Consider the following 51833-nt stretch of genomic DNA (forward strand, 5'->3'; position numbering starts at 1 on the left):
GGGAAATCCGGGCCGAAAATGGTGATGGGTTTCTTGCCGTCTGCTGGGTGACGATTGGTCTTGCTGATAGTGCTGGACGGAATGCTCATGGCTGACCTTACTGACGGCTCGGCGGGATATGGCCCGTTGAGTATAGGAAAAGATGGCAGCCAGTTTAGGGAGCGTAGCGCTCGTTAATAAGACGCAATGTGTCGTCGGATTGCACTGATTTTTGTCAATGTGACGAAGTTATCGATCAGATTGGCTGTCCACGATCCAATTTGTTGCTGAGGATGATCGAGGTGGTGGTTTTCTCCACACCGTCGACACTGCCGATCTGGTCGAGCAGTTGGTCCAGTTGCTCCGGCGAATCGGTGCGCAGCCAGGCCACGTAATCGAATTCGCCGCTGACCGCACACAACTGCTGCACCTGCGCCATGGCACTCAGCCTGCGCAGCACCTCTTTGCCTGAGCGTGGTTGCACGGTAATCCCCACATAAGCCTGCAAACCCCCATCCGCGACGCGCTGGCCCAAGCGTACGCCGTAACCGGTGATCACCTGGGTTTTCTCCAGGCGTGCCAGGCGTGACGTGACTGTGGTGCGCGCAATCCCCAGTTGCCGGGCAAGCATGGCCACGCTTTCGCGGGCATTGAGCTGCAGGGCGGCGATCAGTTGGCGGTCGATTTCGTCTAGGGCGGGCAAGGGGGGGACTCCGGTGCGGACGACAATGAGTACGCATGGTACAGGCTGGGTCCGGCCGAAAGAACCGTTACACCAGACACGCAAAAGCCGCGCAATGCGCGGCTTTCAAGTTGGTGGGCCCAGCAGGACTCGAACCTGCGACCAAGGGATTATGAGTCCCCTGCTCTAACCAACTGAGCTATAGGCCCTCAGTAGGTCGCGGATTATAACGATGGTTTGTTCACTGTGCCATCCGAAAAATCCTCCAGCTTCGTACGAAGGAAGCTCGCGGCAAAAAGCTCCGGCGGCAGGGGCAGGCTGACGATGTAGCCTTGCATCTGTTCACAGCCTTCGGCGGCGAGGAATGTTTGCTGTGCGGGGGTCTCCACGCCTTCGGCAATGATGGTGAATTGCATGCTGTGGCCCAGCGCGATGATGGCGCGCACGATGGCGACGTCGTGGGGATCGTCGGGCAGGCCTCGAACGAAGGATTGGTCGATCTTGAGGAAGTCCAGGGGCAGGCGCTTGAGGTAGCTGAGGGACGAGTAGCCAGTGCCAAAATCATCGATCGCCAGCTGGACGCCCAAGCGTTTGAGTTGATGCAGAACCCCCAGGGCTTCTTCGGCCTGGCTCATGATGAAGTTCTCGGTGATCTCCAATTGCAGGCAGCCAGGTTCAAGGCGGTAATCGCGCAGCAGTTGTTCGATGCGTGACAACAGGTTGGGGTGACGCAGCTGCGCGCCTGCGAGGTTGACCGACAGTGGCCCGAAATCGTCGAAAGCCTCTTGCCAGGCGTGCAACTGCCGACAGGCTTGTTCCAGCACCCAGTCGCCAATCTGCAGGATCGTGCCGTTCTCTTCGGCCAGGGCGATGAAGTGTTCGGGCGGGACGTCGCCCAAGGTCGGGTGATGCCAGCGGATCAGGGCTTCGGCGCCGATCAGCTCCTGGGTCAACAGGCTGCGCTTGGGTTGGTAATAGAGGCTCAGCTCTTCACGTTCGATGGCACGGCGCAGCTCGTGCTCCAGCGCTACGCGTTCATTGGCTTGGGCCGTCAAGTCGCGGGTATAGCTTTCGACACGGTTGCGGCCCTTGGCCTTGGAGCGATACATCGCAGCATCGGCGTTCTTGACCAGAGTGGCGACGTCGGTGCCATCCTGTGGGTAAAGGCTGGTGCCAATACTGGCGCTGATAAAAAACTCATGGTCACCGGCCTGGAATGGGGGTGTAAAGCAGTCGAGCAGTTTGTTCGCCAGATACTGGGCATCGCCGGCCTGCTGCAAGCCGGGCAGCAAGATGATGAATTCATCCCCGCCCAGGCGGGCAACGGTGTCGACGTCGCGCAGTTGCTGCTTGAGGCGTACGGCGATGTCTTTGAGCAGCAGGTCGCCGACCGGGTGGCCGAGGCTGTCGTTGATGTGTTTGAAACGGTCCAGGTCAAGAAACAACACCGCGCCTTGCCTGCCGCTTTCCTGCTGGCCGTTAAGGGCGGCCTGCAGTCGATTTTCAAACAGGGTGCGGTTGGGCAGACCGGTCAGCGGGTCGTGGTGGGCCTGATAGTCCAGGCGTGCCTGGGCCAGCTTGAGGCTGGAGATGTCGGCAAACACGGCAACGAAGTGCGTGATCAATTGGTCGCGGTTACGCACGGCGCTGATGGTCAGCCAGCTTGGGTACACCTCGCCGTTCTTGCGGCGGTTGGAAATCTCTCCCTGCCAGTGTCCATGGGCCGTCAATTGGTGCCACATCGCCGCATAGAATGCGCTGTCATGCAGGCCCGAGGCGAGCAGGCGCGGGGTATGGCCGAGTGCTTCGATTTCGCTGTAGCCGGTGATCTCACTGAAGGCGCGATTGACGGCACTGATGTTCTGTCGTGTGTCGGTGATCAAAACGCCTTCAGCGGTGCTCTCGAATACCGTGGCGGCCTGTTGCAGTTTTTCCTGCATCTGCTGGCGTTCGGTGATGTCCCGGGCGATGGTCAGCATGCAGTCTTCGTCACCGATGGGCAGCGGGCGACTGGAGACTTCGCAGAGGCGAAGCTGGCCGTCGGCGCGACGGATATGGCAGATGAAATCACGCACGAAGCCGTCGCGCTGCATCAACTCCAGCATGTGCTTGCGTTCGTTGAGATCGACCCAGATACCCAGGTCCAGGGTTGATTGGTCGAGGGAAGAGGCGCTGGTGAAGCCGGTCAGATGGCTGAAACCTTCGTTCACCTCAATCAATAGGCCATCCCTTTGGCGACTCAGCAGCAAGCCGTCGGGGGACGCATGGAACGCCTTGGCGAATTTCTCTTCGGAGGTTTGCAGCTGCTGTTGGGTTTCCTTGAGCTGGGTGATATCGCGCACCACCACCACCAGAGCTTCGGTGGTGTCGAGTTGGAAAGGCTCAGCTGAGATCAGCCCCGTAAACGCTTGGCCGTTGCTGCGCAGAAAGGACATTTCCAGGTTGCGGATACTGGTGGTCTGTACCCGCTGCAGCAAATCCGGCCCGACGCCCTGAATGCGCCATATATTCAGATCTGAGGCGGCTTTGCCCACAACCTCGTCGGCGGTCAGGCCAATCTGGTCCTCGAATGCCTTGTTGACCTCCAGCAGGCAGCCATCGGATAGCCTGGCGATCACCAGAATGTCGGGGCATTGCTGGAACACCGACGCAAACTTCTGCTCGGACAGTTGCAGGGCTTCCTCCGTGCGCTTGGCTTCGCTGATATCGATCATCAGGCCGCGCAGCACTGGCTCATGTCCGTGTTCAATCAGGCTGACAATATCGCGCACCCACAAGCAACGGCCGTCCGCCGTGATGACCCGGTAATCGACGCTGTGATCACGATTGGCACGGGTTTCCCGGTAGCAATACGCTTCGGTGCGCGTGAGGTCGGCCGGGTGAATGATGTTGCGCCAGAAGCCCGGAATCAGCCAGTGGGCGCGCGGATAGCCGAGCAAATCTTCGGCATGGGGCGATACATAGCTGTAGGTGAAATCGCTGATGCTCGCTTCCCAGGCGATGGCGGACAAGCTCTCTACCAGGCCGCGATAGTGGTATTCGCTGCTGCGCAGTTCTTGTTCGAGGGCGACCCTGCGGGAGATTTCCGAACTGAGCCGGCGATTGATCCGAATGACCACCGCCAGCACGGTACTGAGCAACAATACAGCGGGCAGGCCGTACGTCAGCAGGTCGACCCAGAAGGTGCGGTGATCGGTGAAGCTGCCGACCCAATGTTGCTGGATCGCATCGGTTTCGGCTGAGCTAAGGTCGGCGAGGACTTTGTCCAGGATGCCCACCAGCATTTTCTGTTCCTGCGGGACGCCCATTGCCAATTGGTAGCGATAGGGCGTCTCGCCACTGACGTACAAGCCATCGAGCTTGAGTTGGCGCAGGCTCCAGACGCTGGATGCCAAGTCGCCGACGACTGCGTCCACTTCATCGGTGGCCAGGGCTTGCAGCGTCGAACTGACGTTGGGCATCGCCACCAGATTCAGGTCCGGGTGGTGAGTGCGCAGCAATTCATGGGGCGCATAGTTTTCCACCACGGCAATTTTCAGCCCGTACAAACCCTTTAGGTTGCGTGGTTTCGCGCCGCCTTCATGGGCAAGGATGACGATGGGAAAGTCGAGGTAGGGGCGTGTAAAGGCCAGGTAGCTTTGGCGCTCCGGAGTGGACATGATGCCGGGTAGTAAGTCGAGCTGGTTGCTCCGGGCTTGTTCAAGTACAGCGGTCCAGTTTGCCGGTTCGATCAGCTTGATCCTGACACCCAGTCGGTCCTGGATCAGGCGCACATAGTCGGCAGCCAGACCCTGGTAACGACCATTCTCATCACGGTATTCAAAGGGGGGCCAGGACGCGTCCACCCCAAGGCGAAGCTCCTGATGGTCCGCCAACCAGCTACGCTCATCCTCCGTGAGAGTCAACGCGCCAGCCGTTGCGGTCCAGGTCAGCAGCGACAGTAGCAACACGGTCGGCAATCTGGGCATAACGGTCTCGTTATGGCACGGGGAATAGTTCGAGTGTAGACGGGCATTTCAGGGGAGGGGTGTTGCGGGGAATTTTATCTGTGCAAAACAAAACCCCCGGCCTGGGCCGGGGGTTCTGGTATCACTCGTCGAGGAAGGAGCGCAGATGCTCGCTTCGCGTCGGGTGGCGCAACTTGCGCAGTGCCTTGGCTTCGATCTGACGGATCCGCTCGCGGGTCACGTCAAATTGCTTACCGACTTCCTCAAGGGTGTGGTCGGTATTCATGTCGATGCCGAAACGCATGCGCAGTACCTTGGCTTCACGGGCGGTGAGGCCGGACAGTACGTCACGAGTCGCTTCTTTCAGGCTCTCAACGGTGGCGACATCGATTGGCGACTGCATGGTCGAGTCTTCGATGAAGTCACCCAGATGGGAGTCTTCGTCATCACCAATCGGCGTTTCCATGGAGATCGGCTCTTTAGCGATCTTCAATACCTTGCGGATTTTATCCTCAGGCATTTCCATGCGTTCGCCCAGCTCTTCCGGGGTCGGTTCGCGACCCATTTCCTGCAACATCTGCCGGGAAATACGGTTGAGCTTGTTGATGGTCTCGATCATGTGCACCGGAATACGGATGGTGCGGGCCTGGTCGGCGATCGAGCGAGTGATCGCCTGACGAATCCACCAGGTTGCATAAGTCGAGAACTTGTAGCCGCGACGGTATTCGAACTTGTCTACCGCTTTCATCAAGCCGATGTTGCCTTCCTGGATCAGATCCAGGAACTGCAGGCCACGGTTGGTGTACTTCTTGGCGATCGAGATCACCAGACGCAAGTTCGCTTCAACCATCTCTTTTTTCGCGCGGCGGGCCTTGGCCTCACCGATCGACATGCGACGGTTGATGTCCTTGATTTCAGCAATCGTCAGACCGGTTTCGGTCTCAAGCGCAGTCAGCTTCTGCTGGCAGCGGATGATATCGGGCTGCAGGCGGCCGATGGCTTCGGCGTATTTCGCCTTGCCCTTGGCCAGTGCGTCGGTCCAGCTTTCGTCAACTTCGTTGCCCGGGAACTGGCGCAGGAAGTCGGTACGCGGCATACGGGCATCACGCACGCACAGCTGCATGATTGCACGCTCTTGTGCACGCAGACGCTCAAGGGCGCTACGAACGCGCTCGACCAAACCTTCGAATTGCTTGGGCACCAGCTTGATCGGCATGAACAGCTCAGCCAGCGCCACCAGCTCGGCAATTGCCTGCTTGTTGGAGCGACCATGCTTCTTCAGGGCCTTGCGGGTGATTTCCATTTGATCGGAAACCGCACCGAAACGCTGGGCCGCGACGATTGGGTCCGGGCCGCTTTCGACTTCATCTTCGTCGTCGCTGCTGGCTTCGGCGTCGTCGTCTTCGGCGTCGTCATCCGCTTTCGCGGCTTTGGCGTCGACAGGCGGCGGTACTTCGGCGGCAGGCGGCGCAATGCCGTCGTCCGGGTCGATGTAACCGCTCAGGACGTCGGACAGGCGGCCACCTTCGGTGGTGACGCGGGTGTACTCGGAGAGAATGTGGTCAACCGTGCCTGGGAAGTGCGCAATTGCGCCCATCACTTCACGGATGCCCTCTTCGATACGCTTGGCGATTTCGATTTCGCCTTCGCGTGTCAGCAGCTCGACAGTACCCATTTCACGCATATACATGCGCACCGGGTCCGTCGTGCGGCCGATATCGGTCTCTACTGCAGCCAGCGCGGCAGCAGCTTCCTCAGCGGCGGCCTCGTCGGTATCAGCGTCGGCCAGCATAAGGGAATCCTTATCTGGCGCGACTTCGAATACGTTGATCCCCATGTCGTTAATCATGCGGATGATGTCTTCCACCTGCTCTGGATCTGAAATATCCTCAGGCAGGTGGTCGTTGACCTCCGCGTAAGTCAGGTAACCCTGCTCACGACCAAGTGTGATCAACTCTTTGATACGAGACTGCTGTTGCGCTTTTCCGGACATAACACCCTATCCACTGAAGGTCTTGGCGGGCAAAAAACAAGCCGAGGATTATACCCGAGCTATGACCTCACACGCCAGCTGAGGTCGGGTTTGATGCGTAAACATTCTGTTTTAAGAGGTCGCGCATCTGTTTTGCTATCTGAATCTGCTCTTCAGCCGACAATCCCGGCTGCCTTGCTCTCTTAATGAGCTCATCGAGGGTCTGAGTGTGTTGACCCGCAGATAACCTATTAATGGTGTCTAAAAACTGTTGTTCAAGGTTGTCGCCGTCAATTAGCCACTCCTTTTCCGCCAATGCTTTCAATAAACGGCCTTGTTCCGTGCCGTGCCAGCGAGCCATCAGCTGGATTGAGTTTAGCTTGGGATTTTTCTGCACCGCCTCGATCAGGGCAATCAGCACCTGGGCGTAGGTGTTGCTTTCGTTGGCAAAGTGGTCGGCGCTTTCAACCTTGCCGGCCAGTTGTGGGTGATGAATCAGCGTACGCAGCGCAATAAGCGTCGGGGCTTCCACTGCTACGGGTGTGCGTGGAGCGTAGGCTTCATCGCGATCACCGCGCTTGCCGTTTTTGCTCCAGGGTTTCTTGTCCCATTTCTTGCCGCCGGCCCCGGGCTTTTTCGGCGTCCACTCCTGTTGGGGGGCAAAGGCCTCCTGAGGCTGGTGAAAGTCGGCATAGTCCGGCATGGCGTCGTAATCCATGCCTGGATCGTAGGCTGGCGGCGCATCTTGCGGTGCGCTATGCACCAGCTGGCTCACGGCTTCGCCACTCAAACCGGTAATTTCCAGCAGGCGCTGGCGCATCAGCGTGCGCAAATTGGCGCCTGGCACCTTGTCGATCAATGGCGCAGCGAGGGTGGCCATATGAGCCTTGCCTTCGAGCGAACGCGGGTCGGCTTCTTCGGTCAATTGCTGGAAAAAATAATCCGCCAGCGGCTGCGCATGTTGATTGATGCGCGCACGGAACGCGTCGGTACCCTCCGAACGGACCAGGGTATCCGGGTCTTCGCCTTCGGGCAGGAACAGGAAGCGTGCGCGGCGCCCGTCCTGCAGGCTTGACAGTGTGGCCTCAAGCGCACGCCAGGCGGCGTTACGGCCGGCCTGGTCGCCGTCAAAGCAGAACAGCACGCTGGGCACAACGCGGAACAGGCGCTTCAAATGCTCTTCACTGGTGGCGGTGCCCAGGGTTGCCACGGCGTTGCGCAGACCTTGCTGGGCCAGGGCGATCACGTCCATATAGCCTTCAACCACGATGATTTCGTCGAGGTTGCGGTTGTTCTTGCGCGCTTCGAACAGGCCGTAGAGTTCCTGGCCCTTGTGGAACACCGGGGTTTCCGGGGAGTTCAGGTACTTGGGCTTGTCGTCCCCGAGTACGCGGCCACCGAAGGCGATGATGCGGCCACGGCTGTCGCGGATCGGAAACATCACTCGGTCGCGGAAACGGTCATAACGCTTGCCGGTCTCGGCGTTTTCTATCAGCAGGCCGGCATCGATCATGGCCTTTTGCTGCAGGGTGTCGCTGCTCAGGTGTTTGTACAGGTTGTCCCAGCCGGGCGGGGCGAAGCCGAGGCCGAAGTCGCGGGCGATTTCACCGGTGAGGCCGCGGCCCTTGAGGTAGTCAACGGCGGCCTTGCGCTGCGGATGGCTTTTAAGCGCCTGGCGATAGAAGTCGGCGGCCGCGGTCAGCAGCGGATACAGCGGCGAATCGGTGGGTTGCCGGGGTTTGTGCGGGCGGCCACTTTCTTCCCGGGGGATTTCCATGCCCGCGGCTTTTGCCAGATCCTCGACGGCCTGGGGAAAGTCCAGGTTGTCGTGGTCCATCAGGAAGCCGAGGGCGTTGCCGCCAGCGCCGCAACCGAAGCAATAATAGAACTGCTTGTCGGGGCTGACACTGAATGACGGCGTTTTTTCTTTATGGAACGGGCAGCAGGCGGTGTAGTTTTTGCCGGCTTTTTTCAGCTGTACGCGTGAGCTGACAACATCGACGATGTCGGTGCGGTTCAGAAGGTCGTCAATAAAGCTCTGGGGAATCAGCCCGGCCATGGCGTTCTCGTCATCACTGCGTGTAAATGAGGGCCCGTGAAGTGTTCAAGCGCACGTATGGAGTGCTTGATCATCATCGTCTGCATGGGTCTTCAGGAAGTGTATCTGCCGAATATTCACTGAGGGTAGTTTCTGATCAGTGTTCGGCATGGAAATGTTGCCCGGGCGTCCGGTCTTGGCCAATGGTGGGCCTCGGAAACGCATCGATGGGCACAGCCGATACAGTTGATCGTCTGCTTGAAGAATAGGTGTGCTCGTCAGTAGCCTTGTTAGGCTCGTCAGAAGAGACGTGCACCGCTGGCAAAAGAGCCAGCCCTGACGTGTGAAGCAGTGTCTCGGTCGCATGTGCGGCGTCGACGGTGAAGCATCAAGCGATATCCGCAAATGCCAACAGCCCGGCTGAGGGCCGGGCTTGGCAGAAGCTTGCTACGAACGTCTGTGTATTAGTACAGACGAACGGCGCGGCGCTGTTCGCGCTGAACTTTCTTGGCGTGACGCTTAACAGCGGCTGCTGCTTTACGCTTACGCTCAGAAGTTGGCTTCTCATAAAATTCGCGGCTACGAACTTCAGCCAGAACACCGGCTTTTTCGCAGGAGCGCTTGAAACGACGCAGAGCTACGTCGAAGGGTTCGTTCTCTTTTACTTTGACGGCTGGCATCCAGAGCTACCTTCTTTCATTACCGGGAATCAACGTTCTCGTCGCAAAAAATTCGCGGCTGAGGTCGTCGGTTTTTAAGGGTTGCGGATGTTAACCCCTCATTGGCCGGAATGCAAAGCCTCTGATCGAAAACCGCTAGTCGGGAGGGGGAGTGGCGACTATTATGCGCGCCTTCGAATTCAGCCTCTACAAGGCGCAAACCCATGCTAGTACTGGGACTTGAAACCTCCTGCGACGAAACCGGAGTCGCACTATACGACAGTGAACGCGGGCTTTTGGCCGATGCACTGTTCAGTCAGATCGACCTGCACCGCGCCTATGGCGGCGTGGTTCCGGAGCTGGCCAGCCGTGATCATGTCAAACGCATGCTGCCGTTGATTCGCCAGGTGCTGGATGAGGCCGGCTGTGTGCCGACCGAGATCGACGCCATCGCCTACACGGCAGGCCCCGGATTGGTCGGAGCCCTTCTGGTTGGGGCTTCTTGCGCCCAGGCGCTGGCCTTTGCCTGGGGTATTCCCGCCCTTGGCGTGCACCACATGGAAGGCCATTTGCTGGCGCCGATGTTGGAAAAAACACCTCCAGAGTTCCCGTTCGTCGCTTTGTTGGTGTCGGGTGGTCATACGCAGTTGGTTCAGGTCGATGGAATCGGCCAATACACGCTGTTGGGCGAGTCCCTGGATGATGCCGCCGGTGAAGCGTTCGACAAAACCGCGAAGATGATGGGGCTTAACTATCCTGGTGGTCCGGAAATCGCCCGTCTGGCCGAGAAAGGCGTCGCCGGGCGCTACGTTTTCCCGCGTCCGATGTGTGATCGGCCGGGGCTGATGTTCAGTTTCAGCGGTTTGAAAACGTCCGCGCTGAATACCTGGCAGCAGAGCGTCAGCGCCGGGGACGACGGTCAGCAAGCCCGTTGCGACATCGCACTGGCGTTCCAGCAGGCCGTGGTAGAGACTTTGACCATCAAGTGCAAGCGCGCCCTCAAGCAGGCAGGTATGAAGCGGCTAGTGATCGCAGGCGGCGTCAGCGCCAATAAGGCGTTGCGCAGTTCGCTTGAAAAAATGCTCGGCGACATGCAAGGCCATGTGTTCTACGCCCGCCCGGAATTCTGCACTGACAACGGCGCGATGATTGCCTACGCCGGCTGCCAGCGCTTGCAGGCCGGGCAGCATGAAAGCCTGGCGATCAGCGTGCAGGCGCGCTGGCCGATGGAGCAGTTGCCGCCGCTGTAGGGCTTACGTGAACCGGTTTCGCCCGGCGTATTTAAAAATGCCGTTCGCGCCCGGCAAACAGGTCGCGTAGATTGCCGCGGTGGCGCCAGACGATCAGCAGTGTCAGCACGCTCATCGGCAGTAACGCCTGCGGTGCCTGCCAGGCCAACAGCGGCAGGGTAAGCGGCGTGGCAATCAGCGCGGCCAACGAGCTGGTACGGGTCAGGTAGAACGTCAGCAGCCAGGCGAGCATGGCCAGCAATGCTGCCGGTGGGTAGATGCCCAGCAGCATCCCGGCCGCGGTGGCGACACCCTTGCCACCGCGAAAGCGGAAGTACAATGGGAACAGGTGACCGAGGACGGCGCATATGCCCACCCAGGCCTGCTGTTGCAAAGTAAGGCCGGCGAGACTGGCGATCAGCACGGGCAGAAGGCCCTTGCAAACGTCGCCCAGCAGGGTCAGGACGGCAAGTTTCTTGCCGGCCAGGCGCAACATATTGGTGGCGCCGGCATTGCCTGAACCACTCATTCGCGGGTCGGGATTTCCCGTCAAGCGGCTGAGCAAAATGGCGAAGGACAGCGAGCCGAGCAGGTAGGCGAAAATCGCCAGTGACCAAAACATGCTAACTATTCCGGGCGAGGACGCCCTGATTCTAACGGGGCATCGCGCCCTTGTCGTGCTGCGGAGAAGAGTGCTTGGACAGAGTGTTTATCGAAGGCCTGGAAGTGGACACCGTGATCGGTGCCTACGACTGGGAGCGCGGCATCCGTCAATGCCTGCGCCTGGACCTGAGCTTTGCTTGGGATAATCGCCCGGCCGCCGCGGGTGATGACCTGACCCTGGCGCTGGACTACGCCAGTGTATCCGCGCGTATCCAGGCCTTTGCCGAGCATTCCCAGTATCAGTTGGTGGAAACCTTTGCCGAGCGCCTGGCCGAAGTGCTGATGAGCGAATTCCAGATTCCCTGGTTGCACCTCAAGTTGACCAAGCCAGGCGCGGTGCCCGCTGCCAAGGGCGTGGGCGTGGAGATCGAGCGCGGATGTCGTTGACTCAGGTTTACCTCGGGCTTGGCAGCAACATCGAGCGCGAGAGCCGTCTATGTGCCGGCCTGGATGCGCTGGCAGGGTTCCTGACGCAGATGCGCTGCTCGGCGGTGTTCGAGAGCCAGCCGGTGGGTATCAAGAGCGGGCCGTTTTTCAACCTGGTGGTGTCGGCCTATACCGACCTGCCGTTGATGGAGCTGGACCGTCGACTCAAACTCATCGAGGCCGATAATGGCCGGTATGCACCTGACCGCAAAGGGTTACCGCTGGATATCGATGTGCTGTTGTATGGCGACTTGGTGGGGGATTTTGATGGATTGATCCTGCCGCGAGCCGAAATTCTGAAAAATGCCTTTGTATTGTGGCCGCTGTCGATGATGGCGCCGGACCGTGTTCACCCTGAGGCTGGCAAGACAATGGCCGAGCTGTGGCGCGATGCGCAGATCGATCAGGTGCTGGCGCCTGTCGGCTTTGAGTGGCAAGGCCAGCAACTTACACCGGACACCCTCCTGTAGAAGCCGAGCTTGCCGTGGCGAGGGAGCTTGCTCCCGTTGGGCTGCGCAGCAGCCCCACTATTTTGGGAGCGCTTCGCACTCCAGCGGGAGCAAGCTCCTTCGCCACAAAGGCCGTTATTTCGGTGAAGGCTGTTCCTTGTAGGCTTTCAGCGCGTTCAGCCGTTCGCGCTTGAGCGCTTCTCCCAGCTCGGGGCCTTTGAAACCTTTTTCCAGCAGTGGTGCGACCGGTACTTCGCGTGCAGCCTTCGCCGCGCCGCGCAAATAATCCGCCTGTGGATAACTGCGCTGCTCAAGACCCTTGCGGCCCCGGGCATCCATTTCGCAGGCCATCACAAATTCTTCGAAGCGTTGCGGCCGGCGGTACACGTCAAAGCTTTGCAGCAACTCCAGCAAAGTCGAGGCTTTCAGCTCCAGCGCTCGATGCCCATGGGTATGATATTGCCCCACCAGCAAGGCCAATTCCTGGCAATCCCTCGGTACCTTGAAGCGTTCGTTCACCGCCTTGATCAGCTTCAAGCCACGGTGCTCATGGGCAATATGCTGCGGCAACTTATCCACAGGCGTCAGGCCCTTGCCCAAATCGTGCAGCAGGCAGGCCCAGCGTACGGTCAGCGGCTGTTTGTACAATGCAGCTTGTTCCAGCACGCTCAAGGTGTGTACGCCAGTATCTATTTCCGGGTGATGGGCTTCGGGTTGCGGTACGCCGAACAGGGCATCTACCTCCGGTATCAGGGTTTTCAGCGCATCGCAGTCGCGTAGCATCTGGATGAAAACCTGTGGCTGATCCTCCATCAGTGCGCGGGAGATTTCCTTCCAGCTGCGCTCGGGGGTAAGGGCCTCCAGTTCGCCGGACTCACTGAGCTGGCGCATCAATTCCAGCGTCTCGGGTGCGACCTTGAAACCCAGGTGTGCATAACGTGCGGCAAAGCGGGCGACGCGCAGTACTCGCAGAGGATCTTCGGCGAACGCGGGGGAAACATGACGCAAAATGCGCGCTTCAAGATCGCGTTGGCCGTGATAAGGGTCGGTCAGGGTGCCGTCATCGTCTTCTGCCATGGCATTGATGGTCAGGTCGCGACGAATCAGGTCTTCCTCCAGCGTGACATCGGGGCTCGCGTGAAACACAAAACCACCGTAGCCTCGGCCACTCTTGCGTTCGGTGCGGGCGAGGGCGTACTCATCGCCGTTTTTCGGGTCGAGAAATACCGGGAAATCGGCCCCTACGGGCTTATAGCCTTTGGCGAGCATCTCTTCGGTCGTTGCACCTACGACGACACGGTCGATATCGGTGACCTTGATGCCCAGCAGGCGATCACGCACCGCACCGCCGACTTTGTAGATTTTCATGAAAAAGCCTCCATTAGCGGCACAGGATAACGCCTGTGCCTGAGCAATGGAGGCTTTGCTGTTTCAGAGATGAACGACGGCCATGTCCAAGCGGCCGTAGTCGTTGTCGTTATGATCGCTGCGCGGGGGCACATGATGGGTTTTCATCACCTGATCGCCTTGCAGGGTCTCCAGGTGGATGTCAAACCCCCACAGTCGGTGCAGGTGCTTGAGCACTTCCTCGGTGGAATCGCCCAACGGCTTACGGTCGTGTTGCTGATGACGCAGGGTGAGCGAACGGTCGCCGCGCACATCGATGCTGTAGATCTGCACGTTGGGCTCGCGGTTGCCCAGGTTGTATTGGGCGGCCAGGGTTTCGCGAATGATGCGGTAGCCGGGTTCATCATGGATAGCCGGGACCACAAGGTCGTCTTTCAGGTCGTCATCCAGAATGCTGAACAGCTTGAGGTCACGAATCACCTGAGGTGAGAGGTACTGCAGGATGAAACTCTCGTCCTTGAAGCTGCTCATGGCGAACTTGATGGTCGACAACCAGTCGCTGCCAGCGATCTCCGGGAACCAGCGACGATCCTCCTCGGTGGGGTGTTCGCACATGCGACGGATATCGCGGTACATGGCAAAGCCCAGGGCATAGGGGTTGATGCCGTTGTAATACGGGCTGTCGAAGCCGGGTTGGAAGACTACGCTGGTGTGGGACGTGAGGAACTCCATCATGAAGCCGTCCGTGACCAGGCCCTCGTCGTACAGGTCGTTCATCAGCGTGTAGTGCCAGAATGTTGCCCAGCCTTCGTTCATCACCTGTGTTTGGCGCTGCGGATAAAAATACTGGGCGATCTTGCGCACGATACGCACAATCTCACGTTGCCAAGGCTCCAGCAGCGGGGCGTGTTTTTCCAGAAAATACAGGATGTTTTCCTGGGGTTCGGCGGGGAAGCGTGCATTGTCCTTGTCGTTGTTTTTGCCGGCGCGCTTGGGAATGGTGCGCCACAGGTCGTTGATCTGTTTCTGCAGGTGCTCCTCGCGTTCCTTCTGGCGCAGGCGCTCTTCCTCGGCTGAAATCGGATAGGGACGCTTGTAGCGGTCGACCCCGTAATTCATCAGTGCATGGCAGGAGTCCAACAGGTCTTCCACCGCATCAATGCCGTGTCGTTCTTCGCATTGCATGATGTACTGCTTGGCAAACACGAGGTAATCGATGATTGAGCTGGCGTCGGTCCAGGTTCGAAACAGGTAGTTGCCTTTGAAGAAACTGTTATGTCCATAGCAGGCATGAGCCACCACCAGCGCCTGCATGCAGATGGTGTTTTCTTCCATCAGATAGGCGATGCACGGGTCGGAGTTGATCACGATCTCGTAGGCCAGGCCCATCTGGCCTCGCGTATAGGACTTCTCGGTGCTGAGGAAGTGTTTGCCATAGGACCAGTGGTGATAACCCAGCGGCATGCCCACCGAGGCATAGGCATCCATCATTTGCTCAGCGGTGATCACTTCAATCTGGTTGGGGTAAGTGTCCAGGGCATAACCTGCCGCGATACGGCTGATTTCCCGGTCATAGGCCTGGATCAGTTCAAAGGTCCACTCGGAGCCAGTGGATAGGGGTTGGCGCTTGTTCTCTTTTTTGGCGGTCATGTCACTAACCTGCGCTGGAAGAGTTCACGGAAGACCGGATAGATATCGCCGGCCGAGACCAGTTGCTGTTGGGCGAACGTGTCGGCAAAGGCTTCGCCGATGCGCTCGTATTCGAACCACAGGGCCTGATGCTCACGGGGGGTGATTTCAACATAGGTGTAGTACTGCACGAACGGCATGATCTGGTTGATCAGAATGTCGCGGCAGATCGGCGAATCGTCGTTCCAATTGTCGCCATCCGAAGCTTGTGCAGCGTAGATGTTCCATTCGTTGGCAGGGTAGCGCTCGGCCATGATTTCCTGCATCAGCTTCAAGGCGCTGGATACGATGGTGCCGCCGGTTTCCCGCGAATAAAAAAACTCTTCTTCATCCACTTCCCGTGCGCTGGTGTGATGGCGAATGAAAACTACGTCAATCTTGTCGTAGTTCCGTTTCAGGAACAGGTACAGCAGGATGAAGAAACGCTTGGCGATGTCCTTGGTGGCCTGGGTCATGGAGCCGGAGACATCCATCAGGCAGAACATTACGGCCTTGGAGCTGGGGTTGGGTTGCTTGACCAGCAGGTTGTATTTCAAATCAAAGGTGTCGAGGAACGGGACGCGGTGAATGCGTGCGCTGAGCTTCTCGATTTCTACCTCGATTTCCTGGATATCGCCGAAGTTGTCTGGTTCTTCACGCTTCAAACGCGCCAGCTCTTCCTTGGCCGCCTTCAGTTTTGCGCGGCTGCTGCCCGAGAGGGCGATGCGTCGTGCATGGGCTGAACGCAAAGTGCGGATGATGTTGATGCGCGAGGGGTTGCCTTCGTTGCTGATCCCGGCGCGTACAGTCTTGAACGTGTCGGTGCCGGTCAGGTTGCGCTTGACCAGGTTGGGCAACTCCAGGTCTTCGAACATGAATTCGAGAAATTCCTCCTGGGTGATCTGGAACACGAATTCGTCCATGCCTTCGCCGGAATTACCGGCCTTGCCCGGACCTTTGCCGCCACCGCCGCCTTGTGGGCGCTGGATGTGTTCGCCGGTGGTGAATTCCTTGTTGCCGGGGTGCACGACGGTCTGTTTGCCGCCGCGCCCGTGGTGAAGCACGGGCTCGTCGATGTCCCGGCCGGGAATGCTGATTTGCTCGCCATGCTCCATGTCGGTAATGGAGCGGCGGCTGACGGCTTCTTCTACGGCCTTTTTGATGTGGTCACGGTAACGCCGCAGGAAACGCTGGCGGTTTACCGTGCTCTTGTTCTTGCCATTAAGGCGTCGGTCGATCACATAGCTCATGGGGAGCCCTCCGGGCAGCTTCACGTTACAAGCTTCAAGCCGCGAGCTGGAAGCTTAGAGACAAGCGGTCAGCCGCCAGGCCGGATGCCTGGCAGCGTTGGCTTGTCGCTGCCTTACTGCGATTTACGCACCCGCAAGTACCACTCGGAGAGCAGTCGTACCTGTTTGTCGGTGTAGCCGCGCTCGACCATTCGTGTGACGAAGTCGTTGTGTTTTTGCTGATCCTCCTTGCTGGCCTTGGCATTGAAGCTGATGACCGGCAGCAGATCCTCGGTGTTGGAGAACATTTTCTTTTCGATGACCACCCGCAGCTTCTCGTAGCTGAGCCAGGTGGGATTCTTGCCATTGTTGTTGGCACGGGCGCGCAGTACGAAGTTGACGATTTCGTTGCGGAAATCCTTTGGGTTGCTGATGCCGGCCGGTTTCTCGATCTTCTCAAGCTCTTCGTTGAGCGCCACGCGATTGAGGATTTCGCCGGTTTCCGGATCGCGGTACTCCTGGTCCTGAATCCAGAAGTCGGCGTACAGCACATAGCGGTCGAAGATGTTCTGACCGTACTCGCTGTAGGACTCCAGGTACGCGGTCTGGATTTCCTTGCCGATAAACTCGATGTAGCGCGGTGCCAGGTATTCCTTGAGGAAGCGCAGGTAGCGTTCGCGGGTTTCCGCCTGGAATTGCTCCTGTTCGATCTGCTGCTCCAGTACATACAGCAGATGCACCGGGTTGGCGGCGATCTCGTGGGGGTCGAAGTTGAAGACCTTGGACAGGATCTTGAACGCAAAGCGTGTCGACAGGCCATTCATGCCCTCATCGACGCCCGCTGTATCGCGATACTCCTGGATCGACTTGGCCTTGGGGTCGGTGTCCTTGAGGTTCTCGCCGTCATACACCCGCATTTTCGAATAGATATTCGAATTCTCCGGCTCCTTGAGGCGCGACAGTACGGTGAACTGGGCGAGCATCTTCAACGTGTCGGGTGCGCAGTGGGCCTTGGCCAGGGAGCTGTTGAACAGCAGCTTGTCGTAAATCTTGATCTCATCGCTGACCCGCAGGCAGTACGGCACCTTGACGATATAGATCCGGTCGATGAAGGCTTCGTTGTTCTTGTTGTTACGGAAGGTGTGCCATTCCGATTCATTGGAGTGGGCCAGCAGGATCCCGGTGAACGGAATCGCGCCCAGGCCTTCGGTGCTGTTGTAGTTGCCTTCCTGGGTAGCGGTGAGCAGTGGGTGGAGCACCTTTATCGGCGCCTTGAACATCTCCACGAACTCCATCAAGCCCTGGTTGGCCCGGCACAGCGCGCCGGAGTAGCTGTAGGCGTCAGCGTCGTTCTGTGGGAATTCTTCGAGTTTGCGGATATCGACCTTGCCCACCAGTGCAGAAATATCCTGGTTGTTTTCGTCGCCCGGTTCGGTCTTGGCCACGCCGATCTGGTTGAGGATCGACGGGTAGAGTTTCACTACGCGGAATTGGCTGATATCACCGCCGAACTCGGCCAGGCGCTTGGTGGCCCAAGGCGACATGATGGTGTTGAGGTAGCGCCGCGGTATACCGAAGTCTTCTTCGAGAATCGCGCCATCTTCCGTGGCGTTGAACAGGCCCAGGGGCGACTCGAAGACCGGCGAGCCCTTGATCGCGTAGAAGGGCACCTTCTCGATCAACTGCTTTAGCTTTTCCGCCAGGGACGACTTGCCGCCGCCGACTGGCCCGAGCAGGTAAAGGATCTGTTTCTTCTCTTCCAGGCCTTGGGCGGCATGGCGGAAGTAGGAGACGATCTGGTCGATGCATTCTTCCATGCCATGGAAGTCTTCAAAGGCCGGATAGCGGCGGATCACCTTGTTGGAGAATATTCGCGACAGGCGCGAATTGTTGGCGGTTTCCACCAGCTCCGGCTCGCCGATCGCCAATAGCAGGCGTTCGGCGGCAGAGGCATAGGTGCTGCGGTCCTGCTTGCACAGCTCGAGATACTCTTGAAGCGTGAGTTCTTCCTGCTGCGTGGACGCGAAGCGTTGTTGGAAGTGGCTAAAGATACTCATGACGTCGTCACCTCGCTCGATACGTGGAGCCGACGCCGGATCAATCAGCGGATGCTGGCAGTCATTGACACGCGCCAATGGCTGTTTTCCCCCCAGAACACCCTGAAACGCTACCGATGACCCGTACGCCGGTGTACCGGCTCTCCCCTGATTCGGATGGCCTGCGCTTAAGGATAGTTCGGAATCCGGGAGGTCAAGGCGCGATGCGCAATTAGTTTGGCTGCGCCGTTCGTCAGAAACGGCGCAAGCCCAAGCGTCACGCGGGATAGCGGGGTGTGAAAAAAATTATTGCGAATCGCCTTCGGAAATTTCCGAAGGGTAGGTCCCACGCCACAGCTCAAAGCCGCCGTCCAGGCTATAGACGTCGGAGAAGCCCTGGCTGACCAGGTAAGCGGCCGCGCTCTGGCTGGAATTGCCGTGGTAGCAGGCTACGATCAGCGGCGCATCGAGGTCGGCGGCGCGGATGAAGTCGGCGATGTTGACGTTGTCCAGATGCTTGGCGCCGGGGATATGAGCTGCCGCATAGGTAGGCTGGTCGCGGATATCGACGACCACCGCGCCTTGCTCGCGCAGCGCTTGGGCTTCTTGGGGAGGGATACGTTTGAATTCGGTCATGGCGGGCTCCTATGGTTTGGCGGCGGCCGGCTGGGTAATGGAAAGAGGGGGTTCACACTGGCAGCCGAAGCGCTCGCCGGTGTCGATGTTCATCAGGGTCATGGCGCCGCCCCATACGCAGCCGGTGTCGAGGGCGAACACGCCGGGTTCGTCGCATTTGCCTTCCAGGGCGGCCCAGTGACCAAAGATGATCTTCGTATCACGGGTCTTGCGCTCCTTATGGGCGAACCATGGCTTGTAGCCGGGTAGCGCGGTGTCGGCGCCTTCCTTGCTCTTGAGGTCCAGCTTGCCTTCAGCGGTGCAGAAGCGCATCCGCGTAAAGTAGTTGGTGATCACGCGCAGGCGGGTTACGCCCGTGAGGTCGTTGTCCCACTTCACCGGTTCGTTGCCGTACATGCCGTCCAGGTAGGTGGTGTACAGGGTGTCATCGGCCAGTGCACTTTGGACTTCAGCGGCGCATTTGAGGGCTTTTTTCAGCGTCCACTGAGGTGGGATGCCTGCATGCACCAAGGCCATGTTGCGGCCCTCATCGTAGTGCATGAGTTTTTGCCGGCGCAGCCAGTCGAGCAACTCGGCGCGGTCCGGCGCTTCGAGGATTTCGCGCAGGGTGTCGCCCTTTTTCAGGCGCTCGATGTTATTGCCGGCCGCGAGCAGGTGCAGGTCGTGGTTGCCGAGTACGCATACCAGCGAGTCACGCAGGCTATAGAGATAGCGCAGGGTCTCCAGGGAGTGGGGGCCTCGGTTGACGAGGTCGCCCACCAGCCACAGGCGATCGCTTGCGGGGTCAAAGGCTACGCGCTCGAGCAGGCACTTGAGAGGTTCCAGGCAACCTTGCAGGTCGCCGACCGCGTACGTCGCCATCAGTGCAGGGCTCCGGGCACCGCGAGGCGGAAGGGCTTGATCGTTGCGTCGAACAAATGACCGTCGGTAGCTTTCATCTGATACGAGCCCTGCATGGTGCCGACCTTGGAGGTCATCACCGTGCCGCTGCTGTAGGTGTGGCTGGCGCCGCTGTTGATCAAGGGTTGCTGGCCGACAACGCCTGCTCCACGCACTTCCTCGACCTGGCCGTCGCCATCGGTAATGACCCAGTGGCGCGACAGCAGCTTGGCCGGGACCAACCCGTTGTTTTTTACGGTGACGGTGTAGGCAAAGGCAAAGCGGTTCTGTTCGGGTTGCGATTGGTCCGCCAGGAAGCGGGTGACGACGCTGACGTCGATCTGATAGCGAGGATCGGACATGCAAGAGGCCTTAAAAGCAGGGGACAGCAGATGCGGGTCAGTCTAGGCCATGAGGTGGGCACTAGGCCAGATACGTGATCCAAATGTGGGAGGGGGCTTGCTCCCGATAGCGATGTGTCAGTTGAAAATGTATCCACTGATACTCCCCTGTCGGGAGCAAGCCCCCTCCCACATTGGATCGCGTTGAGCCTTATCCTTCTGTCGGAGCTGGCTGAATCGCCAGTTGGTCAGCCAGGCGTACGAACGCGGCCAAGTCCAGCTGTTCGGGGCGCAGGCTGCCATCGACACCGGCAGCTTCGATTTCAGCGTTGCTCAGCAGGGCCTTGAGCGTGTTGCGCAGCGTCTTGCGGCGTTGGTTGAACGCTTCACGCACAACGCGCTCCAGCAGCTTGTGATCCTTGGCTGGGTGGGGCAGCACGGCATGCGGCACCAGGCGTACGATGGCTGAATCAACCTTCGGCGGCGGGTTGAACGCGCCCGGGCCGACGTTGAACAGGTGCTCCACGCGGCAATGATACTGGACCATGATCGACAAACGGCCCCAATCACCACCGCCAGGGCCTGCGGCCAGGCGCTCTACCACTTCCTTCTGCAGCATGAAGTGCATGTCGCGGATGATCCCGGCGTTGTTCAGCAGGTGGAAAATCAGCGGTGTGGAGATGTTGTACGGCAGGTTGCCCACCACCCGCAGGCTATTGGGGGCGGCATTCAGGCTATTGAAGTCGAACTTCAGCGCATCGCCCTGGTGCAGGTTGAAGTTGGGCTTGCCAGCGAACTGCTGGTTCAGGATCGGGATCAGGTCCTTGTCCAGTTCCACCACGTCCAGCTGCCCGCCGCTCGCCAGCAGGCCTTGGGTCAGCGCGCCCTGGCCCGGGCCGATTTCCAGCAGGCGGTCTTCTGGCTTGGCGTGGATGGAGCGCAGGATGCGATCGATGACACCCGCGTCGTGCAGGAAGTTTTGCCCGAAGCGCTTGCGCGCCCGGTGTTGGTAATGCTCAGTCATATACGGGTCTCGGCCATCTGATAGGCGGTTTCCAGGGCTACGTGCAGGCTGCCGGTATCGATCTTGCCGCTGCCCGCCAGGTCCAGGGCTGTGCCATGGTCGACGGAGGTGCGGATGATCGGCAGGCCCAGTGTCACGTTGACTGCAGCGCCGAAGCCTTTGTACTTCAGCACGGGCAGCCCCTGGTCGTGGTACATCGCCAGCACTGCGTCGCAGTGCTCCAGATATTTGGGGGTAAACAGAGTGTCTGCAGGCAATGGGCCACGCAGGTCCATGCCTTCTTGGCGCAGGCGCTCTAATGTCGGTTCAATGATGTCGATTTCTTCATGGCCCAAGTGGCCGCCTTCACCGGCATGGGGGTTTAGCCCGCAGACCAGGATACGCGGTCGGGCAATGCCGAATTTGTGTTGCAGGTCGTCATGCAGGATGCGCGTGACGCGCTCTATGCGCTCGGCGGTGATGGCGTCGGCAATATCGCGCAGTGGCAGATGTGTGGTCACCAGCGCAACACGCAGGCCACGGGTCGCCAGCATCATCACGACCTGTTCGGTATGGGTCAGCTCGGCGAGGAATTCGGTATGGCCGGAAAACGCGATGCCGGATTCGTTGATCACGCCTTTATGCACGGGCGCGGTGATCATGCCGGCAAAGTCGCCGTCGATGCAGCCTTGCCCGGCGCGTGTCAGGGTTTCCAGCACAAAGGCTGCATTGGCCTTGTTCAGTTGCCCGGCGACCACCTTGGCCTGTAAAGGGGTGTCCCATACATACAGGCTGCCGGCCGGGGCGGGCAGGTCCGGCCAATTGCCCGGTGCCACTTCCAGCAAGTTGACAGCCACGCCCAACTGCGCGGCCCGCTCAAGGAGCAGGTCGCGGCTGGTAATGGCAATCAGGGGGTGTGGCTGAGGTTGCGAGGCGAGCAGCAGGCACAGGTCTGGACCAATGCCGGCCGGCTCGCCGGGTGTCACCGCGAAACGCTGGGGTTTCACTGGGTTGCCTGGTCGGTGCCTGTTTGCTCGGCGCCTGGCAGCTTGTTCTCTACGTAGGCTTCGTCACGGATCTGACGCAACCAGGTTTGCAGCTCTTCGTCGTATTTGCGGTTACGCAGCACGGTCAGGGCTTGCTGCTCGCGGGCCTGGTTGGTGTTGTCGGTGGCGCGACGGCCAAGGACTTCCAGGACATGCCAGCCGTATTGAGTCTTGAACGGCTTGGACAATACGCCTTGCGGTGTGTCGGCCATGACCTGTTGGAACTCGGGCACCAGGGCTTTCGGGTCGATCCAGTTCAAGTCGCCGCCGTTAAGGGCAGAACCAGGGTCTTCCGAGAAACTTTTGGCCAGGGTGGCGAAGTCTTCACCGCTTTCGATGCGGTCGTAGATCTTCTGCGCCAGTTCCTTGGTTTGTGCCTCGGTACGGATTTCGCTTGGTTTGACCAGGATGTGACGAACGTGTACTTCGTCTTTCAGCGAGGTCTCGCCGCCGCGTTTGCCCAGCAGCTTGAGGATAATGAAGCCACCTGGGGTACGTGCCGGTTGGGTGATGCCGCCGACTTCCATGGAGCTCAGCTCGCGATCGAACGGAGGCGGCAGCTGTGCGGCTTTACGCCAGCCCATGTCACCGCCGTCCAGTGCGTTATCGCTGCCGGAGACGGCAATGGCGGTCTGGGCAAAGTCAGCACCGGCTTTCAGGCGGTCGTACACCGCTTGGGTCTTGGCCGCAGCGGCATTCAGTTGCTCGGAGTTGGCGGCGTCAGGGGTAGGAATAAGAATATTGGCCAGGTGCAGTTCTTCGGAGAGCTGCATCTTGCCAAGGTCCGAGGCCAGGAAGTTCTTCACTTCCTGCTCCGATACCTGGACCCGTTCGGCCACACGGCGCTGGCGCACACGGCTGATGATCATCTCGCGCTTGATCTGGTCGCGGGCGTCCTCATAGGACAAGCCATCGTGAGCCAGCGCGGCGCGGAACTGATCAATGCTCATGTTGTTGCGTTGAGCGATGGTGCCGACGGCCTGGTTCAGTTCTTCGTCCGAAATCCGGATGCCGGAACGTTCGCCGATCTGCAACTGCAGGTTTTCGACGATCAGACGCTCCAGTACCTGGGGTTCCAGGACGCTGGTCGGCGGCACACCACCGCCACGCTTGGCGATGGTTTGCTGAACTTCCTTGACCCGTTGGTCCAGCTGGCTCTGCATGATCACGTCGTTGTCGACGATGGCCGCTACTTTATCCAGCTGTTGAACCGCGGCGTGTGCCGAAACAGTACCCAGGAACAGCGCGCCCAGCACTAGCGGGCGCAAACACTCAGAAAGCTTTGTCTTCACGTTCACGATAACCTTCAATGCCTTTGTCGAGGAAGCTCTCTACCTTGGCGCCGGTCAGGCCGCCGAGTCCTTTGAGGACGATCTGGAAGAAGAGCCCGTGGTCACCCTTTTCGTTAAGCGGGGCGATCTGGCTGTATTCGTCGTTGGAAACCCAATAGCGATTGATAACGCGCAGTTTCCAGCAGCAGTTGTCGTACTCGAAACCACCGAAGGCTTCCAGGGTGCGGTTGCGGGCATAGTCATACTGCCAGCGGGTGATCAGGTTCCACTGAGGAATGATCGGCCACATCATCGAGAAGTCGTGTTGCTGGATTTTGTAGTAATCCTTCACGTAGTTCTCTTGACCCGGAGTGCCGTAGTCACCACCGAACTGCCATTTGCCGGTCAGCTGGTTGTAGACCACCTGGTCGTTGCGATAGCGGTAGCCGAGGTTGACGACCTTGTTCGGGTTGTCTTCTGGCTGGTAGTGGAACATCGCGCTGCCAGAGCGTGGGGCATGGCTTTCAGTGTCCCAGTTATAATCGGCCGTGGCACGCCAGTCGCGGTTGAAGCGGAATGCGTATTCCAGAGCGATCGGCGAGACATCTGTTCGGGAGTCATCTCGGTCAGCGGCCAGGACTCCTGGCAGTTGAACCTCGCGATCCTTGAAGTACAGTGCCTGGCCCACGGAAACACGCTGGCGTTCGAAGCCATTTTCTTCGATCCACCGGCTGGTTACGCCTAGGGATAACTTGTTCTCGTCACCGATCCGATCGTTACCGGCGAAGCGGTTATCACGGAATAGAGAGGCATAGCTGAACGAATATTCACTGGTGTCGAAAACCGGAATATCGCTTTGATCTTTGTTCGGTACGTAGAGATAGAACGCCCGCGGCTCAAGGGTCTGGTTATAGTCTTTACCGAACCAATTGGTTTTGCGGTCGAAGTACAACCCGCTGTCTACGCTCGCGATAGGAACAGCGCGATCTTGCGAACTCTTGAACACTCCGCCAGCGTAAGGGGCTGCACCGGGCCGGGTAGCGGCCAGTTGCGCGGCGACAATGTCATCCTTGCCTTTGCTGTCCAGGTCAAGATCATATTTGGTATAGACGTATTTGAGCTTCGGCGTAATAAAGCCATAGCTCCAGTTCATTGGGTACTCAACAGCGGGAGCTACGTTCAAGCGTGTTCCGTTTGCACGGGTCAGGCCGTTTACGTAGGTATCCAGGCGTCGTTCACCTATAGTGCCATCAGGATTGAACGGCCCGCCGTCTTCGTTAACCACATTACCGTTTCGAAGGTCTCGGTCAAATCTTACGGCTTCAGTCTCGTAGGAGAAGTTGAGCCCCCCCGGATGGTACGGCAGCTGACCATTGAAGGTGATCTGCGGCAAACGGTCATACGGAGTGATCTGCGAAATCGTCGCCAGTTGATATGACTGCAGGTTCACGCGAGCTTGATAGTTATCACCACTATAAGTCACGGAGCCCTGCTGGTTCAGGAAGTCCTGGCTCTGGATGCCTTCCTGATACGACTTCAAGTCCTGGAAGTAGAAAGGATCACTGATCTTGGTGTAATCGACCTGAGTCGTCAGACGCGAATCCAACCCACCCTTATGCTGCCAATTGAGCATATAACGGGTTTTTTCGTAATCGGTCTGCTTCTTCCGCTCGTCGCTATCATCATTGAGATACGCCCCACCAAACTGGCCTTCACTCGACTTGGTCAGGTAGCGGAATTCGCCCTCCATCAACAAGCCGCGCTTGGTCATGTATTGCGGGTACAACGTGGCATCGTAGTTCGGTGCCAGGTTGAAGTAGTACGGCGTTACCAGCGTAAAGCCAGTCTCGCTGCCGGTGCTGAAGCTCGGCGGCAGGAAGCCGGATTGACGACGGTCGTCGATCGGGAAGTAGATGTACGGGGTGTACAGGATCGGGATGTTCTTGACCCGCAACGTCGCGTTGGTGGCCGTACCGAAACCGGTGGCCGGGTTCAACGTGATGTTGTTGCCCTTGAGCTGCCAGGCGTTGCTGTCCGGCTCGCAGGTGGTGTACGTACCGTCCTTGAGACGGATGATCGCGTTCTCGGCACGCTTGGCGTACAGGGCGTTACCGCGAATGCGCGACTTGTGCATCACGTATTCGGCGTTGTCGATCTGGGCGGCGCCGGTGTCGAGCTGGACCTGGGCATGGTCGCCCACGATCAGCGCGCCGTTGTCGCGCAGTCGCACCTTGCCGTTCAGCTCGCCACGGTTCTCGGCCTGGTACAGGCTGGCTTCGTCCGCTTCAAGCTGCATGCTGCCCTGGCGCATGACCACGTCACCGGCCAGGGTGGCGACCTGCTGTTCCTGCTCGTAACGCGAGGCCTTGGCACCGATGAAGGTCGGCGCATCGCTCTTGTCCGTCTTGTCGTTCATGCCAGGACGAGTCGGCTCGATGTAGGCGCCGCCGCAGTAAGGGCCGGTCTCGGCCAGTTGCGCTGCAGTCAGCTTGTCGCGAGGCACCCAGTCCAGGTGGCTGTAGTCGGCGCTGCGCGAGCGCAGGCCTCGGCCCTTGGATTCGGTGACCAGCACGGTCTTGGGCTCGGCGTCGACGCTGCCGCCAGCCTTGCCTTGCGGCGTGCCGTTGGCCGAGCTGACGGCAGAACCGTCATGCACCGGGCGCGGTGGCAATGGGGCTGCGGCGGTCTTCGGCGCGCAATCCCAGGCACCCGAAGCAGAGACTGAGCAGTCATACTGTTCCGCGGCGACCACGAATGAGGTGGCGAAAGGTTGCAAGGCCAGCAGACTGCCGGTTACCAGCAACGGAAATTTTCTACGAAACGCGGGGGATTTCAATGCCATCTTATTAGTCCGGGCTTCCTGCGTGCCATCTGCCCGCGGTTTGGGCCGCACGCCTCTCGATGGTCTGAAAAAGATGCGTGATAATAAAGCATGCCCCGCTTGACGGCTAGCGCCGTCGGAGACCCTTGTAATGCCCGAGCAAGATCTACGTTTACAACAGCTGGAAGTCTGGCTGGATGAGCAGTTGCCGATCCTCTTCAACGCTCAGGACTGGGGTCCCGTACCCCCGGCCACATTGACCGCGGCCAGCAGCGACGCGAGTTTCAGGCGTTACTTCCGGTGGGAGGGCGGTGCCCATACGTTCGTCGTAATGGACGCGCCACCCCCCCAGGAAAACTGCAAACCTTTCGTCGATATCGCGCATTTACTGGCGAAATCAGGAATAAATGTGCCAAAAATTTATGCAGAAGACTTGCCTCGTGGCTTTCTTTTGCTCAATGACCTGGGCAGAAAAACCTATCTGGATGTGATTGACGCTGAAAATGCCGATCAATTATTTGCCGATGCCATCGATGCGCTGCTGGCTTTCCAGCAATTGCCGATGGACGCACCATTGCCCAGCTACGACGTGGCCTTGTTGCGTCGCGAGCTTGAATTATTCCCGGAATGGTATGTGCGCCGTCACCTGGGGATCGACTTCGACGCTGAGCAACAAGCCCTCTGGCAACGCGTCAGCGAAAAATTGATCGACAGTGCCCTGGCGCAGCCCAAGGTGCTGGTGCATCGCGACTATATGCCGCGCAACCTGATGATCAGTGAGCCGAACCCCGGCGTACTGGATTTTCAAGATGCAGTCTACGGCCCGGTGACTTATGACATTACCTGCCTGTTCAAGGACGCCTTCCTCAGTTGGCCCCAGGCGCGTGTGCGTGAATGGCAGCACGGCTACTGGCAGCGCGCCGGGCGGTTGGGGATCCCGGTGCAGGACGACTTCGAAGACTTTCTGCGCGCCAGCGACCTGATGGGCGTGCAGCGTCATCTCAAGGTCATCGGTATTTTTTCGCGTATTTGCCACCGTGACGGCAAACCGCGCTACCTGGCCGATGTGCCGCGTTTCTTTGCTTATATAGACGCGGTGCTCGCCGACCGACCCGAGTTGAGCGAACTGGGCGAACTGCTCGCCAGCCTGCGCCAGCCCGCCGAGGCCATTGTATGAAGGCAATGATCCTGGCAGCGGGAAAGGGCGAGCGCATGCGTCCGCTCACCCTGCATACGCCCAAGCCGCTGGTGCAAGCCGGCGGCAAGCGGTTGATCGAGTATCACCTTGAAGCTTTGGCGAAGGCCGGCTTTACCGAGATCGTGATCAACCATGCCTGGCTAGGCCAGCAGATTGAAAACTACTTGGGTGACGGCGCCCAGTTCGGGCTGCGCATCCGCTACTCGCCGGAGGGTGAGCCGCTGGAAACGGGGGGCGGGATATTCCAGGCGTTGCCGCTGCTGGGGGGTGACCCCTTCCTGGTGGTCAATGGAGATATCTGGACTGACTACGATTTCACCCGTCTCGGGCAGCCGATCCAGGGCCTGGCGCACTTGGTGATGGTCGACAACCCTGAGCACCACCCGTCAGGCGGGGATTTCTACCTGGATAAAGGTCTGCTTCATGATGCCGCGCCCGGTGCCGATAACCTGACCTTCAGTGGCATTTCAGTGCTCGACCCCAAATTGTTTGCGGGTTGCAGCGCCGGTGCCTTCAAGTTGGCGCCGCTGTTGCGTGCGGCCATGGCTAAAGGTCTGGTAACGGGGGAGCACATGACGGGACGCTGGGTGGATGTCGGGACGCTGGAGCGTCTGGCGCAAGTCGAAACCTTGCTGACAGCGGAGCAGTAGGATGTTGTGGCCAGGGACGCTGATCGGCGCCGGGGCTGGCTTTGCCATTGCCAGTATTCCGGGGGCCTTGTTGGGTGCATTGCTGGGGCAGGCGCTGGATCGTCGTCTGCAACTGCACAGTTGGGCGCAGTTGCGCGAACGCCTGGGCGGGCGCCCGGCGTTGCGCAACGACGAACTGTTGTTTGTGCTGTTGGGGCGGTTGGCCAAGAGTAACGGCCGGGTTGTGGATGGGCATATCCAGCAGGCGCGTCAGGAGATGCGTGCGTTGGATATGTCCGAGCCGGCCCAGCGTCGCGCTATCAGCGCCTTCAACCGGGGCAAGTCTGGCAGCGACCGTGTGCGCAGCTACCTGCGTGTGCTCAAGGCGCAACCCCATGCGGCGGAAGGCGTGCTACGTGCCTGTTGGCGCATGGCCTGGGCGGACGGACGGGCGGATGACGCCGAGCGCGACCTGATCGACCTGTGGGGCAAATGGCTGGGCTGGACGCCGCAACAACTCCAGGCACTGGCAACCGATTACGCGCCGCAGCGCAAGCCGCTGGCCAATCGTGGTGGAGCCTATCAGGAGGCGTTGCAGGTCCTGGGTGTGACGGCGACCACTGAGCCCTCGGTGATCAAACGCGCCTACCGTCGCCTCCTCAGCCGCCACCACCCGGACAAGATCGCCGGCACGGGCGCCAGCCCCGCACAAGTGCGTGAAGCCACCGAACGCACCCGGGAGCTGCATAACGCTTACGCGTTGATTCGCGAGCGTCGGGATTTTCGCTGAGGCTGTCGGCCTGAGAGGCCCCTCCCACATTGTTTCTGCAACAGGTTCGAAGACATGATCAGTCTGCGCCGCCCTGCGGGCTGAGCCATCCGCGAACCCGCCGATACAACTGTTCCTGCTCTGCTGCGCTATTGCCGGGCAACGCCGTGAGCGATACCTGCTTGTAACCGTCATTCTTCGAGCGCTTGGCCGCCTGGATACGCTCCTGCGCGTTTTTGCGTTCCTGGGGTGTGTCTTGATAAAACACATCCGCCGTGGGCACCTTCAAGCTCGGCGCCAGTTGTTGCAGGTCCGGTTGGCGAGCCGCCGGCGTCTTCCCGGCCACCATGATCAGCTTCTGCACCTGGGATGGCTGTTTCTCGCTCAGGTAACGTGCGGCCCACCAGGCACCGGTGCCGTGGCCGAGCAGCACCACACTGCGGGCGCTTTGGGTCTGGGCGAAGGCGACGGCGGCGTCGATGCGGTCGAAGATGCGCTTGGCGTCGGTCTTGTCCTGTTCATCCGCATCCGGCACCACCGCCGGATCAGTACCTTCGGCCTCGGCGCTGGCGGCCTGTTCGACAGGTTTGGCAGCCGTGCTGCCGTCCTTGCTGCTGGTGTCGACCGCAGCTTTTGGCGGTTCGATGACCCGTGGCGGCAAGGTGTCTACATTTACGTCCGGCAGTGACAGGCTCAAGGTGCCCCAGGCCGCATCCGGTAACTTGCGCCGCAAGGGGGCGATTGCTTGCGGCCAGTCGGCGTTCTCCCCGGCGCCCGGTACGATAATCACCACACCTTCGGCCTCTGCGCCGTTGGCGGGTTTCCACAGGGCCAGGAACGAATCGCTACCGGCTTGCAGCTGTTGTTGTTCCGGTTGCGGAATCTGGCGCTCCAGAGCGCTGGCTTGCGACTGGCTGCGCTCGGGCAGAGGTTGGCGCTCAGCAGGTTTTTCGGCAGCGGGCGCGGGCGCGTCGGCGGCGTGAGCAGGCAGGGCGCTGGCACATAGTAGCGACAGGCACAACGTTGGCAGTGCCGAACGGTGGAGAAAAAGCATCGTTAATTTCCGGCCATAAGTGATGTGAGCAGCCTAATGGGTTGGTCAGTATTTGTCAGTGATGTGGGGCGTGGTTTTCTGCCAGCAGGTTATCGGCGATGACCATTCAACCAGTGAATGGCAGACAACACGCGATGGGCAGCTATTCTTGTGCCAGCCCATCATTCATAAGAGGCCGCGCACATGAGTACTTCCTCATTCAAGATCGCCCATAAACTGCTGACCGGCGCGGGCGCCATCGAGCAATTGGCCGCGGAACTGACCCGGCTGGACGTGGATAACCCGCTGATCGTTACTGATGCTGCCCTGGTCAAGTCTGGCACCGTGGCCCTGGCCCTCGAACAGCTGGGCGATCGTGCTTACGAAATCTTCGATCGCGTACTGCCCGACCCGGAAATCGCCATCGTTGAAGACTGCATGCGTGCGTACCGCGAAGGCGGGCATGACGGCCTCATTGGTGTGGGCGGCGGCAGCGCCATCGATATCGCCAAGAGCGTGGCGGCGTATGCCGGCTACCACGGTGCGCTGGCGGATTTGTTCGGGGTCGACCAGGTGCCGCGCAAGGGCCCGCCGCTGATCGCCATCCCGACCACGGCGGGCACCGGTTCGGAGGTGACCAATGTGGCGATCCTCTCCGACAAGGCCGCACAGCTGAAAAAAGGCATCGTCAGCGACTACCTGCTGCCGGATGTCGCGCTGATCAGCCCGCAAATGACTCTGACCTGCCCGCGCAGTGTCACCGCCGCCAGTGGTGTGGACGCCTTGGTGCATGCCATTGAGTCCTATCTGTCACTGAACGCCTCGCCGATCACCGACGCCCTGGCCATCGGCGCCATCAAGCTGATTGCCAACGCGCTGCCCAAGGCTTACGCCAACCCGGCCAACCTGCAGGCCCGTGATGACATGGCTACTGCCAGCCTCATGGCCGGCATGGCATTCGGGAATGCCGGAGTCGGTGCCGTGCATGCGCTGGCTTACCCGTTGGGCGGGCGTTTCAATATTGCCCATGGTGTGAGCAATGCGCTGTTGCTGCCGTACGTCATGCATTGGAACAAGTTGGCCTGCGTCGAACGTATGCAGGATATTGCCCAAGCCATGGGCGTGAATGTGACGGGGCTGAGTGTCAACGAGGCTGCCGACCAGGCCGTGGAGGCAATGACGCGACTATGCGCCGCCGTCGAGATCCCCGCCGGGCTGCGCAGTTTCGGGGTGCCCGAAGACGCCATTGCGGCCATGGCCACGGAAGCTGCGGGTATCGAGCGCCTGATGCGCAATAACCCGCGTCAGCTCAGTGCGGCCGATATCGAGAAAATCTACCGGGCGGCTTACTAACCGTTGAGTTAGGTCACGGTGCGCGCAGCAAAGCATGAGGTATACAATGCGCGCCATCGTGATTTAGCTCAAAAAAGGTGCGTCATGCAGCCCTTCGTCATTGCTCCATCGATTCTCTCCGCCGACTTCGCCCGCCTGGGTGAGGAAGTGGACAAGGTGTTGGCCGCGGGTGCCGACTTCGTGCACTTCGATGTCATGGACAACCACTACGTACCCAACCTGACCATAGGCCCGATGGTCTGCGCAGCGCTGCGCAAATACGGCATCACCGCGCCGATCGACGCCCACCTGATGGTCAGCCCCGTGGACCGCATCATCGGTGACTTTATCGAGGCCGGTGCGACCTACATTACCTTCCACCCGGAAGCCACGCTGCACGTCGACCGCACCCTGCAACTGATCCGCGAAGGCGGCTGCAAGGCGGGCCTGGTGTTCAACCCGGCCACTCCGCTGAGCGTGCTTGAGTACGTGATGGACAAGGTCGACATGGTGCTGCTGATGAGCGTCAACCCAGGTTTCGGCGGGCAGAAATTCATCCCGGGCACCCTGAACAAGCTGCGTGAAGCGCGAGCGCTGATCGACGCCTCAGGGCGCGATATCCGCCTGGAGATCGACGGCGGGGTCAACGTCAACAATATTCGTGAAATCGCTGCCGCCGGCGCCGATACCTTCGTGGCAGGCTCGGCGATCTTCAACGCACCGGACTACCAGGCCGTCATCGACACGATGCGTGCCGAACTGGCGCTGACGCGTCCATGAGCGGCTTCGAGCAGCTGTTCCCCGGCAAGCTGCCACGGCTGGTGATGTTCGATCTGGACGGTACGCTGATCGACTCGGTGCCTGACCTGGCAGCGGCGGTGGACCAGATGCTGCTCAAACTGGGGCGCAAGCCGGCGGGGATCGAGTCGGTGCGCGAGTGGGTCGGCAACGGCGCGCCGATGCTGGTGCGCCGGGCCCTGGCCAACAATATCGACGCTTCTGGTGTCGATGAGGTGGAAGCCGAGCACGCTCTGGAACTGTTCAATGTCGCGTACGAAAACGGCCACGAACTCACCGTGGTCTACCCCGGCGTGCGTGACACTCTCAAATGGCTGAGCAAGCAGGGCGTGGAAATGGCCTTGATCACCAACAAGCCGGAGCGCTTTGTCGCGCCGCTGTTGGACCAGATGAAAATCGGCCGTTATTTTCGCTGGATCATCGGTGGCGATACCTTGCCGCAGAAGAAGCCTGACCCGGCCGCACTGTTCTTTGTGATGAAAATGGCGAATATCCCGGCGTCCCAGTCATTGTTTGTCGGCGATTCGCGCAGTGATGTACTGGCGGCAAAAGCTGCAGGCGTACAGTGCGTAGCCTTGAGCTACGGCTACAACCACGGGCGCCCGATTGCCGAAGAGTCGCCGGCGCTGGTGATTGATGATCTGCGCCTGCTAATCCCCGGTTGCCTGGGAGCGGGCGCTGAGATAACGTTGTCTGACATTGATCGGTCCCCTTCTGGAAACGCCATCGTGGTGGTCACTCGCAAACTCTGGATGAAAGTCATCAAGGCCCTGGCCCGGTGGCGTTGGCGCGCCTGACTGATTCTCGCCGCGCTGCGGCACGTTTGCCTACCTGACCGTTTGACCCTCAAGCCACGAGGCTTCCCCATGATCCGTGAAGAATTCCTGCGTTTGGCCGCTGCCGGCTATAACCGTATTCCCCTGGCCTGCGAAACCCTGGCCGACTTCGACACGCCGTTGTCGATTTATCTGAAGCTTGCCGATGCGCCCAACTCTTACCTGCTCGAATCGGTACAGGGCGGCGAGAAATGGGGCCGTTACTCGATCATCGGCCTGCCATGCCGCACGGTGCTGCGCGTGCACGACCATCATGTCAGCATCACCCACGATGGCGTAGAGATCGAAAGCCATGACGTTGAAGACCCGCTGGCCTTCGTCGAAGCTTTCAAGGCGCGCTACAACGTACCGACCATTGCCGGCCTGCCGCGTTTCAATGGTGGCCTGGTGGGGTATTTCGGCTATGACTGCGTGCGCTATGTCGAAAAGCGTCTTGGGAAATGTCCGAACCCAGACCCATTGGGTGTGCCGGACATTTTGCTGATGGTCTCCGACGCAGTAGTGGTGTTCGACAACCTTGCCGGCAAGATGCATGCGATTGTCCTTGCCGACCCTGCTCAAGCGGATGCCTTCGAGCAAGGCCAGGCCAGTCTGCAGGCGCTGCTGGAAAAACTCCGCCAGCCGATCACCCCGCGTCGCGGCCTCGACCTGAGCCGCCCACCCGCGGCCGACCCGGTGTTTCGCTCCAGCTTTACGCAGGATGACTACGAGCGCGCAGTCGATACCATCAAGCAATACATCCTCGCCGGTGACTGCATGCAAGTGGTGCCGTCACAACGCATGTCCATCGACTTCAAGGCCGCGCCGATCGACCTGTATCGTGCGCTGCGGTGCTTCAACCCGACGCCGTATATGTACTTCTTCAACTTTGGCGACTTCCACGTGGTGGGCAGCTCGCCGGAAGTGCTGGTGCGTGTCGAAGATAACCTGATCACCGTGCGCCCGATTGCCGGCACACGCCCACGTGGCGCAACCGAAGAGGCAGACCTGGCGCTGGAAGAAGACCTGCTCAGCGATGACAAGGAAATCGCCGAGCACCTGATGCTGATCGACCTGGGGCGCAATGATACCGGGCGTGTTTCAGAAATTGGTTCGGTGAAGTTGACCGAGAAGATGGTCATCGAGCGCTACTCCAACGTGATGCACATCGTGTCCAACGTGACTGGCGAACTGAAGGCCGGGCTGACGGCGATGGATGCACTGCGCGCGATTTTGCCGGCGGGCACCTTGTCGGGCGCACCGAAAATCCGTGCGATGGAAATCATCGACGAACTGGAGCCGGTCAAGCGTGGCGTGTATGGCGGTGCCGTCGGTTACTTCGCCTGGAACGGCAACATGGACACTGCGATCGCGATCCGCACCGCGGTGATCAAGAATGGCGAACTGCATGTACAGGCCGGTGGCGGGATTGTGGCTGATTCGGTGCCGGCCCTTGAGTGGGAAGAAACCTTGAACAAGCGCCGGGCGATGTTCCGCGCCGTGGCGCTGGCAGAGCAAACGCCACAAGACTAAAGCTGGAATAAAAAGTGTGGGAGCGGGCTTTCCCGCGATGGCGGTGTATCAGTCGAGATATTCAGTGACTGATCCACCGCCATCGCAGGCAAGCCAGCTCCCACATTTGTTTTGCGTGGTATTTAGAAATCCAGACTCACCCCCACATTGACCCCTTGCTGGGTCAGGTTGTCATCCTTCCTCACGTTATATGCCGCCCGCAACGCCAGCTCCTGAGTCAGTTTGTGGCTGACCCCAAGGCTCAAACGGTCAGAGTTGCTGCGAGGCGTGTAGCCGTCCAGCTTGAAGTCGATCCCCTGAACACTGTTGAGCGAAATGTTCACCTTCTGGGTGTCATTTTCGAACTCATGCTCGTGGGCCACTTCGCCAAATACCTGGGTTTGCGGGGTGATGCGGTAGCTACCTTGCAGGCCGACGCCCAGGCGCCTGAAGTCGCGTTGTTGGTCATCAAAGGTCAGTGCGGTGGAGCGACTGTTTTTCTCCGAGTAGCCATTCACTTCGACGCGTGCGTAATCGGCGCTGACGAAGGGTGACAGGTGCCAATCGCTACCCGGTGCGGCAAGGTCGTAACCCAAGCGAGCGCTCAAGGCCCAGAGCCAACCGTCGGTGTCGCCTTTCTCGGACGCTTCGTTGACGCCCAGGGCGAACTTGCGTTTGAGGCTGTCGAAGTCCAGCTTGCCACCCGTTAACGCGGCGTCGGCCCACCATTGATTGTGCTGATATTGCGCGAATGCCGTGCCCATGTAGCTGTTGAGCTTGTAGTCCGAGTCGCTGGCCCCGGCTTCGAGTGTCTGCCGGTACAGGCCGGCTGCAACGCCCACACGCCAATTGTCATCAAGCCGGTAGCTGCCACCGATATTCAGGTTATAGCCGCTGCCGTCACCACTGGCTGAACTGCTCTGATCATCGAAGTCCAGGCGCTGACCGCCACCGGCCACGATTGCGCGCCATTGGCCGACGGCTTGCCAGTGGCCGTTGTCTGCTTGCCATTGGTTGCGTAGTTCGTCCTGATGGGCGCGCAACGTGCCTTGGGCCATTTCCGGCAGCAAGGTCAGCTCCCAGGGGGCTGCGAGCAGCGAATAGGCATAGTCGGCGATCAGCTGTTGCCCGGCTACGGTGGGGTGGACCGAGTCGTTATAGACCAGCTTGGTCGGGTCCGGGTTGGTACCGCCGATGCCATAGACCGGATTGGCGGTGCAGCTGTTGCCGCTGAAGCAGGTGCCGGTCAGGTTTTGCCCGGTTGCGAGGCCGAAGCGCGCAGGATCGGCGAAGGCTTCGTTCAATAGCAGCGGGATGTTCAGTGGAATAACCTGGGCATCGATTTGCGACAGGCGCTGTACCAGCGATTGGTTGAAAATATTGCTCAGGGCAGAGGTCGCGGCCTGCTGTGGGGTGCCGTTGATGGCGGGCGTCAGCCCCAGGTCGGGCAGCATCCACACCATGATGTAACGCGCACCGGCTTGCTGCAGCACTTGGGCGCTGTCGGCCAGTCTCCCACCTGCGGCGACTGCTTGCGCGGGGCTGAGCACGCGGCCTTGAAGGAAGTCATTGCCACCACCGGAGAGGAAGTAGAGCGCGTTCGGGTCGGCTCGTCCGCCGTTAGCCGGTAGATAGCCCTGGCGACTGCGCAACACTGTGCCACCGCCAGGATTTCCGGGTGGGATCGCGGCGTTGGAGACCGAGGTAATAGAGTCCAGGATGTTATCGGTGCGGTAGCCACCGACCGCCCAGTTGCTTCCATCTGGCAAGCCTTGGGCCGCCCGAACCGGTGAGGTGGAGGCATTCAAGTCGTTGGGGGCCACACCCAGTTTGGTGCCCAACAGGGTTGATGAAACCAGGCCGTACTCACCCTGGAAGTTTGGACCTGTCCGGTTGGTAAAACGTAGTGTCGAGCCATTCGAACCATCGGGGAACTGGCCTGCATCGGCCAGGCTATCGCCAAAAACCACCATGGTTGAATAAGGCGACGGGGTGGCAAAGGCTTGGGTGCAGGCCAGTGCCAAGAGGCAGCCGGCAAGGGGTGTGAAAAACGCTGGTTTGAGCATGAGAATTCCATTTGGTTGTTTTTATGCAGGAAACGAAACACTAGCAAAACTTCCGGCATTTTCTGTAGGTATATGCGGAATGCGCCTACGCGGGGCCCCGTATTTGCTGCTCCATATTGCACCGCTGGCGAGGCTACGTTACTGTGCCTGAACGTATGAATGAGACCCTCCCCGTGTTGATCATCAGCAAACTCTTGATGCGAGTAGTCAAGGCACACGCCCGTTGGCGTTGGCGCGCCTGACATTTTTCTCTGCCGGCCCGGCCGGACCTGTACCGATCTGCCTTCTTCACCCTGTGTCTGACGCCCCTTGCCGGCCAACCCCGGCAACCGGAACGTGCGTTTGGCAGCGGGTTACCCTTCTGGAAGGCGGTCATTTGAAATCAGTGAATTCAAGAGGTTTGAACCCACATGTTGCTGATGATTGATAACTACGATTCCTTTACCTACAACGTTGTGCAGTACCTGGGCGAGCTGGGTGCGGATGTCAAGGTGGTGCGCAATGATGAGCTGACCGTTGCGCAAATCGCCGCCCTGAACCCTGAGCGCATTGTGGTTTCGCCTGGCCCTTGCACGCCGACCGAGGCGGGTATCTCGCTGGAAGCCATCCAGTATTTCGCCGGCAAGCTGCCGATCCTGGGCGTGTGCCTGGGTCACCAGTCCATTGGTCAGGCGTTTGGCGGCGATGTGGTGCGTGCGCGTCAGGTGATGCATGGCAAGACCAGCCCGGTGTTTCATAAGGACCTTGGTGTATTCCAAGGCCTGAACATGCCGGTGACGGTGACCCGTTACCACTCGCTGGTGGTCAAGCGTGACACCTTGCCTGAATGCCTGGAGCTGACCGCCTGGACCCAGTTGGAAGACGGTTCGGTCGACGAGATCATGGGCCTGCGTCACAAGACACTGAACATCGAAGGGGTGCAGTTTCACCCTGAATCAATCCTGACCGAGCAGGGCTACGAGCTGTTCGCCAACTTTCTCAAGCAGAGCGGCGGCACGCGCTAAGGACTTTTCATGGATATCAAGACTGCCCTGAGCCGTATCGTCGGCCATCTGGACCTGAGCACCGCTGAAATGAGCGATGTGATGCGCGAAATCATGACCGGTCAATGCACCGACGCGCAGATCGGCGCCTTTATGATGGCAATGCGCATGAAGAGCGAGAGCATCGACGAAATCGTCGGCGCGGTCTCGGTGATGCGCGAGCTGGCGGACAAGGTTGAGCTCAAGACCCTCGACGGCGTCGTCGATGTGGTCGGCACCGGCGGTGACGGTGCGAATATTTTCAACGTATCGACAGCGTCATCCTTCGTGGTGGCCGCCGCTGGTTGCACCGTTGCCAAGCACGGTAACCGCGCGGTGTCCGGCAAGAGCGGCAGTGCCGACTTGCTGGAAGCGGCCGGCATCTATCTGAATCTCACGCCTGTGCAAGTCGCGCGCTGTATCGACAGCGTTGGCATCGGCTTCATGTTTGCCCAATCTCATCACGGCGCCATGAAACACGCGGCCGGCCCGCGCAAGGACCTTGGCCTGCGTACCCTGTTCAACATGCTTGGCCCGCTTACGAATCCGGCCGGTGTGAAGCATCAGGTGGTGGGAGTGTTCAGCCAGGCGTTGTGCCGGCCGCTGGCCGAAGTCTTGCAACGCTTGGGCAGCAAGCATGTGCTGGTAGTGCATTCCAAAGACGGCCTGGACGAGTTCAGCCTGGCGGCGCCGACCTTTGTTGCAGAGCTGAAAAACGACGAGGTCACCGAATACTGGGTCGAGCCTGAAGACTTGGGCATGAAAAGCCAGAGTTTGCACGGCCTGGCAGTGGAGAGCCCGGCAGCTTCGCTGGAACTGATTCGCGATGCCCTGGGGCGTCGCAAAACCGAAAACGGCCAGAAAGCTGCGGAAATGATCGTTCTGAATGCTGGCGCGGCACTTTACGCAGCCGACCATGCCTATAGTCTTAAGGAAGGTGTCGCGTTGGCCCACGATGCGCTGCACACCGGTCTGGCTCGAGAGAAGCTCGAAGAGCTGGGTGCATTCACTGCCGTATTCAAGATGGAGAATGAGGGATGAGTGTGCCAACCGTTCTGGAAAAGATCCTGGCCCGCAAGGCCGAGGAAGTGGTCGAACGCCGCGCCCGTGTGAGCCTGGCTGAGCTTGAGGCGCAGGCTAAAACCGCTGATGCGCCGCGTGGCTTTGCCAATGCTCTGATCGCCCAGGCCAAGCTCAAGCAACCGGCAGTGATCGCCGAGGTCAAGAAAGCCTCGCCGAGCAAAGGCGTGATCCGCGAAAACTTCGTACCAGCTGAAATCGCCGTCAGCTATGAGAAGGGCGGGGCGACTTGTCTGTCTGTGTTGACCGATATCGACTACTTCCAGGGTTGCGACCTATTCCTGCAACAAGCTCGCGCGGCGTGCAAGTTGCCGGTGATCCGCAAGGATTTCATGGTTGACCCGTACCAGATCGTCGAAGCCCGTGCTCTGGGCGCCGACTGCGTATTGCTGATCGTCTCGGCGCTGGATGACGTGAAGATGGCGGAGTTGGCGGCCGTGGCCAAAAGTGTCGGCCTGGATGTGTTGGTTGAGGTGCATGACGGCGATGAGCTGGAGCGCGCATTGAAAACCCTCGACACCCCGCTGGTGGGGGTCAACAACCGTAACCTGCATACCTTTGAAGTCAGCCTGGAAAATACCCTGGATCTGTTGCCGCGTATTCCTCGCGACCGCCTGGTGATTACCGAGAGTGGCATCGTCAACCGTGCCGATGTGGAACTGATGGAAATCAGCGGCGTTTACTCATTCCTGGTGGGCGAGACATTTATGCGCGCCGAGAACCCGGGAGCAGAACTGCAGCGCCTGTTCTTTCCGGAGCGCGGTACGACGATCAGCAGTTCGACATTGGATTGATGTGAAATACGCTCGAAACTGTGGGAGCTGGCTTGCCTGCGATAGCGGCGGGTCAGCCAACCTCTGTGTAGCTGACACACCGCTATCGCAGGCAAGCCAGCTCCCATATTGGGTTTTGTGTTTATTCAGATAGGTAGGTGTTCGATGCTCCAGCCCGTGATCATGACTGTCGAAGCAGGCCTTGCCGCCGAGCAAGCCCTATTGGCAGCCGTTTGCGCGCATGAGCAGGAATTCGGGCTGCTGTTCTGGCAGCCCAGCGACCAAGCGCTGGTCATGCCGCGCCGTTTGAGCCGGCTGCCTGCCTTCGCGGCGGCGAGCCAAGTCTCGGCCGGTGCGGGTTGGCCGGTATTGCTGCGTGAAACCGGCGGTGAGCCTGTGCCGCAGTCCGGCGCCACGGTCAATATCGCCCTGGTCTATGCCCCGCCCCGTAGCGAAGGCGACCAAGGGCGCATCGAGACGGGTTATCAGCGCTTGTGCCAACCGATCTGTGATCTATTGATTGAATTGGGCGGCGATGCATCCGTCGGCGAAATTGACGGTGCCTTTTGCGACGGTCGTTACAACGTCAATCTCAATGGTCGCAAAATGGTGGGCACGGCCCAGCGTTGGCGGCAAAGCGGTGGCCGCCCGGTCGGGTTGGTGCATGGGGCGATGTTGCTGGAGAATGATCGTGAGGAGTTGATTGCGGCGGTCAACCGCTTCAATCAAGCCTGTGGCTTGGAGCAGCGGGTTCGCGCCGAGAGCCATATCGCGCTGCACGAAGCCTTTCCGGCACCGGATGCGATCAATCGGCTCGATACCTTGTACCGTCAGATGCTGGCCAGCTTCCTGCCGGTTTAACGGGTGCCGAATACCACCATCGTCTTGCCTTTGACGTGTACCAGGTTGCGCTCTTCCAAGTCCTTGAGCACGCGGCCGACCATCTCCCTCGAACAACCGACAATGCGCCCGATCTCCTGGCGGGTGATCTTGATTTGCATGCCGTCGGGATGGGTCATGGCATCGGGTTGCTTGCACAACTCCAACAGGCAACGCGCCACACGACCGGTCACATCGAAGAACGCCAGGTCGCCGACTTTGCGCGTAGTGTCGCGCAGGCGCTGGGCGATCTGGCCGCTCAGGGCATACAAGATATCCGGATCTTGCTGGGCCAATTCGCGAAATTTCGCATAGCTGATCTCGGCCACTTCGCACTCGACTTTGGTTCGGACCCAGGCGCTACGCTCCTGTTCTTTGCCTGCTTGTTCAAACAACCCCAGCTCTCCGAAGAAATCGCCGGTGTTGAGGTAGGCAATGATCATTTCGCGACCGTCTTCATCTTCGATCAGGATGGTGACTGAGCCCTTGATAATGAAGAACAGGGTTTCCGAGCGCTCGCCGGCGCAGATGATGTTGTGCTTGGCCGGATGACGCCGACGCTGACAATGCATCAACAGCTTGTCGAGGTTCTTGATCTTGGGTGTGGGAGTAAGAGCAACCATGGTTGTATCCCGAAAAGACTGCACGGTGTAAGTGGCGTTGTTTTTATCCAGCTGCATCGGCATTGATGCCGGCTGTAAGAATCATGGCAATGCGCCATTGATTTGGCGCCAGCTTACCAGACACATTCTGCCTCGATTAGCCAATTTACCGGCAAACGCAGTCATTTATCGATTTTATCCGGGGCGCTGCTGTTTCAAGGGCCTGTGCTAAGCTGGCGACCCTTTTTTAGCAGTGGAGTCTGGGCGATGAAGGCACGCATCCAATGGGCGGGCGAAGCCATGTTCCTCGGTGAGTCGGGCAGTGGCCATGTGGTGGTCATGGACGGTCCGCCGGAAGCCGGTGGCCGTAACCTGGGTGTACGCCCGATGGAAATGTTGCTGCTGGGTGTTGGCGGTTGCAGCAATTTTGATGTGGTCAGCATCTTGAAGAAGTCCCGCCAGGCAGTGGAAAGCTGCGAAGCCTTCCTGGAAGCCGAGCGCGCCACTGAAGACCCCAAGGTATTTACCAAGATCCATATGCATTTCGTGGTCAAGGGCCGGGCGTTGAAGGAAGCCCAGGTCAAGCGTGCAATCGAGCTGTCGGCCGAGAAGTATTGCTCGGCGTCGATCATGCTGGGTGCCGCGGGTGTGGCCATCACTCACGATTATGAAATCATCGAGTTGGGCTGATTGCGGTAATTGGCAAAAGAAAGGGCGCTTCGAGCGCCCTTTTTTGGGTTTAGATCCTGTAGGTACTTTTGGTCATGACCTTGGCTAAAACGCTCATGCCGAAGCGCACCGGTGCTGGAAAGCGGAAGCCGCCCGCGTCCAGCGCGCTATCTGCATGGTGTTCTTCATCGATGCGCATCTGCTCAAGGATGGCGCGGGACTTTTCATCTTCGGCCGGCAGTTGCTCAAGATGCTCATCCAGATGCTTGCACACCTGATGTTCTGTCGCGGCGACAAATCCGAGGCTGACTTTGTCGCTGATCAAACCAGCGGCGGCGCCGATACCAAATGACAAACCGTAAAACAGCGGGTTCAGCACGCTGGGGTGGCTGCCCAATTGGCGGATACGTTGTTCGCACCAGGCCAGGTGGTCGATCTCTTCCTCGGCCGCATGCTCCATCGCTGCACGTACCTGCGGCAATTTGGCAGTTAACGCCTGGCCTTGATACAGCGCCTGGGCACACACTTCGCCGGTGTGGTTGATGCGCATCAGGCCGGCGACATGGCGGGTGTCCGTTTCGCTCATCTGGGCATCGGGCTGTACGATGGCCGGTGACGGGCGGTACGGTTGGCCACTGAATGGCAACAGCGTGCGCATGGCCATATCGGCTTGCAGCAGCAGACGGTCAATCGGCGAGTAGTGACGTTGGGTAGTCATGCTGACCTCCGGGAAGAATCTCGGCGGCCAGTTTACCGCAAGAGAGGACGAAGCGTTTGCGCTGAGTCAATTTGACCCTGGGCACTCAACCCGGCGGCCAGTTCATCTGACGTTGACCCAGCACGTGCATATGGATGTGGTAGACAGTCTGCCCACCGTCTTCATTGCAGTTCATCACCACACGAAAGCCTTTTTCGCAGCCCTGTTCCACGGCCAGGCGCTGGGCGGTGAACAAAATATGGCCGGCCAGGGCTTTGTCTTCCTCGGTCAAGTCATTGAGGGTACGAATCGGCTTTTTCGGAATAACCAGAAAATGCACCGGCGCCTGTGGGGCGATATCGTGGAAGGCGAGGACTTGATCATCTTCATAGATAATCCTGGCGGGTATTTCTCGGTTGATGATCTTGGTGAACAGAGTATCCACAGCTGTTTCTCCAGGGTGAAAGTCTAGGTAAGTGTAATCAGGCGGTTAGCGTGGGCAATAGGCTTTATTGATGGCGCCGGCAATCTTGCGGGTCAGCCAGCGTGGACTGAAACGTGGGCTGAATGCCAGCCAGCGGTTGCGGCGCCCGGGAATGATGATGGCTTTGTTCTTTTCCAGCGCGCGTACGGTGTAGAGCGCGACTTCCTCCGGGCTCATTAGCTGCTGGCTGCGGTCGAGTTTTGCGGTGTCCATCTGCGCAGTGCCGAAGAACGCGGTGCGCGTAGGGCCGGGGCACAGCACTGAAACCTTGATGCCGCAGGTCTTCAGTTCTTCGCGCAAGCCCTCAGAGAAGTGCAATACATAAGCTTTGCTGGCGTAGTAGCTGCTCATCCACGGGCCTGGCTGAAAGGCGGCGATCGAAGCGACATTGAGTATCTGCCCGCCGCCTTGCAGCGCCATGGAGTTGCCGAGGGCATGGCACATACGGGTTAGCGCCAGGATGTTGACTTCGATCAGGTCTTGCTCGGTCATCCAGTCCTGGGCCAAAAATGGCCCGCTGGTGCCGATGCCTGCGCAGTTGACCAGCAGGTCGATCTGCCGCTCGCCTTCTTCGAGTTCCAGCAAAAAACCGGACAAACGCAGCGGCTCGCCCAAGTCGCAGGCACGAAACAACACCTCGACACCGAAGCGTTGGGTCAGTTCGATGGCAATGCTTTCCAGCTGATCACGTTGACGGGCCACGAGAATCAGGCTGCGGCCGCGTCGAGCCAGCGCTTCGGCCAAAGCCAGGCCGATGCCGCTGGAGGCGCCGGTGATCAGAGCGTAACGGGTCATGCCTTTCTCCATCGCAACGTCGCCTGCCTGTGACAGTGGCGTCACAGGCAGGCGGGCGTTTCTTCACTGTTGCGTAGAGTCTACAGGTTCGGCTGCGTCGTCAGCACTTTGCTCTGCGGCCTCATCAGTGATGACGCTTTGATCGGCGCCTTCATCGGAGGTCATTGAGCTGCTTTCGTAGCTGCTGTCCATGTTGGCTTCAAGTTGATCCAGGTAGCCGTTCATGCCCAGGGTCAGGCCGATGATGAGCATCAATGGAATAAACGCCAGCCACAGCGAGGCCAGGATTTTCACCGCAGTAGAGTTCGGTGGTGGCGGTGCGCCGTATTGGTTGGCACCCGCGTTCCCCGGCAATACCAGCAACAGGATAGGGAACACGCTATTGACCACTGGAACCAGGTTCAGCAAGTACAGCCAGCCAGACCAGCCCATATCGTGCAAGCGTTGCACACCGATTTGCACGCTCACGACTACCAGAGCAACAAACAGTGCGAAACCCAGTAGCGAGCCGAGGATGATGGCTATGGTTGGCGAGGCTGTCGCCACTGCGAAGCCGACGGTACTGATGATGCCTGCGGCTACCAGCAACGCGACGGTCAGCGCCAGTGTCCAGGCCAGATAACGCAGGCGACCGATGCGCCCGTGGATGGTGAAGACCTTGAGTGTGGCGAACTCCGGCAAGTCATCGCCAACCGCTGCGCGTGGCGGGGCATAAGGCGATACGGCGGCGCGGGAGAAGTCGGAGCCAGAGGAATCCGCCTCGTGGGTTTCGGCAAGGCTGAACGCCACAGGTTGTTCTGCTTCGATGCCTGCCTCGACCCCTGCGTTTTGCAGCGCCGTGAGATAGGTTTCGGCATCGGCACGGGACAGGTCGCGTTTCAGTGCAACCGTGCGCCCAGTAAAGAGCTTTTCGATCGACTCGACATCGCTTTTGAATAGCTCTGCCAGGTTCAGCTTGGCAGTGGTGCTTTCGACACCCTTGCGCAAGGCTCCGTCAAACACAATCTTGAAACGGTTGTCGCTCATGCGGGCATCCTTGTCACTTAATCAGGGAGGGTGTGCAGGCCCGTCCAATCGACGGGCCGTGCAGTGGGTCAGCGTGGCCAGCGCAGTTGCGCGGCATGCTCGCGTGCTTTGCGGTATTCGGCATCCAGGCGGGCGACGAGTTCATCGACGCTGGGTAAATCATCGATTTCACCGACGCCCTGGCCCGCTGACCATACAGTTTTCCACGCTTTGGCCTCATCACTCAATGGTTTGAGCTTGGAACCGAAATTGACTTCACCTTTGCCTTGCAGCGCGGCGAGGTCGAAACCGGCATTTTCCAGGCTCTGGCGCATAAAGCTCGCAGGTACGCCGGAGACTGCCGGAGTGTGCACGATGTCGGCGGCGCGCGACGTGAGCAGCATCTCTTTATAGGCATCTGGCGCGTGGCTTTCGGTAGTACCGATAAAGCGCGTGCCGAAATACGCCAAGTCGGCGCCCAGCAACTGGGCGGCGAGAATTTCGTGGCCGTGGTTGAGGCAACCGGCCAGCAGCAGGGTTTTATCAAAGAACTGGCGAATCTCGGCGATCAGAGCGAAGGGGCTCCAGGTGCCAGCGTGGCCACCGGCACCCGCGGCTACGGCAATCAGGCCATCGACGCCCGCCTCAGCGGCTTTCTCGGCATGTCGCCGGGTGGTGACGTCATGAAACACCAGGCCGCCGTAGCTGTGGACGGCATCGACCAGTTCCTTTACCGCGCCGAGGCTGGTGATGACGATGGGTACCTTGTGCTCTACGCAGATTGCCAGGTCTGCTTCCAACCGTGGGTTGCTGTTGTGCACGATCAGGTTCACAGCATAGGGAGCAGGGTTGTCCAACTGGGCCAAGCCCGCTTCGATTTCTTCCAGCCAGGCCCTGAAACCACTGCTTTCACGCTGGTTGAGCGCCGGGAAGCTGCCAACCACGCCATTACGACAGCAGGCCAGGACCAGTTGCGGATTGGAAATCAGAAACATCGGCGCCACCACGACGGGTAGGCGCAGATGTTGTTCCAGTAAAGCGGGCAGCGACATTGGAAGTTCCCCCGAGTAATTGAAACTAGAACGGTTTGACCACGACCAAAATTACGATAGCCAGCAATATCAGAACCGGTACTTCATTGAACCAGCGATAAAAGACATGGCTGCGGGTGTTTTCGCCACGGGCGAAGCGTTTTACCTGCGCTCCACACATATGGTGGTAGCCGATCAGCAGAACGACCAGGGTCAGTTTGGCGTGCATCCACGCGCCTGACTGGAAAATGCCGGGGTTGAGCGTCAGCATCCAGATACCGAAGACCAGTGTGGCAATCATCGCCGGTCCCATGATGCCGCGGTACAGTTTGCGCTCCATAACGCTGAAGCGCTCCTTGCTGACGCTGTCTTCGCTTTGGGCGTGGTAGACGAACAGGCGCGGCAGGTAGAACAGCCCGGCAAACCAGCAGACGATGCTGACGATGTGGAAGGCTTTGACCCATAGATAGAGCATTTTGGTTATTCCCAGGTTCACGGTAGCGAAGATAGTAGTGGCTCATGCGCCCGTACGTCACGTTGACGGTTGTCGCAGGACGATACGGCCCCTATTATCGACGGCTTTCCAGTGGGTTCGTTGAGGGCAGGTTTATGGTCAAGGTCGGTATCGTCGGCGGCACGGGTTACACCGGTGTCGAATTGCTGCGTCTGTTGGCTCAGCATCCGCAAGCTGAGGTGGCGGTCATCACTTCCCGATCCGAAGCTGGGCTGGCCGTGGCCGATATGTACCCGAACCTGCGAGGCCACTATGACGGCCTGGCGTTCAGCGTGCCGGACATCAAGACCCTGGGCGCGTGCGACGTGGTGTTCTTCGCCACGCCTCACGGTGTCGCCCATGCACTGGCCGGTGAGTTGCTGGCGGCCGGCACCAAGGTTATCGACTTGTCGGCCGACTTCCGCCTGCAGGACGCCGATGAGTGGGCCAAGTGGTACGGTCAGCCTCATGGAGCGCCGCAGTTGTTGGAGGAGGCGGTGTACGGCTTGCCGGAAGTCAATCGTGAGCAGATCAAGCAAGCACGCCTGATTGCGGTACCAGGTTGCTATCCGACGGCGACACAGTTGGGGTTCCTGCCATTGCTGGAAGCTGGCTTGGCGGATGCGTCGCGCCTGATCGCCGACTGCAAATCGGGCGTCAGCGGCGCTGGTCGTGGTGCGGCGGTGGGGTCTTTGTACTCCGAAACGTCGGAAAGCATGAAAGCCTATGCGGTAAAAGGCCATCGCCACTTGCCTGAAATCCGCCAGGGGTTGCGTCGCGCCGCGGGCAAGGATGTGGGGCTGACCTTTGTGCCGCACCTGACGCCAATGATCCGTGGGATTCACTCCACGCTTTATGCAACCGTCACTGATCGCTCGGTCGACTTGCAGGCGCTGTTTGAAAAGCGTTATGCCAATGAGCCGTTCGTCGACGTGATGCCGGCGGGCAGCCACCCGGAGACTCGTAGTGTGCGTGGTGCCAATGTGTGCCGTATCGCCGTGCATCGTCCGCAGGATGGCGACCTGGTTGTGGTGCTGTCGGTGATCGACAACCTGGTCAAAGGCGCGTCGGGCCAGGCGGTGCAGAACATGAACATCCTGTTCGGTCTGGATGAGAAGTTGGGCCTGGCCCACGCGGGGATGTTGCCTTAACGCAGTCTGGTGGTTACGCAAAAGGCCCGGTGATCGGGCCTTTCGTGTTTTTATGGCGGCTGCACAGATTGATATACCGTAACAATAGTTGACCGCTTTTCTAGGAGAAGCGGATAATGCCGGTCATTACGCATATGGCGGCGCTACGCCGGGAGATTATCAGCATGAGCGTTGAATCCTTCACCCCCACGGCTTTGCAATTCACCCACGGTGCTGCGCACAAGGTGAAGAGCCTGGTCGATGAAGAGGGTAATGATCGCTTGAAGCTGCGCGTATTTGTTACGGGCGGCGGTTGTTCAGGGTTTCAGTACGGTTTTACCTTCGATGAAGATGTGGCCGATGACGACACCATCGTCGAGCGCGAGGGCGTCAGCCTGGTCGTGGATCCGATGAGCTTCCAATACCTGGCTGGTGCCGAGGTGGATTATCAGGAAGGTCTGGAAGGTTCGCGTTTCGTGATCAAGAACCCTAATGCCACCACTACCTGTGGCTGCGGATCTTCGTTCTCGATCTGATCGGTAGCGGATACAGAAACGCCGCTTGGCTTTTATGGGCCAAGCGGCGTTTTGCTGTCTGAAGCTAGTTTAGGCCGGGTAGATGGCGCCGAGCACCCGTAACCCACGGGCGCCGGTTACGCTAGGGCGGTTGGCGGCGATGCCTTCCAGGCAGCAGTGCGCCAGCCAGGCGAAGGCCATGGCTTCGACCCAGTCCGGGTCTACCCCGTAAGTGGCTGTGCTACTGACGTGAGTAGAAGGCAATAGCGCGGTCAGCCGATTCATCAGCATCGTGTTGTGCGCGCCGCCGCCGCAGATGAGCAACGTCTCAGTGCTCGTCTGTGCGCTTTGCAGAGATTCGACGATGGTGAGAGCCGTCAGCTCCAGCAGAGTGGCCTGCACGTCTTCGGGCTCAAAGACGGGCAACGGGCTCAGGTGCTGTTGCAGCCAGGCCAGATTGAACACTTCGCGACCTGTGCTTTTGGGGCCTTTGGTCAAGAAGAACGGGTCGCTGAGCAATGCGTTGAGTAGTTGAGGCTGAACCTTGCCGCTAGCGGCCCATTGCCCGTCGCGGTCGAAGTGTTCACCGCGCTGGTGGTGAATCCACGCATCCAGAAGAACATTCCCGGGACCGCAGTCGAAACCCGCTACAGGCTTGTTCGCCTCGATGAGGCTGAGGTTGCTGAACCCGCCGATATTCAACACTGCGCGATTGCCAGTGTGCTCGCCAAACAGAGCTTCATGAAACGCAGGAACCAGAGGGGCGCCCTGGCCTCCGGCGGCAACATCACGGCTGCGGAAGTCGCTGACTACGCTGATCCCTGTCAGCTCGGTGAGCAGGGCAGGGTTGCCGATCTGCACGGTAAAGCTTCGAGCGGGTTCATGGCGGATCGTTTGCCCATGGCTGCCAATTGCGCGGATGTCCTGAGGCTTGAAGCGGTTTTGCTCCAGCAAGGCCCGGATGCCTTGCGCGGCGAGTGTTACCCACTGTTGCTGGGCGATTGCCGAGCGGGCGATTTCATCCGGGCCGCTGGCGCACAGGCTCAGCAGTTCAGCCCGCAAGGTGTCTGGCATCGGGATGTAGTGCGTGGCGATCAGCTTGATCGCCGCACCTTGCTCGATAAGGGCGATATCCAGTCCATCAAGGCTGGTTCCGGACATCACACCGATATAGAGCGGCATACCTTAACGCTTCGCCGAAGCCAGTAAGGTGGAGCGCTCTTGATCCATCCGTGCCATCAACGGCTGGCTCTGTTGCATGAAGCGTGCGCGTTCAGCCTTGGCGATCGGATCGGCCATTGGCAGTTTTTGACCCAGGGGGTCGACGTGTACGCCGTTGACCTGGAACTCATAATGCAAGTGCGGTCCGGTGGACAGGCCGGTGGTGCCGATGTAGCCGATCACTTGACCTTGCTTCACGTTGCCGCCGGTTTTGACGCCCTTGGCGAACCCTTGCATGTGGCCGTACAGCGTACGGTAAGTGTTGCCGTGCTGGATGATCACCGTATTGCCGTAACCACCCCGGCGCCCCGCCAGCAGTACCTTGCCGTCGCCCGCCGCCTTGATGGGTGTGCCACGCGGAGCGGCATAGTCCACACCCTTGTGTGCGCGAATTTTGTTCAGAATTGGATGCTTGCGGCCCATGGAGAAACGCGAGCTAATACGGGCGAAGTCCACGGGCGTACGGATGAAGGCCTTGCGCATGCTATTGCCGTCGGCCGTGTAATAGCTGCTATTGCCTTGTTTGTTTGTGTAGCGAACGGCTGTGTAGGTTTTGCCGCGGTTGGTGAAGCGCGCAGAAAGAATATTGCCAGTGCCCACCACTTTGCCGTTGGCCACTTTCTGTTCGTAGATCACATCGAATTCGTCGCCCTGGCGGATGTCCTGAGCGAAGTCGATGTCATAGCCAAATACGCTGGCCATGTCCATGGTCATGCTGTGGGACAAGCCGGCTCGGGCAGCCGATTGTGACAAGGAGCTGTTGATCACCCCGTGTACGTAGGCGGAACGCATAACCGGCTTGGTGGTGATGCGGTTGAAGGCGAAGCCTTTGGCACCTTTGCTCAGGCTGATGCTTTCCAGGTCGCTGAGGCTGGTGTGCAGGTTGTTCAACTGGCCGTCTGGCGTCAGTTCAAATTCAAGCTTCTGGCCGCGTTTGAGCTGGGTGAATTGCTTGGCTTGCTTATCGCTGGCCAGCACTTCATTCACAGCGGTGGCAGGCAGCCCAACCTTTTCGAACAGGGTGGATAGCGTGTCGCCTTTGCCCACGATGACTTCGCGATGCTGGGGATTCTTTGCGGCAGCTGCCGCAGGTGCTTCCTGGGCGGCTTGCTGGGTGTCTTCGGGAGCGCTTTCGATCTGTGCGAAAGGTGATTCAGTTGCAGTGTTTGTGGCTTGTTGGGCGTCGGAAGCGTCTTGATCTTGTGTCAGTTGTTCAACTGGGCTTTCCAGATCAAGGCTCAGGGATGTTCGTTTGGCTTCTACGTCACTGGAAGGGAATACCAGCAGTGCCAGGCTGAGAAGGGCGGCGATACCACTTGCGGCGAGCAGGTGGGTCTTCGGGTAAAGCGGCGGCGCTTTAGACGGTTCAGTGGTCATAGGTAATTTGACTTTGAAGATGAAATGGAAAAGATGAATGACATGATGAAGATGAAATAACTGTATAAAATATAACCAAATCATCTGTGGCGCAAGCTCGCGAATGCTGGGCTCGCTGAACGGTGTCCGTGCGCAGGGCAAAACTTGTAATTAGTCCCTGATCTTGTATGGTTGGTTCCCTTTTGAATCTGAGCCTTGCGGGTCTGTTATGAAGTCGGTTGAAGAGCAGCTAGCGCTGATAAAACGTGGTGCGGAAGAACTGTTGGTTGAAGCTGAGCTGATCGAAAAGCTTAAGCGTGGCCAGCCCCTGCGTATCAAGGCTGGCTTTGATCCGACTGCGCCGGATCTGCACCTGGGTCATACCGTGCTTATTAATAAGCTGCGTCAGTTCCAGGAGCTGGGCCATCAAGTCATCTTTCTTATCGGTGACTTCACGGGAATGATCGGTGATCCCAGCGGCAAGAGTGCTACGCGCCCGCCGCTGACTCGTGAGCAGGTTCTCGATAATGCCGAGACCTACAAGACCCAAGTGTTCAAGATCCTTGATCCGGCCAAGACCGAGGTGGCATTCAACTCCACCTGGATGGACAAGATGGGGCCGGCAGACTTTATTCGCCTGACCTCCCAGTACACCGTGGCACGTATGCTCGAGCGCGATGACTTCGACAAGCGCTACTCCACCAATCAGCCGATCGCGATTCATGAGTTCCTCTACCCATTGGTCCAGGGGTATGACTCGGTGGCGCTGCGTGCGGATGTTGAGTTGGGCGGTACCGATCAGAAGTTCAACCTGCTGATGGGGCGTGAGTTGCAGCGCGCATACGGTCAGGAGGCTCAGTGCATTCTGACTATGCCGTTGCTGGAAGGGTTGGATGGCGTCAAGAAGATGTCCAAGTCCCTGGGTAACTATGTCGGTATCCAGGAGGCGCCGGGCGTAATGTACGGCAAGCTGGTTTCCATTCCTGATGCGTTGATGTGGCGTTACTTCGAGCTGTTGAGCTTCCGCTCGATGGACGAAATCAATGCGTTGCGTGCGGACGTAGAGGCAGGCGCCAATCCGCGTGATGTGAAGATCAAGCTGGCTGAGGAGATTGTCGCGCGCTTCCATGGCGAAGAGGCTGCTGCCAGTGCGCATCGTGCAGCTGGTAACCGTATGAAGGATGGTGAGCTGCCGGACGATCTGCCGGAGATTGAACTGACCGCTGCCGAGGCTATGCCGATTGCGGCTGTCCTTAATAAGGCGGGCTTGGTGAAGAACTCGGCGGTCGCTCGTGATCTCTTGGGGTCGGGTGGTGTACGTATAGATGGTGAAGTGGTTGATCGCACATTTATGTATGAGCTGGGCGCCACTCACGTTTGTCAGGCGGGTAAGAAGGCGTTTGCGCGAATTACGCTCAAATCCGAATAAGTCTGAAATTAGATGTTGACGGCGAATTATATCTGTCTATAATTCGCCCCACTTCCGGCGCAGTCGAAACGGAAAACTCCTTGGTAAACAATGAGTTGCGTAGTTTTCGGCAGCAAGTTGCTTCAGTTCATCGAAGCCAAAAGGAAGTTGAAAAAGAGGTGTTGACAGCAGCGTGTAAC

General features: G+C 59.2%; 47 protein-coding genes and 1 tRNA gene (1 of these 48 cut by a window edge). 18 read left to right on the forward strand and 30 right to left on the reverse strand.

Going from position 1 to position 51833, the window contains the following annotated elements:
• The 7 genes from E3O56_RS06215 to rpsU form a co-directional block, all read right to left on the reverse strand.
• Positions 1-68 carry the 5' portion of an NAD(P)/FAD-dependent oxidoreductase gene (locus tag E3O56_RS06215; protein WP_032803990.1) on the reverse strand. It extends 1615 nt beyond the left edge of the window, so 68 of the gene's 1683 nt are visible here — the first part of the coding sequence; the start codon lies at positions 66-68; the stop codon falls past the left edge of the window.
• Positions 69-235: 167 nt separating this feature from the next.
• A complete protein-coding gene (locus tag E3O56_RS06220; RefSeq protein WP_003194755.1) occupies positions 236-682 on the reverse strand; it encodes an Lrp/AsnC family transcriptional regulator in 447 nt (148 codons plus the stop codon).
• A 111-nt stretch (positions 683-793) separates the two neighbouring features.
• Positions 794-870 (reverse strand) — tRNA-Ile (locus tag E3O56_RS06225).
• A 15-nt stretch (positions 871-885) separates the two neighbouring features.
• A complete protein-coding gene (locus tag E3O56_RS06230; RefSeq protein ID WP_032879171.1) occupies positions 886-4629 on the reverse strand; it encodes a bifunctional diguanylate cyclase/phosphodiesterase in 3744 nt (1247 codons plus the stop codon).
• Positions 4630-4750: 121 nt separating this feature from the next.
• Positions 4751-6601: an RNA polymerase sigma factor RpoD gene (gene rpoD / locus E3O56_RS06235; RefSeq protein WP_005792068.1), complete on the reverse strand. Its 1851-nt coding sequence runs from the start codon at positions 6599-6601 to the stop codon at positions 4751-4753.
• A 67-nt stretch (positions 6602-6668) separates the two neighbouring features.
• Positions 6669-8639, reverse strand: coding sequence for a DNA primase (gene dnaG, locus E3O56_RS06240; protein ID WP_005792066.1), 1971 nt, complete (start codon positions 8637-8639; stop codon positions 6669-6671).
• Positions 8640-9082: 443 nt separating this feature from the next.
• Positions 9083-9298 carry a 30S ribosomal protein S21 gene (rpsU, locus tag E3O56_RS06245; RefSeq protein WP_002551877.1) on the reverse strand — a complete coding sequence of 72 codons (216 nt, stop codon included), beginning with the start codon at positions 9296-9298 and terminating at the stop codon, positions 9083-9085.
• Positions 9299-9501: 203 nt separating this feature from the next.
• On the opposite strand from rpsU, the gene tsaD reads away from it, so the two are divergent.
• Entirely contained in the window at positions 9502-10527 is a 1026-nt protein-coding gene (gene tsaD, locus E3O56_RS06250) for a tRNA (adenosine(37)-N6)-threonylcarbamoyltransferase complex transferase subunit TsaD (protein WP_005792063.1), read from the forward strand.
• A gap of 31 nt (positions 10528-10558) precedes the next feature.
• Here the strand turns inward: tsaD and plsY are convergent, their stop codons facing one another.
• Complete coding sequence (gene plsY / locus E3O56_RS06255; protein ID WP_005792062.1) at positions 10559-11128, reverse strand: glycerol-3-phosphate 1-O-acyltransferase PlsY; 570 nt, start codon at positions 11126-11128, stop codon at positions 10559-10561.
• Between the two features lie 74 nt (positions 11129-11202).
• On the opposite strand from plsY, the gene folB reads away from it, so the two are divergent.
• Together folB and folK are read left to right on the forward strand one after the other, a co-directional pair.
• A complete protein-coding gene (gene folB, locus E3O56_RS06260; RefSeq protein ID WP_032879173.1) occupies positions 11203-11556 on the forward strand; it encodes a dihydroneopterin aldolase in 354 nt (117 codons plus the stop codon).
• Positions 11547-12065 (forward strand): 2-amino-4-hydroxy-6-hydroxymethyldihydropteridine diphosphokinase, encoded by a 519-nt coding sequence (gene folK, locus E3O56_RS06265; protein WP_032879174.1) that lies wholly within the window; start codon positions 11547-11549, stop codon positions 12063-12065. The genes folB and folK overlap by 10 nt, the downstream gene beginning before the upstream one ends.
• A 114-nt stretch (positions 12066-12179) precedes the next feature.
• Here the strand turns inward: folK and E3O56_RS06270 are convergent, their stop codons facing one another.
• The 11 genes from E3O56_RS06270 to E3O56_RS06320 form a co-directional block, all read right to left on the reverse strand.
• Positions 12180-13412 (reverse strand): multifunctional CCA addition/repair protein, encoded by a 1233-nt coding sequence (locus tag E3O56_RS06270; RefSeq protein ID WP_103735237.1) that lies wholly within the window; start codon positions 13410-13412, stop codon positions 12180-12182.
• A gap of 63 nt (positions 13413-13475) precedes the next feature.
• A complete protein-coding gene (locus E3O56_RS06275) occupies positions 13476-15041 on the reverse strand; it encodes a SpoVR family protein (protein ID WP_005792056.1) in 1566 nt (521 codons plus the stop codon).
• Positions 15038-16309 (reverse strand): YeaH/YhbH family protein, encoded by a 1272-nt coding sequence (locus E3O56_RS06280; protein ID WP_005792055.1) that lies wholly within the window; start codon positions 16307-16309, stop codon positions 15038-15040. Before E3O56_RS06280 ends, E3O56_RS06275 begins: the two co-directional genes overlap by 4 nt.
• Before the next feature lie 113 nt (positions 16310-16422).
• Positions 16423-18345, reverse strand: coding sequence for a PrkA family serine protein kinase (locus E3O56_RS06285; protein ID WP_003194732.1), 1923 nt, complete (start codon positions 18343-18345; stop codon positions 16423-16425).
• Between the two features lie 285 nt (positions 18346-18630).
• Entirely contained in the window at positions 18631-18960 is a 330-nt protein-coding gene (gene glpE / locus E3O56_RS06290) for a thiosulfate sulfurtransferase GlpE (RefSeq protein WP_032879179.1), read from the reverse strand.
• Between the two features lie 9 nt (positions 18961-18969).
• The gene (locus E3O56_RS06295; RefSeq protein ID WP_078822480.1) at positions 18970-19821 is read right to left on the reverse strand and encodes a symmetrical bis(5'-nucleosyl)-tetraphosphatase; all 852 of its coding nucleotides are present in this window, start codon (positions 19819-19821) and stop codon (positions 18970-18972) included.
• Complete coding sequence (gene apaG / locus E3O56_RS06300) at positions 19821-20201, reverse strand: Co2+/Mg2+ efflux protein ApaG (protein ID WP_032879182.1); 381 nt, start codon at positions 20199-20201, stop codon at positions 19821-19823. The genes E3O56_RS06295 and apaG overlap by 1 nt, the downstream gene beginning before the upstream one ends.
• Before the next feature lie 190 nt (positions 20202-20391).
• Entirely contained in the window at positions 20392-21204 is an 813-nt protein-coding gene (gene rsmA, locus E3O56_RS06305) for a 16S rRNA (adenine(1518)-N(6)/adenine(1519)-N(6))-dimethyltransferase RsmA (protein ID WP_005792048.1), read from the reverse strand.
• On the reverse strand, positions 21201-22190 hold the full coding sequence (gene pdxA / locus E3O56_RS06310) for a 4-hydroxythreonine-4-phosphate dehydrogenase PdxA (protein WP_078822479.1): 990 nt from the start codon (positions 22188-22190) through the stop codon (positions 21201-21203). Before pdxA ends, rsmA begins: the two co-directional genes overlap by 4 nt.
• A complete protein-coding gene (locus E3O56_RS06315; RefSeq protein ID WP_143508490.1) occupies positions 22187-23521 on the reverse strand; it encodes a peptidylprolyl isomerase in 1335 nt (444 codons plus the stop codon). The genes pdxA and E3O56_RS06315 overlap by 4 nt, the downstream gene beginning before the upstream one ends.
• Entirely contained in the window at positions 23502-26342 is a 2841-nt protein-coding gene (locus E3O56_RS06320; RefSeq protein WP_122736004.1) for an LPS-assembly protein LptD, read from the reverse strand. The genes E3O56_RS06315 and E3O56_RS06320 overlap by 20 nt, the downstream gene beginning before the upstream one ends.
• A 130-nt stretch (positions 26343-26472) precedes the next feature.
• On the opposite strand from E3O56_RS06320, the gene E3O56_RS06325 reads away from it, so the two are divergent.
• From E3O56_RS06325 to E3O56_RS06335, 3 genes are read left to right on the forward strand one after another with little or no spacing between them, the layout of a single operon-like run.
• Positions 26473-27498 carry a phosphotransferase gene (locus E3O56_RS06325; protein WP_032879188.1) on the forward strand — a complete coding sequence of 342 codons (1026 nt, stop codon included), beginning with the start codon at positions 26473-26475 and terminating at the stop codon, positions 27496-27498.
• A complete protein-coding gene (gene murU, locus E3O56_RS06330; protein ID WP_032879189.1) occupies positions 27495-28169 on the forward strand; it encodes an N-acetylmuramate alpha-1-phosphate uridylyltransferase MurU in 675 nt (224 codons plus the stop codon). The genes E3O56_RS06325 and murU overlap by 4 nt, the downstream gene beginning before the upstream one ends.
• A 1-nt stretch (position 28170) precedes the next feature.
• Positions 28171-28938, forward strand: coding sequence for a TerB family tellurite resistance protein (locus E3O56_RS06335; protein ID WP_032879191.1), 768 nt, complete (start codon positions 28171-28173; stop codon positions 28936-28938).
• Between the two features lie 58 nt (positions 28939-28996).
• Here E3O56_RS06335 and E3O56_RS06340 read toward each other — a convergent pair whose 3' ends face one another.
• The gene (locus tag E3O56_RS06340) at positions 28997-29971 is read right to left on the reverse strand and encodes an alpha/beta hydrolase family protein (RefSeq protein ID WP_032879192.1); all 975 of its coding nucleotides are present in this window, start codon (positions 29969-29971) and stop codon (positions 28997-28999) included.
• Positions 29972-30154: 183 nt separating this feature from the next.
• Here E3O56_RS06340 and E3O56_RS06345 point away from each other — a divergent pair, with 183 nt between their 5' ends.
• The 4 genes from E3O56_RS06345 (at position 30155) to trpE (ending at position 34428) form a co-directional block, all read left to right on the forward strand.
• Positions 30155-31303, forward strand: a complete 1149-nt coding sequence (locus E3O56_RS06345; RefSeq protein ID WP_103735234.1) for an iron-containing alcohol dehydrogenase — start codon at positions 30155-30157, stop codon at positions 31301-31303.
• An 84-nt stretch (positions 31304-31387) separates the two neighbouring features.
• Positions 31388-32062: a ribulose-phosphate 3-epimerase gene (rpe, locus tag E3O56_RS06350; RefSeq protein ID WP_057702265.1), complete on the forward strand. Its 675-nt coding sequence runs from the start codon at positions 31388-31390 to the stop codon at positions 32060-32062.
• Positions 32059-32877, forward strand: a complete 819-nt coding sequence (locus tag E3O56_RS06355; RefSeq protein WP_248127990.1) for a phosphoglycolate phosphatase — start codon at positions 32059-32061, stop codon at positions 32875-32877. The genes rpe and E3O56_RS06355 overlap by 4 nt, the downstream gene beginning before the upstream one ends.
• A 69-nt stretch (positions 32878-32946) precedes the next feature.
• Positions 32947-34428 carry an anthranilate synthase component I gene (trpE, locus tag E3O56_RS06360; protein WP_248089348.1) on the forward strand — a complete coding sequence of 494 codons (1482 nt, stop codon included), beginning with the start codon at positions 32947-32949 and terminating at the stop codon, positions 34426-34428.
• 122 nt (positions 34429-34550) lie between these two features.
• On the opposite strand, the gene estP is transcribed toward trpE, so the two are convergent.
• Entirely contained in the window at positions 34551-36473 is a 1923-nt protein-coding gene (estP, locus tag E3O56_RS06365) for an esterase EstP (RefSeq protein WP_248127991.1), read from the reverse strand.
• A gap of 410 nt (positions 36474-36883) precedes the next feature.
• Between estP and E3O56_RS06370 the strand changes: the two genes are divergently transcribed.
• The 4 genes from E3O56_RS06370 (at position 36884) to E3O56_RS06385 (ending at position 40209) form a co-directional block, all read left to right on the forward strand.
• Positions 36884-37477, forward strand: a complete 594-nt coding sequence (locus E3O56_RS06370; protein ID WP_032879198.1) for an aminodeoxychorismate/anthranilate synthase component II — start codon at positions 36884-36886, stop codon at positions 37475-37477.
• A 9-nt stretch (positions 37478-37486) separates the two neighbouring features.
• The gene (trpD, locus tag E3O56_RS06375) at positions 37487-38536 is read left to right on the forward strand and encodes an anthranilate phosphoribosyltransferase (protein ID WP_003194694.1); all 1050 of its coding nucleotides are present in this window, start codon (positions 37487-37489) and stop codon (positions 38534-38536) included.
• Complete coding sequence (trpC, locus tag E3O56_RS06380) at positions 38533-39369, forward strand: indole-3-glycerol phosphate synthase TrpC (protein WP_248127992.1); 837 nt, start codon at positions 38533-38535, stop codon at positions 39367-39369. Before trpD ends, trpC begins: the two co-directional genes overlap by 4 nt.
• Positions 39370-39513: 144 nt before the next feature.
• Positions 39514-40209, forward strand: coding sequence for a lipoate--protein ligase family protein (locus tag E3O56_RS06385; protein ID WP_078822469.1), 696 nt, complete (start codon positions 39514-39516; stop codon positions 40207-40209).
• On the opposite strand, the gene crp is transcribed toward E3O56_RS06385, so the two are convergent.
• Positions 40206-40850, reverse strand: a complete 645-nt coding sequence (gene crp, locus E3O56_RS06390; RefSeq protein ID WP_103735280.1) for a cAMP-activated global transcriptional regulator CRP — start codon at positions 40848-40850, stop codon at positions 40206-40208. The two genes, E3O56_RS06385 and crp, sit on opposite strands and share 4 nt — an antisense overlap.
• A gap of 246 nt (positions 40851-41096) precedes the next feature.
• Between crp and E3O56_RS06395 the strand changes: the two genes are divergently transcribed.
• Positions 41097-41519: an OsmC family protein gene (locus E3O56_RS06395; RefSeq protein WP_005792019.1), complete on the forward strand. Its 423-nt coding sequence runs from the start codon at positions 41097-41099 to the stop codon at positions 41517-41519.
• Between the two features lie 49 nt (positions 41520-41568).
• On the opposite strand, the gene coq7 is transcribed toward E3O56_RS06395, so the two are convergent.
• The 6 genes from coq7 to hemJ all read right to left on the reverse strand — a co-directional run bounded on the left by coq7 (position 41569) and on the right by hemJ (position 45985).
• Positions 41569-42216 (reverse strand): 2-polyprenyl-3-methyl-6-methoxy-1,4-benzoquinone monooxygenase, encoded by a 648-nt coding sequence (gene coq7 / locus E3O56_RS06400; RefSeq protein WP_005792017.1) that lies wholly within the window; start codon positions 42214-42216, stop codon positions 41569-41571.
• 85 nt (positions 42217-42301) lie between these two features.
• Positions 42302-42640, reverse strand: a complete 339-nt coding sequence (locus E3O56_RS06405; protein WP_032879203.1) for a histidine triad nucleotide-binding protein — start codon at positions 42638-42640, stop codon at positions 42302-42304.
• 45 nt (positions 42641-42685) lie between these two features.
• On the reverse strand, positions 42686-43474 hold the full coding sequence (locus tag E3O56_RS06410) for an SDR family oxidoreductase (protein ID WP_032879204.1): 789 nt from the start codon (positions 43472-43474) through the stop codon (positions 42686-42688).
• A 63-nt stretch (positions 43475-43537) separates the two neighbouring features.
• On the reverse strand, positions 43538-44500 hold the full coding sequence (locus E3O56_RS06415) for a DUF805 domain-containing protein (protein WP_103735228.1): 963 nt from the start codon (positions 44498-44500) through the stop codon (positions 43538-43540).
• Between the two features lie 68 nt (positions 44501-44568).
• Positions 44569-45531 (reverse strand): nitronate monooxygenase family protein, encoded by a 963-nt coding sequence (locus tag E3O56_RS06420; RefSeq protein WP_005792009.1) that lies wholly within the window; start codon positions 45529-45531, stop codon positions 44569-44571.
• A 25-nt stretch (positions 45532-45556) separates the two neighbouring features.
• A complete protein-coding gene (gene hemJ / locus E3O56_RS06425) occupies positions 45557-45985 on the reverse strand; it encodes a protoporphyrinogen oxidase HemJ (RefSeq protein ID WP_032879206.1) in 429 nt (142 codons plus the stop codon).
• Positions 45986-46119: 134 nt separating this feature from the next.
• Here hemJ and argC point away from each other — a divergent pair, with 134 nt between their 5' ends.
• On the forward strand, positions 46120-47154 hold the full coding sequence (argC, locus tag E3O56_RS06430; protein WP_103735227.1) for an N-acetyl-gamma-glutamyl-phosphate reductase: 1035 nt from the start codon (positions 46120-46122) through the stop codon (positions 47152-47154).
• A gap of 164 nt (positions 47155-47318) precedes the next feature.
• Positions 47319-47669: an iron-sulfur cluster insertion protein ErpA gene (erpA, locus tag E3O56_RS06435; protein ID WP_003176443.1), complete on the forward strand. Its 351-nt coding sequence runs from the start codon at positions 47319-47321 to the stop codon at positions 47667-47669.
• Between the two features lie 69 nt (positions 47670-47738).
• On the opposite strand, the gene E3O56_RS06440 is transcribed toward erpA, so the two are convergent.
• Both E3O56_RS06440 and E3O56_RS06445 read right to left on the reverse strand, forming a co-directional pair.
• Positions 47739-48830, reverse strand: coding sequence for an anhydro-N-acetylmuramic acid kinase (locus tag E3O56_RS06440; RefSeq protein ID WP_032879209.1), 1092 nt, complete (start codon positions 48828-48830; stop codon positions 47739-47741).
• Positions 48831-48833: 3 nt separating this feature from the next.
• Positions 48834-50246, reverse strand: a complete 1413-nt coding sequence (locus tag E3O56_RS06445; RefSeq protein ID WP_005792000.1) for a peptidoglycan DD-metalloendopeptidase family protein — start codon at positions 50244-50246, stop codon at positions 48834-48836.
• Positions 50247-50454: 208 nt separating this feature from the next.
• Here E3O56_RS06445 and tyrS point away from each other — a divergent pair, with 208 nt between their 5' ends.
• Complete coding sequence (tyrS, locus tag E3O56_RS06450) at positions 50455-51654, forward strand: tyrosine--tRNA ligase (RefSeq protein WP_103735226.1); 1200 nt, start codon at positions 50455-50457, stop codon at positions 51652-51654.
• Positions 51655-51833: the final 179 nt, after the last annotated feature.

The sequence above is a fragment of the Pseudomonas sp. W2Aug9 genome (assembly GCF_023127755.1).
Classification (GTDB): domain Bacteria; phylum Pseudomonadota; class Gammaproteobacteria; order Pseudomonadales; family Pseudomonadaceae; genus Aquipseudomonas; species Aquipseudomonas synxantha_A.

Bases quoted from the DNA above. Each gene is read 5' to 3' on its own strand.
- E3O56_RS06230 (WP_032879171.1), bottom strand. From the start codon at position 4,629: ATGCCCAGATTGCCGACCGTGTTGCTACTGTCGCTGCTGACCTGGACC.
- rpoD (WP_005792068.1), bottom strand. From the start codon at position 6,601: ATGTCCGGAAAAGCGCAACAGCAGTCTCGTATCAAAGAGTTGATCACA.
- dnaG (WP_005792066.1), bottom strand. From the start codon at position 8,639: ATGGCCGGGCTGATTCCCCAGAGCTTTATTGACGACCTTCTGAACCGC.
- rpsU (WP_002551877.1), bottom strand. From the start codon at position 9,298: ATGCCAGCCGTCAAAGTAAAAGAGAACGAACCCTTCGACGTAGCTCTG.
- tsaD (WP_005792063.1), top strand. From the start codon at position 9,502: ATGCTAGTACTGGGACTTGAAACCTCCTGCGACGAAACCGGAGTCGCA.
- plsY (WP_005792062.1), bottom strand. From the start codon at position 11,128: ATGTTTTGGTCACTGGCGATTTTCGCCTACCTGCTCGGCTCGCTGTCC.
- folK (WP_032879174.1), top strand. From the start codon at position 11,547: ATGTCGTTGACTCAGGTTTACCTCGGGCTTGGCAGCAACATCGAGCGC.
- E3O56_RS06270 (WP_103735237.1), bottom strand. From the start codon at position 13,412: ATGAAAATCTACAAAGTCGGCGGTGCGGTGCGTGATCGCCTGCTGGGC.
- E3O56_RS06275 (WP_005792056.1), bottom strand. From the start codon at position 15,041: ATGACCGCCAAAAAAGAGAACAAGCGCCAACCCCTATCCACTGGCTCC.
- E3O56_RS06280 (WP_005792055.1), bottom strand. From the start codon at position 16,309: ATGAGCTATGTGATCGACCGACGCCTTAATGGCAAGAACAAGAGCACG.
- E3O56_RS06285 (WP_003194732.1), bottom strand. From the start codon at position 18,345: ATGAGTATCTTTAGCCACTTCCAACAACGCTTCGCGTCCACGCAGCAG.
- glpE (WP_032879179.1), bottom strand. From the start codon at position 18,960: ATGACCGAATTCAAACGTATCCCTCCCCAAGAAGCCCAAGCGCTGCGC.
- E3O56_RS06295 (WP_078822480.1), bottom strand. From the start codon at position 19,821: ATGGCGACGTACGCGGTCGGCGACCTGCAAGGTTGCCTGGAACCTCTC.
- apaG (WP_032879182.1), bottom strand. From the start codon at position 20,201: ATGTCCGATCCTCGCTATCAGATCGACGTCAGCGTCGTCACCCGCTTC.
- rsmA (WP_005792048.1), bottom strand. From the start codon at position 21,204: ATGACTGAGCATTACCAACACCGGGCGCGCAAGCGCTTCGGGCAAAAC.
- E3O56_RS06320 (WP_122736004.1), bottom strand. From the start codon at position 26,342: ATGGCATTGAAATCCCCCGCGTTTCGTAGAAAATTTCCGTTGCTGGTA.
- E3O56_RS06325 (WP_032879188.1), top strand. From the start codon at position 26,473: ATGCCCGAGCAAGATCTACGTTTACAACAGCTGGAAGTCTGGCTGGAT.
- murU (WP_032879189.1), top strand. From the start codon at position 27,495: ATGAAGGCAATGATCCTGGCAGCGGGAAAGGGCGAGCGCATGCGTCCG.
- E3O56_RS06335 (WP_032879191.1), top strand. From the start codon at position 28,171: ATGTTGTGGCCAGGGACGCTGATCGGCGCCGGGGCTGGCTTTGCCATT.
- E3O56_RS06340 (WP_032879192.1), bottom strand. From the start codon at position 29,971: ATGCTTTTTCTCCACCGTTCGGCACTGCCAACGTTGTGCCTGTCGCTA.
- E3O56_RS06345 (WP_103735234.1), top strand. From the start codon at position 30,155: ATGAGTACTTCCTCATTCAAGATCGCCCATAAACTGCTGACCGGCGCG.
- rpe (WP_057702265.1), top strand. From the start codon at position 31,388: ATGCAGCCCTTCGTCATTGCTCCATCGATTCTCTCCGCCGACTTCGCC.
- E3O56_RS06355 (WP_248127990.1), top strand. From the start codon at position 32,059: ATGAGCGGCTTCGAGCAGCTGTTCCCCGGCAAGCTGCCACGGCTGGTG.
- trpE (WP_248089348.1), top strand. From the start codon at position 32,947: ATGATCCGTGAAGAATTCCTGCGTTTGGCCGCTGCCGGCTATAACCGT.
- estP (WP_248127991.1), bottom strand. From the start codon at position 36,473: ATGCTCAAACCAGCGTTTTTCACACCCCTTGCCGGCTGCCTCTTGGCA.
- E3O56_RS06370 (WP_032879198.1), top strand. From the start codon at position 36,884: ATGTTGCTGATGATTGATAACTACGATTCCTTTACCTACAACGTTGTG.
- trpD (WP_003194694.1), top strand. From the start codon at position 37,487: ATGGATATCAAGACTGCCCTGAGCCGTATCGTCGGCCATCTGGACCTG.
- trpC (WP_248127992.1), top strand. From the start codon at position 38,533: ATGAGTGTGCCAACCGTTCTGGAAAAGATCCTGGCCCGCAAGGCCGAG.
- E3O56_RS06385 (WP_078822469.1), top strand. From the start codon at position 39,514: ATGCTCCAGCCCGTGATCATGACTGTCGAAGCAGGCCTTGCCGCCGAG.
- crp (WP_103735280.1), bottom strand. From the start codon at position 40,850: ATGGTTGCTCTTACTCCCACACCCAAGATCAAGAACCTCGACAAGCTG.
- E3O56_RS06395 (WP_005792019.1), top strand. From the start codon at position 41,097: ATGAAGGCACGCATCCAATGGGCGGGCGAAGCCATGTTCCTCGGTGAG.
- coq7 (WP_005792017.1), bottom strand. From the start codon at position 42,216: ATGACTACCCAACGTCACTACTCGCCGATTGACCGTCTGCTGCTGCAA.
- E3O56_RS06410 (WP_032879204.1), bottom strand. From the start codon at position 43,474: ATGACCCGTTACGCTCTGATCACCGGCGCCTCCAGCGGCATCGGCCTG.
- E3O56_RS06415 (WP_103735228.1), bottom strand. From the start codon at position 44,500: ATGAGCGACAACCGTTTCAAGATTGTGTTTGACGGAGCCTTGCGCAAG.
- E3O56_RS06420 (WP_005792009.1), bottom strand. From the start codon at position 45,531: ATGTCGCTGCCCGCTTTACTGGAACAACATCTGCGCCTACCCGTCGTG.
- hemJ (WP_032879206.1), bottom strand. From the start codon at position 45,985: ATGCTCTATCTATGGGTCAAAGCCTTCCACATCGTCAGCATCGTCTGC.
- argC (WP_103735227.1), top strand. From the start codon at position 46,120: ATGGTCAAGGTCGGTATCGTCGGCGGCACGGGTTACACCGGTGTCGAA.
- erpA (WP_003176443.1), top strand. From the start codon at position 47,319: ATGAGCGTTGAATCCTTCACCCCCACGGCTTTGCAATTCACCCACGGT.
- E3O56_RS06440 (WP_032879209.1), bottom strand. From the start codon at position 48,830: ATGCCGCTCTATATCGGTGTGATGTCCGGAACCAGCCTTGATGGACTG.
- E3O56_RS06445 (WP_005792000.1), bottom strand. From the start codon at position 50,246: ATGACCACTGAACCGTCTAAAGCGCCGCCGCTTTACCCGAAGACCCAC.
- tyrS (WP_103735226.1), top strand. From the start codon at position 50,455: ATGAAGTCGGTTGAAGAGCAGCTAGCGCTGATAAAACGTGGTGCGGAA.